This is a genomic window from Deinococcus deserti VCD115 (assembly GCF_000020685.1).
GTDB classification, from domain to species: Bacteria; Deinococcota; Deinococci; order Deinococcales; family Deinococcaceae; genus Deinococcus; species Deinococcus deserti.
The window spans coordinates 250,687-308,357 of record NC_012527.1; the positions used below are offsets into that span (position 1 = coordinate 250,687).

A 57,671-nucleotide genomic window follows, 5' to 3' on the forward strand; every position below is an offset into this window, starting at 1 on the left:
CCCTTCAATGGCTTCTGGGGCACCATGCCGCCTCAGAGGTATCCCCACTGACAATCATGGGTGGAGCGTTTCCAGGAAACCTCATTTTTCGCTTGACCACCAGTGCCGTGTACAGTGGCGGGACATGAGTTTCCCAGCCTTCGGTGCAATCCTGTTTGACCTCGACGGTGTTCTGGTCGACAGCGAAGTGCTTGCCAACCAGGTGTGGATTGCCGTTCTGGCGCAGCACAACCTGCACCTGAGCCCACACGCCTTCATGAAAGGCTCGATTGGCCAGACCCTGACTGGCGTCTTTGACTGGCTGCATGCGGAGCATGGCTGGGCCAAGCCCGACAGTTTCGAGTCCAGGCTGGATGAGCAGCTGCTCCAGGCGTTTGAAACGGTCCGTGCACTTGCAGGGGCCGAACATACCCTCCGGTCCCTGCAGGCAGCAGGCATGCCCACCGCCATTGTCAGCAACAGCCAACGCGACCGCCTTCACCTGAAGCTGCGCGCTGCTGGATTAAATGACCTGACGAACGGCCATGTCTATGATCCTGAGCATACGGAAGGCCGGGGAAAACCGTTCCCCGACCTGTACCTTCTGGCGGCACAGCAATTGGGAGTTCCGGCAACGCGGTGCCTGGTGGTTGAAGACAGCGTGCCTGGTGTCCAGGCGGGGCTGGCAGCAGGAGCCACCGTATGGGGGTTGTGTGCAGGTGAGCACATGCACGCTGGCAGCGCTTCAGAACTCTCGGACGCTGGAGCGGCCCGTCTGTTGCACAGCCACGGTGAACTGCAGCAGGCGCTGGCCGCTTTGGGAAACGGATCTGAGGAACAGCTGAAAATGCGTTGAAAGCACCGCGATGGAATGAACGCAACCCAGGTTCTGCGAGGCACGCCCGTGATCTGAACGGCGCTGTGTATTCGGTACAAAGTTGAACGATCCCTCGCATACCTCAGGGCTACGCAGCATTTGCGACCATTTTGATTTTTTGACAGGGCTAGACAAAGTGAAGTAGGAAGGACTCGTCCGGACTAAGGTGCAGCATCTCCACAGTTGGTCTGACCACTAGACCACAAGACCAAGCGCCCATCTTTCCAGACTGGAAGTGTCTCTTGACTATTAGCCCTGTCAAAAAACAGAAGCTGCCAGACAGTGTCGTAGACCGTCTGCTTGAGGTGGTGCGTAGCGGTCAGTTCAATACTGGAGATCGCCTGCCCTCTGAACGGGTTCTTGCTGTTCAGCTGGGTGTTTCTCGAGCCAGTCTGCGCGACGCGCTGACCCGGCTGGAGATGCTTGGCGTCCTTGAAGTCCGGCAGGGAGACGGCACCTTTGTCTGCTCCCCAGAAGGCAGGACGCTGTCACTGCCCTTCCAGGGCCTGCTGCGGAGTCTTCCTCAGACTGCTCAGGATCTTCTCGAGTTCAGGCGAATTCTGGAGCCCGAGGCGGCAGCGCTGGCGGCTGAGCGTGCGACGCCTGCACAGATCGCCAGCCTTCAAGCCTGCCTTCGTCAGCAGCACGTCACCGCAGCGCAGGGGCTCAGGCTCTCGCAAGACGACATTGCTTTCCACACCCTGATCGCCCAGATGGTTGGAAACACCGTCATTCTGCGCGTACTCGAAACCCTGCAACAGGTCATGCAGGACCTGCGGTCCCGGACCCTGCCTGGCCAGTACCCCGAGATCACGCTTCGCGAACACACCCGCATCCTGGCCGCCATTGGAAACCGCTCGCCCGTGGAAGCACGGCAGGCGATGGCGGACCACCTCGAAACCGTCGTCCGCACCGCCGTTGAAACCCCCTCGACTTCGTCAAAAGGAGCTTATGATGCTTAGACAGATTGCTGTGATGACCCTTGGCCTGCTGGGTACGGCCGCCGCCCAGACCGTGACCGTTGGCCTGGACGCCGACCCACCCCGCCTCGACCCGACCCTTTCGACGGCTTTTGTCGACCGTCAGGTCCTGAATCAGATCTTCGACAAGCTCGTAGATCTGGACCAGAACCTCAAGATCGTGCCGGCCCTGGCCAAGTCCTGGAAAATCACCAACGGTGGTCTCACCTACACCTTCACCCTGCGTGATGGCGTCAAGTTCCATGACGGAACGCCGCTGAATGCCGCTGCCGTGAAATACAGCCTGGAGCGCCACATGACGCTCGAAAACAGCGGACGCAAGAACGAGCTGAAGGCCGTCAAGGAAATCAAGGTCGTGAATCCGACCACCGTTCAGATCACGCTGAAGCAGCCGTTTGCACCGCTGCTCGGGGTGCTGAGTGACCGTGCCGGCATGATTGTCTCGCCCACCGCTGCTCAGAAAGCTGGTGAAAACTTCCAGAACGCACCCGTAGGGAGCGGCGCTTTCGAGTTCGCCAGCCGCAAACGCCAGGACAACATCACCCTCACGGCCAATGCCAGCTACTGGGACGGCAAGCCCAAGATCGACAAGCTGGTGTACCGCCCCTTCCCGGAAGGCGATGTCCGCCTTGCGAACCTGCTGTCCGGAGCCGTTCAGGTCATCACCCCGATCGATCCCAAAGACATCAGCAGGATGGACAAGAACGACAAGTTCAACGTCATGAACTACTCCGGCCTGAGTTACTACGGAATCTGGTTCAACGTGACCCGTGCGCCGTTCAACTCCAAGGCGGCCCGGCAGGCTGTGGCGGCCACGATTGACCGTGAGGCCGTGGCCAAAGTGGTGTTCCACAATACGGTCGAGCCCGCCAACGGTCCCTTCGCGCCCGGTACCCCGGCCGCAGCCAAGAACGCCCGTATCCCCAAGCCCAACCTTCCCCTTGCCAAGCAGAAGCTCGGCGGCAAACCACTGACCTTCACCCTGCTGACTGCTCCCGGTACGGTTCCGACGCAGCTTGCCCAGCTGTACCAGGCCATGTTCGCGCAGGCGGGTATCACCGCCAAGATCGAGCAGGTGGAATTCGGTACGCTGCTTGACCGTGCTGATAAGCGTGACTATGACGCCCTGGTCCTGGGCTGGAGCGGGCGTCCTGACCCGGACGGCAACATCTACGACTTCTTCACGACCGGCGCTCCCAACAACCAGGCGGGCTACAGCAACAAGACCGTAGATCAGCTGCTGAACAAAGCCCGGACGCAGACCAGCATGTCGTCCCGCGTGGCGACGTACAACGTTGCCCTGGGTAAAATCAACGAAGAAGTGCCCTACGTCTATGTGTACCACCAGAACAACGTCGTGGGTACCGCGAAAGGCCTCACCGGACTGAAGCCCATTCCCGACGGCATCCTTCGCTTCAAGGACGTCGACCTCAAATAACATTCGCGTACCTGCGATGAAGAGCGTCCTCCAGAGCGTCCAATACAGGCCGGAGGACGCTCTTCATCACCTTTTTCTTCACTGAGATGCCCTGCAACAAGGAGTGCCTGTGCTTGTTTTCGCTCTACGCCGCCTGCTCTCCACTCTTCCCACCCTGCTGATCGTGACCCTGGTGGTCTTTGCCATGGTGAACCTGCTGCCCGGCGACCCCGCGCGGCTGCTGCTGGGTGAGGAAGCCACTCCTGAAGCGCTTGCCGAGCTGCGCCGCTCGCTTGGACTGGACCGCCCCCTCCCCGAGCAGTACCTGCGCTGGCTGATGGACGTGATTCAGCTGGATTTCGGAACCAGCGTGAAAGACAACACCACTGTCACTTCCCTGGTCGCCGAAAAACTGCCCACGACCATGCAGCTGGCGGGCTTTTCGATGCTGATTGCCCTTGTCATTGCCATACCTGCCGGCATTCTGGGTGCGCTCCGCCGCGGAACGTGGGTGGACCAGGTCCTGACCCTGATGGCGCTGTCCGGCATCAGCCTGCCCAACTTCTTCCTGGGCATCCTGCTGATCTATGTTTTCAGTATTCGCCTGGCCTGGATTCCAGCCAGCGGCTACGTCAGCTTCTTTGAGGACCCAGGAAAAAACCTGCTGCTGCTGCTGCTGCCGGCCGTGACGCTCGGCGTGCACTCGGCTGCGGTTCTGGCACGGTACCTGCGCGGCAGTCTGATTGAGACCCTGTTTCAGGACTACGTGCGAACGGCGCACGCCAAAGGTGTCTCCGGACCACGCGTGACCTTCAAGCACGCCCTGCGCAACGCCCTGATTCCCGTGGTAACGGCATTCGGCCTGCAACTCGGCGGTCTGCTTGGCGGCGCCGTTATTACAGAGCAGATATTCAGCGTTCCGGGTTTCGGGCGCCTGCTGGTCGACGCGGTATTCACGCGTGACCTGCCAGTGATTCAGGGCGTAGTTCTGGTTTCCGCCATCGCAGTGTTCATCGTGAGTTTCCTGGTGGACATGATGTACGCCGCTCTCGACCCCAGGATCCGGTACCAGTAATGCAACAATCCACGTTATCCCGACCAGCTGCCCGGCCCAAATTGCGCCTGAGCAAACCTGTCCGCCGCTTTCTCAAGAATAAACTCGCCGTTGTGGGCGCGGTCATCCTGCTGATCTTCAGTGTGCTGGCGGTCTTTGCACCTGTTGTGGCCCCTGCCGACCCCAGTCAGATCTTCTTTTCCGACCTGCGTGCAGCCCCAGGCGGAATTCACCCGTTCGGGGCTGACGAGCTGGGCCGCGACATTTTTTCCCGGGTGGTGTACGGCGCGCGGGTCTCCCTGAGCGCCGGACTGGTCTCGGTGACGCTTGCGCTGGTTGCGGGCACCGCCCTGGGCATGCTTGCCGGTTACTTCAGGGGATGGGTTGACGAGGTCATCATGCGCCTGGTCGACGCCATGCTGGCGCTGCCTTTTCTGGTTCTGGCCATTGCGCTGGCGGCCATCCTCGGCCCGAGTCTGCAGAACACCATGATCGCCATTGCCATTGTCAGCGCACCGGCATTTGCCCGTATTACGCGCGGCGAGGTGCTGGCGCAACGCGAACGTGAATACGTGCAGGCCGCCCAGGCCCTGGGCGCCCGGGACAGCCGGCTGATCCTGCGGCATCTTCTGCCCAACATCAGCGGCGCGCTGATCGTGCAGACCTCACTGGCTATCGCCAGCGCCATTCTGGCGGAGTCGAGCCTGTCCTTTCTGGGCCTGGGGATCCAGCCGCCAGCACCAAGCTGGGGTTCAATGCTTAACGCTGCCCGCGGTTACCTGTCGGAAGCGCCCTGGATGGCGCTGTTCCCCGGCATGGCCATCTTCCTGACCGTGCTGGCCTTCAACCTGGTCGGCGACGGCCTCCGCGAAGCCATCGATCCTAGAACCCGCCACTGATTCTTCTGCGTACCAAAAAGGGCCTGTCATGCAACCTTATCCTTCTATACGTCAACCCGTCTACGCCCGCAACGGCATGGTCGCCACCAGTCAACCGCTCGCTGCGCAGGCGGGGCTGTTTATTCTCCGCGAGGGCGGCAATGCTGTGGACGCCGCGATCGCCACCGCCGCCGCCCTGACCGTGGTGGAACCCACCAGCAACGGCATCGGCGGTGACCTGTTTGCCCTGGTGTGGGACAGCGGCGAGGTACATGGTCTCAACGGCTCGGGCCGTTCCCCGGCGCTGCTGAACATGGACGCCCTGCCCGGCGGAGAAATGCCCACCCACGGCTGGCTCCCAGTGACTGTTCCGGGCGCTCCGCGCGCGTGGGCCGACCTGCATGCCCGCTTCGGCCGGCTGCCCTTCGAGCAGGTCCTGGCTCCGGCCATCGAATACGCCCGGCGTGGCTACGCCCTGTCTCCAGTGCTTGCCCACGGGTGGGCCCGGGGCATTCAGGCCCACCGGCAGCGCACTGGCGTGGTGTTTGAACCCTGGCTCGACACGTTTGCTCCATCCGGCTTCCAGCCCGCGCCCGGCGCGTTGTGGGCTTCCGAAGCCCACGCAACGACCCTGGAGCAGATCGCCCGGTCCGGAGCCGCAGACTTCTATGAAGGCAACCTTGCCCGTCGTATCGACACCTATGCTCAGGACACCGGCGGGCTGCTGCGCGCCGGGGACCTGGCCGCACACCAGAGCGAATGGGTCAAACCCATCAGCGTGCGCTACCAGGACCACGACGTCTGGGAAATTCCGCCAAACGGGCAGGGCATCGCCGCGCTGATCGCCCTGGGCATCCTCGACGGGATGGACCTGCCCCCCACCCGCGACGACGAGTACGGCCTTCACCTGCAGATCGAGGCGATGAAGCTCGGCTTTACCGACGCCCACCGCTATGTGGCCGATCCGGCCGTGTCCGACGTTCCGGTTCAGCAGCTCCTGGACCCTGCGTACCACGCGGCACGCCGCGCCCTGATCGGCGAGCAGGCGCTGAACCCGGAGCCCGGCGATCCTCAGTCACACGGCACGGTGTATCTGGCGACCGCTGACGGGGACGGGCAGATGGTCAGCCTGATCCAGAGCAACTACATGGGCTTCGGCAGCGGTGTGGTCGTGCCTGGCACCGGCATCGCGCTGCAGAACCGCGGGCACAACTTCAACCTTGACGCGTCTCACCCCAATGCCCTGGCGCCAGGCAAACGTCCGTACCACACCATCATCCCAGGCTTCCTGACACAGGGCCAGCACGCTGTCGGCCCCTTCGGCGTCATGGGCGGCTTCATGCAGCCCCAGGGCCACGTGCAGGTGATTCTCAATACCCTGCGCTACGGCATGAATCCGCAACAGGCGCTGGACGCCCCGCGCTGGCAGTGGACCAGCGGCAAGACGGTCGAGGTCGAGCACGGGCTCGGCGCTTCCCTGTCGCGCGCCCTGGCTGCGCGTGGTCATGACCTGAAGGTGCAGCTTGACCCGGGAGCCTTCGGTCGCGGCCAGATCATCTGGCGCGACGCCAAAACCGGTGTACTCAGCGGCGGCAGCGAGTCACGCGCCGACGGACAGGCCGCAGCGTTTTGATCCTGCTGTCCACCCTTCTGATTGGTCTGCTGGCCGGCGTACTGGGGGCCATTCTGGGGCTGGGCGGGGGCGTGGTGGTGGTTCCCGCCATGGAATTCCTTCTGCCGCGCCTGGGTCATCCTCTGACCATCGGACAAGCCGTCGCGATCAGCCAGTTCAGTGTGCTGGCCGTGGGGCTGGCGGGAGCAGCCTCCTACCTGCAGCAGGGCCTGGTCCGCGCCCGGACTGGGTATCTGCTCAGCCCTTACACCATCGTGGGCGGGGCGCTGGGCAGTTTTCTGGGTCTGGTTCTGCCAGCGCGGGCGGTCGCCACCGTGTTCGCGATGCTGCTGCTGTACTCGGCGTACACGCTTGTCCGTGGGCTCAAACGCGTGGAGGTCGAACGCGAACCCAGCCGTCTGGTGCCGCCCGCCATGACCTTTGCCGGTGTGATGAGCGGCCTGCTGGGCATCGGTGGCGGCACCGTGCAGGTGCCGGTCATGAACCTGCTGGGCGGCCTGCCGATCCGTCAGGCGATTGCCACCAGCACGTTCATCATGGGTCTGACCGCCGTGGGCAACGCGCTGATCTACCAGGCAGGAGGACTGCTGAATGCACAGCTCGCCTGCGCGATCGCGTTCGGAGTCCTGATCGGCGCCCGGGCCGGTGCAGGACTGCAGAAACGTATTCCAGACCGGGAACTGAAAATCTTCTTTGCTGGACTGGTGACGCTGACCGCCGTTCAGCTGCTCTACAAGTACTGGAGTTGACCATGAAGCTGCCTACAACAACCACCGAGGCAGGTGTGCTTTCTGGATGGGTATTTCCCTGGGGCTTCCGGCTGGCGCTGCCGGTGCTGCTGGCCAGCATGCTCTGGCCGCAAGCGGCGGACGCCGGCCTCTGGTTCATGATGGGCCTGCCTGCGTTTGCTGCCATGACCGTTGTGCACCGGAACTGGTCGACAGACCGCACTGTCAGTCTGGCTGCCCTGACCGCCCTGGGTGGCGTGCTTGCCGTCGTGGTCCTCAAGAGTCTGCTGCTGTAACCCAGAGCTCGCCCCGGAAATCATCCGGACATCAAAAAGGAGACATCATGACTATTATCCCGGTACCGGCCGAGAGGCTGATCTACGCGATGGACCGTTCAAACGCGCCGCTCGTGACCGTGCCTGACGGCAGCGTCCTGACCTTTGAGACCCGCGACTGCTTTGAAGACCAGATCCAGGATGCCGGAGCGGACTTTGTCACCCTCGACTGGACCCGGGTCAATCCCGCCACCGGACCGGTTTTTGTTGAGGGTGCCCAGCCCGGCGACGCTCTTGCCGTGGAGATCCAGCACATCGAAATCGGGTCACAGGCTGTCATGGTCACGGGTCCTGGACTTGGTGTGGAAGGCGACGTCCTGGAGCACCCCACGGTCCGGGTGTATCCCATCAACGATGGGCACATCACTATGGGCGCGGTGAAGATTCCTGTGCAGCCCATGATTGGCGTGATCGGGACAGCACCTGCAGGCGACCCTGTGCCCAACGGCACGCCCGGTCCCCATGGGGGGAACATGGACACCCGCCTGATTCAGGCTGGAACGACCCTGTTGCTGCCGGTCGAGGTGGAAGGCGGACTGCTCGCGATGGGAGACCTTCATGCCGCCATGGGGGACGGGGAAGTCAGCGTGTGCGGGCTGGAGGTCCCTGGCCGGGTCACCGTGCGCGTCAGGGTCGTGCCCCAGTGCCGCTGGCCTCTGCCGATGCTGCACACCGATACGCACGTGTACACCATTGCCAGCGCGGTGACGCTGGACGAGGCGGCCGTGATGGCGACCAAGCAGATGAGCGCGTTTGTTCAGGCTGGGACAGGCCTGTCCCCGGCAGACGCCATTGGACTTCTGAGCGCCGCTGGGAACCTTCAGATCAGTCAGGTGGTGGATCCGCTCAAAACCTGCCGGTTTGAACTGTCCCTGGATATCCTGAGCGCACTGGGATTCACCCCTGAGCGCGATATCCGTCTCGCAGCGACGGCTGGTCAGCCAGCTGCCGACTGACCCTGGACGAGCGCAACCTGGGAGGTCAGTCGCCGCAGCGCGAGTGCCTTTCTGACCTCAACGAGCGGTCAGCCTGAGAACCAGGGCCATCATCAGAATCAGGCCACCGAGGAACAGAATGAGCACTTTACTGGCGTGCGTTGCTTCGTAGCGCCGGCAGCGCGAAGCTGCTCCCCAGCAGTATCCCACTGACATCAAAACCGCTATCGACCTACGCTCAGATCAGTTAAGAGCGTTTTGAAAGGGTAGGGCTGTGAGCCATCACGCGGCGGCCAGCCGACGGACCATCAAGCTGGTCATGACTTCGTAGACGAGGTTTTTCGGATGTTTCCGGCAAGGCTTCGAAATCCTGACTCACCTGCCTTGGTGAGCCTGGACAGGCGACCTTGCGCTCCACGACCCAACGGCCCTTCAGCACCACGAATCCCGCCGGCACCTTCACTCCCCGTGGAGGTGCATCTCTTGGCGCCCAGGTGCCCTGCCAGCCTAATCACGGGCGTTTGACGATCTCCAAAGTTCAGCCCACGTGTGTCTTGATGTCCCCTATCATTTTGCCGCTGTACCCCGCGTCGGCCCATACGCGCTGCATGCGGGGAACACGTTCGGCAAGGTTCGCACAAGTACCGCGCCGCCTTTGGACGTCCCCTTCATGCACTTTGATGGCGATCACCAAATCCGTCGTATCTACGAGCAGATGACGCTTGCGGCCGCTCACCTTCTTTCCCCCGTCGTACCCTCGAGGACCGCCTGCGTCAGTGGTTGTGACCGATTCGCTGTCGATAACTCCCACGCTTGGTATGGTGTCCCTTCCCTCACGAATACGGCTCAGCTCACGCAACGTAGTGTGCACCCTCTCCCAGATCCCCTGGAGCCTCCTCAGCCGATGGTCGTGATAGACCGCCTGCCACGTGCCACGGTGGCAGGTCGTGCGGCATCAGCCGCCACGCGGTCCCACCACGCGGAACATAGAAAATCCGTTCAGGATTTCCCTCAGTGACCACTTGCGCGGACGACCAGGAGGCCGATCTGGAGGGAGAAATGGCGTAAAGACGTTCCATTCGGCATCTGTAAGGTCGTTCGAGTATGTGGATCGAGGCATGTCCACAGCACCTACGTCTTACCGTCACACGGTCACATAGGCTGACAGAACCTGCACCTAGACAGTTTTCAGACGCATTTTAGAACACAATGGCAACTGCCCAGCAGGTAACGGCCTGTCACGCTGAGCAGTGATGCTGGATGAAGGATCGGCCACCTGTTCAGACCCTGCTGGGCGCCGCGTTTCGTAAGCTAAGCTAGGAGGTCGCCTATGCTGATGAACCGCGCGCGTATCCTACTTCTCGTTTTTGGGGCCGTGGTCTTTCCGGTCGCTGTGACTTCATGCACATCGCCGGGAAACACCACCACGCAGGGAGAGAGCGAAGAATCAGGCGAGAACGAGAACGAAGAAGACGATTAAGTGCAAAAGGCGGCCTCTGCAAGTGGCCGCCTTCTGCATGGGCTGAATCTGACCTTGCGCGGCCAACTTCGAGATGCGCGCCCATCCGGTGGCAAAACATTCTGATTTGTGGACTGTGAAAAAGCGATCGCTTTCGCCGCCCTGAAGGAAATAAGGCTCAGGACACCAGCGCCGTCCTGCTGTTTGGGCCTGTTCTGAGTCCGGCCTCAGCGCGCAGAACACCGCGCCGTAGCAGGCCAACACGCCTGCACCGCGCACGGCCGCTCAGGTCCTCGCTTCGGCATGACTTCACGGTCACTGGCCAGCAACTGTTCCGAGCATCAAGGCCACATCCATCAGCCTGGCACCCCGAGCTACATCCTTCCGGTCGTGATCAGGACTTTTCGGGGGCTGACGACAGGCCACTTGCCCAGCCGATAAAATGCTTCAGGTCTGCCCCCTGTTGTTCCAGGCTGGGCAGCGCAACGTACATCATATGCCCGGCCTCATAGAAGGTCTCACGCAGGTTTCCCCGCAGGCTCGGATCGAGTTGCAGGTGGTCGAGCGTGTGCCGTGTCGCGTGATACGGCGTGGCGAAATCGAAGTAGCCCGAGGCCACCAGGACCTTCAGATGCGGATTCTGGTGCATGGCCTTGCGCAGCGTGTCTGAAACGCGCACATGCCGGTTTTCGAACTCCTTATAGCTCCAGGGCCGCACCCGGCCGGTCAGGATCTCATAGGGAAGATCAGACTCGAATCCAAGTTCTACTCGGACGTAATGGTTCATCGCGGCGGTATAGGGGCCCAGAATAGCGCTCATGCTGGGGTCGTACTCGCCGCTCTCACCACCCATATCCCGGTCGATGCCGGTAAAGCGGCTGTCCAGCCGGCCTACCGTGCGGCCCTCGTCCCGCAGCAGTTCCTTGCAGAACCGGGCAAGCGTGACACGCAGGTCGTTGCGGAGGACGAACTCAGGACTCAGGCCTGTCAGGTCGCTGTAGCGCTGCGCAACCTCCACCCGTTGTTCCTGGCTGAGGCGGGCCCCGGCATGCAGGGCGCGGGCGTAGTCGCCGTCCGCAAATGCTTCGGCCTCGCGCAGGACTTCGGGCAGGGTGCGTTCCCGGCCAAGTTTGCCGTGATACCAGGCAGTGGCTGCTGCGGTTGGCAGATGCACCAGGTACGGCAGGTCATGGCCTGGCGTGAAGTCCACGGTCGAGAAATCCAGGATGGAACTGATCAGCATGATGCCGTTCAGGAACATCCCGTGGCGCTCCTGCAGGTAACCGCTGAGCCCGGCAGCACGGGTCGTGCCATAGCTCTCGCCGATCAGGAACTTGGGGCTCAGCCAGCGTCCAGCCCGGCTTGTCCACAGCCGGATAAAGTCTCCTACAGATTCAATGTCTTTCTGAAAGCCATGAAAGTCTCCGGGCTTCTGTCCTTCGGTCACGCGCGAGTACCCGGTGCTGACCGGGTCGATAAACACCAGGTCTGAGTGGGTCAGGAGCGTGAACTCGTTGTCGGTCAGGTCGTAGGGCGGGCCCAGGAGAGCGCCGGCATCGCCCATAGCCACGCGGCGGGGTCCCAGCAGCCCCAGATGCAGCCAGACCGAACTGCTGCCTGGGCCACCGTTAAAGCTGAACGTCACTGGCCGCACACGCGGATCATGGTCACCGTCCAACGCGTAGGCCACAAAGAACACCTGGGCGCGAGGTTTGAAACCTTCTGATTCTCCCTCTTTGGAATGCTGCTCTTCGGCCAGCACCATGGTTCCGGTCGTGACGGTGTAAGCAATCTCCCGTTCACCCACAGTGATTCGGTGGTGGGTGACCCTGACTTCGTCCCGCGGCCTGCTGTCTTCTTTGGCTTCTGCATCCGGCACCCTGACCTTCACATCAATCTGGGTCTGATCGCGTGTCTCTTCCTGGTCTTTCCTCATACGTTGTCCCCCTTGTGCTGTTCTAGCGCGTGGGGAGCATGGCCCGCCAAGAAGGCGCATGGGTTCCGGAGGGTAGATGGTGAGGCACTTCCTCAGGAGAAAGCCCGTGGCGTGCCGACCAGCGGCACCTGACAGACCGGAAAGGTCCCTGGCAGATCACCTGCAGGCGATGACGGCGTAACTGCTCAGGTCAAGGTTCCTGGATCACTCCTTGCCCTCTGTCTGACCGGATTGAACGCTCCAGTATCCTGCTACCACTAGGCATGGGCCCCGCAGTCCCTTTGGAGCGGCCAGTAGAATGTGGAGCCTGACGAAGCTTTCCTGCTCCATGATGTGGTTCTGGCGGCATAGGTTCAGCCGCCAGCCAGCAACAGTCAGGTCAGCACTGGGCCAGGTGCTTCAACTGCTGCGGGCCACACAGATGTCCTCGACCGTTTCGCCCACCCGGATCTCCTGGAGCTCAGGCCTCCACCTGACCATCCAGGATCAGGGCGTTTTTCACGGCAAACACATAGTCATCTTCGGAAAGGTCATCCTTGCCACCAGCGTCGATCACCTGCTGCACCCGGGCCTTCCTGACTTCAAGGTCCTCGCTGGTTTGAGGTTCCGGCTGAGATTGGATGTTCATGTAGGCATTTCAACAGCAGGACGTGAGGTCTCGCCTGTCATCCTCCTAACAGTCCTTGAGCCAGTGATGTTGGTCTTTAGGAGGAATCCACGCGCCACAAGGCTTGGCCAGATCCACGGGCCTTCAGGACCTTTGACGGTTCGGCTCAATGATCTGCGCGGACCGTTGCCCCACATCGGAAGAGTGCTCTCGGTGAAGGAGCGTCACGCCCCCGCGAACTGTTGATCATCCTGCCACCCTGAGCGGCCTACGCTTCCAGACCGGCTGGTTGTGCCTTGAGCAGCGTACGTCCCGAGTTTTCGTCGATGGCAGCGCCAAAGGCAATGTGCAGCATGGCCGCGTGGGCGTCCCGGAAGGCCCGCTGCACTGTGCTGTCCGAGCGCAGCGCGCTGGTACCGCTGAGTTCGTAGAGGGTCTCGGTCACGTGTGCGGCGGTCAGGGTCGCGTGGCGGGACGCCAGTCCAGCTTCGGCCACCAGCTGCGGCGCGACGGACTGTCCCTGGACCGCGTGGTCCCACGCCTGGCTCGAGACGTGACGTACGTACGCCCGCGCCGCAGCAAACGAGGCGTAGGCCTGAGCAAATTTCGACTGGGTTCCGGGATGGTCGCTGAGCGTCTCCTTTGAGCCGAGCCGGGTGTGGCCCTGCGCAAAGGTGGTAAAAGCTTCCAGGGCTCCACGGGCAATGCCCAGGGGAACCGGCGCCATCCACAGCCACAGCAGCATCTGGAAGGGCAACCGGTACAGCGGACGGTCCAGCCGGGGAGGGTCAGAAAAGAGCCGCAAAGTGTGCTGCTCCGGCACAAAGACGTCTTCCACCTCAAAGTCATGACTGGCAGTGGCCTTGAGTCCCATCACGTCCCAACGCGGAATGATGGTCACACGGGCAGCGGGAAAGAAGGTCATGATCGTCTCAGGTGATCCGTTCTCCAGGACCTGCGGTTCACCTTCCTGCGTGACGACGCTGTTGCCGAGGATCACCTGACTCTGCAGGCAGCCACTGCCAAAGGCCCACCGGCCGCTGACCCGGTAGCCCCCCTCGACGCGTTCGGCCCTTCCGGTCGGAGAAAACATACTTGCGGACACCACATGTGTGTCCTGGCCAAACAGCTCCTGCGCTCCTGCCGGGTCCAGCCAGGCACTGAAGGCATTGGAACCCGCACCGATCATGGCGCACCATCCGGTCGCACCGTCCGCTGCGGCGAGTTCTTCCAGGACGTCCTGAACCTCAGCCAGAGACGCTTCAATGCCGCCGTAAGCCTGTGGCAGCAGCAGCCGGTAGATACCCGCCTGCTTCAGCGCCTCTACCACTTCCGGGTGAAGGCATCCGGTGCGCTCCCCTTCAGCTGCATGCTGGCGGACCAGGGCGGCGACCGCCTGGGCGCTTTCCAGAGGCGAATGCCGAGTCATAGTGGTCATGCCTAGACCTCCCGGATGTACTCAAGAACGGCAACAGAACGGAAGCGATCAGGGTGTGCCTTATCACTGTACTGCCGTTCGGGGTGCAGGAACACGGCAGGGCCCTGCATCCCAGGATGCCGGACATGGCCAGCGCGAGCAGACTAAAGACAGGTGCTGAAGTCAAGCCCCTGAACTGTGATACCTGTAAGTTCCCAGGGGTATCGTGCAGCTCTGATTCCGCCGTCAGAGCAGTCTGCCTGGTCCCTGCAGCAGGAGCGCACCAGAGCCCAGCTATAAAACAGGCAAGTCGCTCCTGGGACATCCGGTGTGACTTCCTTCTGCACACCCTCCTTCCCTAGTTCCAGAGCATGTCCGTTGCTCAGAAGGCACGAGGTCTACCCTCAAGGAGACTCTGGAACATCCGATGCCGGATGAGATGCCGAGTCAGCGTCTGCAGGGCGCGCCCGGCACCCGTGATGTTCTCTGGGAGGCTGAACACGATGCCCAAACGCAAGACCCAGAGGCGGGGTGCGTTCCCTGACACGATGAATACCGTCATTGACCTGACGCCAAAGCGTGAAACAGTTCTTGCTCAGAAAACCAGAGAGGTGGCCTCACGGCGACGTCTCCAACCTGCACACCCTGTCGCAACTCCCCCTGCCAGCAGTGGTCACCAAGCCTCCTTCGAGCAGACTCCCTGAGAGCAGCCGAAGACAGGCCACATCAGACGCATATCGTGCTCATCAGCGGCGCAGAAATCGGTGATTCGCCTTCTCATCTCGGACCATCCCGCGTGTCGTGAAAGAGCATTGTGACAGCGAATTCGTAAGCTGCTGGTATGCCAGGGCTTCTTCTCACACGCGTCATATCTACAGCTCAGACGCTGGCTCATGACCTGGGAGATCAGGCCCTGCTCGGACGCCTTGCTCAACTTCAACAACGGGCGCACCTGGAACGCACAGAAGATGTCCATCAGCTGCTGAGCGAGCTGCTCTCCATCAATGCGGCACTTGGGATCTCCGGCAATGAAGCTGTGGTCAAGAGTTACGGGTGGACATTGCCCTGATGATCGTCAGGGCAATGCCGGACCGCCCAGACCATGCAGTCACAGGCCACACCACATCAGCCCAGAGCATTCCAGCAAAAAACCGTCGTGGGGCCAGCGCAACTTGCAGCGCGTCGACCTGGGTACCGCACCGTGAAGGTGTTTGACCGCCAGCAGACCTGAAAGAGAGTCAGCTTAAGCAAGCGGGCGGGCACGCTCAGGTAGACCCGGCAGGCGCACTAAGGCTGTGCAGCCCCACGTACTGGCAGCCGCTTCAGCCATGAGCTTGACGCCGCTTTTTATTACCGGAACGCGGCGTTAAAGAAGCGCCACATGACAGCGCTGGCGTCGGGGCCGGTGGGATCGGTGTAACTGCCTTCGCGGCTTCCCCCACTCCAGGCATGGCTCATTCCCGCAATATTCCAGTGCTCAACCAAACCTTGCGCATACGTTTCTACTGTGTAGGACCGGCCTCCTGGTACCGACCCTGCACTCGTTACCTTCTGATCTTCGGACACGCTGTCGTTCTCTATACCGTCGTCTGCCAGATCATTGGTCTGCACCCACTGCGCCGCCACCTGGGTACCGTTCACTGGCGCCACCGTCAGGTCGTTCGAGCCGTGAAAAACGATGGCGGCCACACGCCGGCGGATCCCTTCTGAAGCGCTGTACGCCATCTTGCCCTGAGCATCTGGGTCAGGACCGCCCAGTCTCATGGCCGCCAGGGCCCCTGTCAGATCCGTCGCGGCCTGATACTCCAGTCCAGCGCTTACTCCGATAGCCGCAAAGACATCCGGATACGTTGCTCCCATGATGACGCTCATCGCTCCACCAGCCGAAAGACCTGCGACATACACCTGCTTGGAGTCGACCGCCACCTGCGACCTGACTTTGTCGACCATGGCCTTGATCACGGCAGGTTCCCCGGTGTTCCGGGCCTGGTGAGCAGGTTCGAACCAGTTCCAGCACCTGCTGGCATTGGCACTGGCAGACTGCTCTGGATATACCACCAGAAAGCCTTCCTGATCAGCCAGGGTATTCATCCGGGTTCCCGCAGCAAAGCTCTGAGGACTCTGGGTGCACCCATGCAGCATCACCACCAGCGGCCTGGGCCGGTTGTTGTTCGTGGCGGGCACGTACAACTGGTAATTTCGCGTCAGTCCTCCTGCTGTCGCAGCGCCGGACGAGACCCCCACCGGAACTTCAGACTGACTCTGCGCGCCCAGTGGAGAACTCAGCGTGTCCGCACAGCTCACCAGAGCCAGAGTAAGCAGGAATGGTGTCAGAACATCTTTCATAAGTGCCTCCCGCAGCCGTCGCGCGCTTTGTGACTCATCTGGCCAAACCCAACGTTGACTGATCAGAAGGTACCGGTAAGGTGTTCCGGCACCGTTACAGCCCTGTCATAGGAAAAAGCAAGTGCTGGTGCTGTCGGCTGAAGTGGCTGAGGCGTACGCTTACCATGCGAAATCGCGAGTTGCGTCTCTGTCAACGCCACTGCCATACGGTGTTCCACGTCAGGGCAACAGCGAGTGGCATGCGCCAGAATCGAGCTATGCCGCGCCTCACGCCCGATGAAACCACTGCTGTTCTGAAACGCCATCAGCAGATGCGCGGGGGCGTCCTGCGTCTAGCCCGCCTGCGGTACGAAACAGCTCTTCATCCCCCTACGCCAGACCTTGTGGTGCAACTCGATGCTCCAGACCTTGACAGTTCATCCGGTTGGTGCCGCATGAGCCTGACCCTCGAGGGGGTGGCTACGCTATGGCTGCGGGAAGACGAGGCCACGAACATGGTGCTGCTTGGGGGTCTGGCCATCGTATACGCCGGTGACCGGGTCTACGTCGATTTCAGTCCTCCTGCTGTGGACGGGTACGACCTGACGGATTTTTCCACATCAACTTTCAGTGTCAGCGCCAAAGCACTGTGGGTACAGGTCTCGCCATTGGACGCAGCAGTTCCAGACCCAGCCTGAGCCAACACGAAGCCTGTGGCTGAGACACCATCCAGAAAAAGGAGGCGTTTGTGACACTTGTCAGCTGTATGCACGTAGATTCTCGCGGCTTACGACCTCATGACCTCTGAGCACGCCGGAAGACTTTCGGAGACGTCGACAACCAGTCATTGAGCACATGTGAGGAAAGGACGCTGTTCACGGATAAGAGTGCAGATCGGTTGTTGCGATAGGCCGACTGTTTCCATGTGCGAGCTGCTTTTCTCCGTGACTTGGTTGCGTGAATGTATGTCAGTTAACCAGAAAGCCCTCTCGGGAAGAAAGAGAAACAATTATCCATGTCTTTTGCTCCCGCGCTCAGGGTATGAGGCAGGTTGCCGAATTCAGTAGATCCCTTACGGGTGAAATGGGAATTATTGATCCAGACTGCAACGCTGATACTGGTTCTCTCCATGTACTTTACTGTTAGCAAGATATGTAAAGCACTGCTGTGCTTTTAACCATTGGAACGTTTGCCTCCGCCATGACCTCAGATACTGCGGGACTATAGTTACCAATGCACTTTGAGCATCTGCTACTCATCAGGGTGTGGAATTGAGCGTACAGGGACGAGACCAGCGAATGGAGACGGCCCTTCGTGACGTGCAGGGCGCATAGCTCCTGGGTACATCTGGAGATCAAATGTCTGTACCAGCCACTAAAAAGGCCTCAAAAATATCCGAATGGGACATGGCATGAACCGTGAGCAAGTACCATGACTTAAATGTCACCCTGAGTACTGCTGACCATTTCCGGCAATGCCTGAATGCTCACCAACGTGCAGATACAAGGTACAGTTTGAGTGAAAAATCAAAGGACTCGACTGTTAAGGCAACGTCATCGTGGCGCCCCTGCCTCCCTGCCTGTGCAGTTGACCTCTGAGCACACGGAACAAAGGGGGACCTATGACGCGCATGAGCCGTTTGGTTGCCGAGTTTATCGGAACGTTCTGGCTGGTCTTCGGTGGAGCAGGCAGTGCCGTCTTTGCGGCCGCCTTTCCGGAGGTAGGCATCGGGTTATTGGGTGTGTCCCTGGCGTTCGGACTTGCCGTCATGACCATGGCCTACAGTGTTGGCCACATCTCTGGGAGCCACTTCAATCCAGCTGTTACCCTTGGCGTATGGGCAGGTGGGCGCTTTCCAGCCCGTGACGTGCTGCCATATATCCTGGCTCAGGTTGCTGGCGGTATTCTCGCAGCCCTTCTGCTGTATGGCATCGCCCGTGGCACTCCTTCTTTTGACCTGGCTACTGACGGGCTCGCAGCAAATGGATACGGCCAGCATTCCCCAGGACGTTATTCGCTGATGGCTGGGTTTGTGGTGGAACTGGTCCTGACATTCATGTTCCTGATCATCATCATGGGGGCAACACACCGCAAGGCGCCCGCAGGCTTCGCGCCAATTGCAATTGGCCTGGCGCTGACTTTGATTCATCTGATCAGCATTCCCATCACGAATACATCCGTAAATCCAGCCCGCAGCACAGGGCCTGCGCTGATCGTTGGTGGATGGGCAGTGCAGCAGCTTTGGATGTTCTGGCTTGCTCCATTGCTCGGGGGCCTCCTTGGAGGAATGGCTTACCGCTCCATGTTCAAGGACGACTCCGCACCGGATATCACAGGAGAAACCCAACCTGTGACCTGAACAGAAGAGCAGAAACTGGATGAGGCGTCACTGACGCAGCGGGATCTGCTTGAGCAGGAAGGCACACGTCCCTTCCTCTACACCAGGAAACACCCCAGACGCTGCCGGCGCATTGGGGTGTTTTGCATTGCCAGCCAGAACTGAAATACGCTGGATATCACCCCATATTTCGAAGCCTGGCCATGTGATGGTGAAGGGCAAACGAGGAACAATCTGAACGACAGTGTCAGCCCTCAGCAGCTACGCCCTGAACTTGCCTCCTCCGCTCAAAGCTGGGCTGAATTCTATGTACCGCCTTCCCGGTATTCCAGGCGATCCGCAGGGTGCTGCGCATCCCTGTCTTGCCTGAAGCAAAGTTTGATCACCTAACCGACGAATACAGAGTGCTAGGCTTGCGAGCCTGTGCCAAGACGAAGACGCCGAAAACAACCCCCTCGCTGGCCAGATGCAGAGGTAACACGGGCCACAAACATCCTGCTGGTCATCAATTTCATGCTGCTTCTTGCCGTTTTACAGGAAACCAGCAGATGATTTATCACACCACCCCACCGGTAAGTTCAGGATTCCCGGTGCACACGTCCAGGGTCTGGACAGCACGTCATGTCTCTCGCCCTTCAAAGAGTAAGACTTCCTACCGGACCGACAGCAGCTGACCGCCCGCGATTGACTGTCATTTCACGAGATCCTGACGCTCCAGTTCCTCCGCTTCTTAAGGGTTCCTGAAGGAGGCGCGCCACAAGCGGAAAAAGGTCCTGGCATGCTCGGCCATACTGTGCCGCGTGTCGTTTCCCCGTACCTTCCGCGCCCTGACTCTTGCCCTGCTGCTTGGCGCATCAGCGTCAGCGGCCAGCAGTCCAGACCTGCTGATCTCCCCTACCGGGGACGTCACGATTGCCGGTCGCAGCGTTCAATTACGTACTGCCCCGCAGTTTATTGAGGGTGCGCTGCTGGTGCCTCTGCGTGAAACTGCCGCCCTGCTGGGCCGAAACGTACAGGTCAGCGGAACCCTGATGCAGGTTGGACGACTGGTGGTCCAGACCAGCAACCGGACCATGACTATTGACGGTGTTCCCTATGCTGGCGCACTGGTCGTCACCCCGGGTGGAGACCCGCTCGTGGAGGCACGCCTGCTGGCATACGCCCTCGACGGGCAGCTGGTCACCCGGCCGGGGGGCGCTGTAGCCCTGACGGGCGTTCCAGCGCAAGGCACCCCAGCTGTCAGCACGCCGGCGCCAGTCAATCCACCCATTACTTCACCGGCGCCGCCGCCGTCCACTCCTGCGCCTCAGCCAGCAGGAGCCGGCCTCCCGGAAGCGCGTTTTGCAACCAATAAAACAGTCTACGCTCCCGGAGAACGGGTTGTTTACACCGATTTCTCCTTCGACCAGGACGGGCTGAATCTGGCGCGGCAATGGACCGGCGCGGAGGAAGTGTTCTTTACCCCCGGCGAGCACCGCATAACGCTGACGGTGACGAACAGTAAGGGCCGGGTCAGTGCGCCGTTCACCCGAATTGTTCAGGTGCAGGGCGCCCCGGTGAACACACCACTCTCGTATGCGCTGCGCCATACCCCCATTGGCTCGACCTTCAAAGACACCCTTAATCCTGCCTACCCCGCCGTGACGCCCGTAACCCAGGCAGGCGCTTCTTTCCCACTGCTGTTCAGCGACTCCCCGGAAACACCTACCCAAAGCGGCGTGCTGTACCAGGACCGGGCGTCCGGGCGGGTGCGCGTCGTGGCCTACCACATCAACCGGCTCCCCAGACCCGCACGCCTGTATGTCCTGGCGCGGCCCCGCAGCGCGGCAGCCGCCGTGCAGGTCCTTCGCGGAGGCAGCGCTGGAGGCACGCGCATAGAAAGCGTGCTTGGACAGGTGAGTGTGCTGGACTTTCTGACCGGTACCGGCTCTCCTCGTCAGCAGCTCAGCACTTCAGGCGTAACGGCGCTGTATACCAGCCCACTGCTGACGCCTGAACAGGGAGCCACAGCGCTGCTTGACCTGCACATTACCGGTGAGGCTGACCTCAGCGTGGTCATGCTTGAGGAGGGCAGGCCGCTGACCGACGAGACCCTCAGGGCCCTTCCAGTTCTGCCACCTGACGCTCAACATCAACGCGGCACATTCCCAGGGGCAGTACGCAGCCTCACTGTACGGGTAGGGTCCTCACCTGCACGCTTGACGCTGGGCGACAACCTGAGTGACCCGGCGCTCAGTGGTGTGGACGCAACCACCGGGGCGCCGCAGCGCCTGAGCGGCAATTACGGGGTTCAGTACGACATCACGGTCGAGAACTCCGTCCCCGGCAACAGCACCGTAGCCACGTTCGTGCCGCGTGGTGGCGCTTACCGCGGCGGCCTGACCGTAGAGGACGGACAGGACCGTCAGATCATCAGAATTCCCGGTTCAGGGGTCCTGACCAATGGTGACCACCCGATGATGTTGTGGAAGACGCGGTCGAGATCCTTCCGGCTTTCTTTTATTCCTACGGGAGGCTCATTCCTCCCGGTTTCCCTGGTGTTCTACCCGCACCAGGGTGAGCTCAGGCCCTGAGGAGAAGCAGAGGCCCGGCACGTATTCGTCCAGGGAGCAAACAGATCGCGGCTTGCCAGAGGAGGCGGTGTCGCCGCCCGCGACGTCGCGCCGCATTCTGTTGACCTGGTTGCAGGGGTCTGCATCACGGCAAGATCCCCTCACGGAGTGGCCCCGTGCAGCAGGGTCAGTCACGAGGGGTTCTGCTCCGGACCGGAGGGGCCCAGCAGGACCACGAACTCCTGGCGGCGCGAACGCCGCTTAGGGATTCCCGAACTTCCCGGTTAAGCAGCGGCAACATGGACCACGGCGCGTGAAATTCCAGGAACCGGTATGTGCCGCAGATTTCCTGGTTTACGAGGTATACCGCTCGACCGCAATCTCGAAGGCCTGTTCGTACTGCTCGGCATAAGCAGCCTCGGCCTGCCTGATGGCCTCGTCCCGCGCCGCTGCTGCCTCAGCACGGATTCTCTCGGCTGCTCCCTGCAGGGCAGACAAGGCCCGCTGGTAGCTCAGATCAACAGCTTCTTTCAGGGTGGACGGCACCACAAGCTCGACGACAAACACCCTGTTGCGGCTGAATGACCGTACATGTCCCTGCAACCCGACCTGTAACCTGGCGACCCTCAGGTACAGACGTGCTTCAGCCAGATGATGAAACTCCCTGAAAAAGACAACGGACTCCTGTGTCGTAGCTGACGGCCTGCGCGACTGATCAGCGGTGCCAAACGGTTCCTGGCTGGAGGTCCTGGTACCAGCGCTCTGCTGGCTGGCGCTCTCACCTCCACGTGCGTGCCGCGCTTCTTCTGCTTTCCGGCGCCTGGACTGAGCCCTGCGTTCCCGGTCACGGCGAGCTTCAGCCGCCTGACGCCTGGCCTCCCCGACGCGGCGCGCCTCCTCCTGCGACTGATCGCGTTGGGTGGCCTGCCGGTCCTCCCGGGTATACGTCACGTACTCCAACCGGCAGTACGACACCAGGTCATCGTAGATGGTCTGTGCCGCCGCCCTGCACTTCACGCGCGACCCCTGCCGGGACAAAATCCGGTCAAGCCACTGCATCAGTGTCTGATCACCAAGCCTGACGCCAATATTCGACACGTCCAGCGCATGTGCTTCCGCCAGCAGCCGTGAATAGGCGCTGGTGCCCCTGACAGCCTGGAACAGGCCCTGACTGAAGCGGGGACCATGCAGCAGCCTTCTGCGCTCTGCACCGCTGAGATGCTGAAACAGCAGCACTTCAAAGTCGACGGTTGACGCTGATGTCCCGTGCTTCTGGCCCCCGGCGGCCGGCTGGCCGCGCCCGGGTGACGCCTGTGCTCTGGAGGAGCCCGGTCGTGCAGAACGCTGCTCACTCCCATGTGAAGGGCCGGGCGCGTCTGCCAGCCCAAGCCTGATTTCCAGAAGTTCCATATCCCACCGCCGGGGCAGGGATGAATCCAGCTCGGACAGCATGACACCGTGTGGCTCGACAAGGCGGAGCAGGACCTGCAGGCATTTGCGCTTCTCGCCGGAATGCGGGGTAGAGACACCCTGCCTGTAAACCTTGACGGCCTTGTCGACCGCCCTCTGGCGATCTGTCCGGCTCCCCGAACTGCGATCCTCTGTCTTAGGTCCAGGCATTTCGTCTTCTGGGCGCCGACGCCACAGCCTGAGCAGCCTTCCCACAACAGAACCGTGCAGTGTGGCAGGCCAGGCCCAGCGCCTGAACTTTGCCGTTCGGCAGGACCCATGAGAGAGACAGCTGTTCCATCGGGAGATATTCTGCCGCACTGGAATGTGAGGCACCAGAGGAAGGAAGTGTGTTCGAGACGCCTTTTATGACTTTCGCCTGCGGAAACTGACTGCATCACGGTCCTTGAAGCTCCGTCAACGTAAGGCCGCTGAGCACATCGCAACCAGGGCAGTGGCTGCCCGTCATGAAATAGCGGACGAGATCACGGCTGCCGGACGAGCACAACGGGTCTACTGGAACTCTGCTTTTTCTTAGCGTGACGCCGCCCTATTCCTGGAGAAAGGCGTACGACGCTGCGGGGCCTTGTGATGCTGCGGTTTCTGGACACCTGCTACCAATCCAGGAAGTCACAGGTTCAGCGGAGAAGGTGACTTATTGTCGCAACCCAGAATCAGTGGTTCTGGCCTCCGGCCCCCGCATGAATTCCAGGGCCAGGGCAAAGGCCTGCCCCTCCTTCTTTCTGCCCACTACGAGATAGCCTCCCAGCAGGAACCTTACTCCACCTATGTAGCAATAAATACTGCAGTTTGTTTCATAGATATCACTCGGTTTATGGAGTATTCTACCATTCTTGACCCGAGAGCGCGATATGCCTTCTTCGGAACATCTTTTCCCACGCACCAGGACTCAAAGATAAAAAATGAAATTTTCCCCCAGTATGCGGAAAGTTTACACAGCAGGAAGAACGGTCGGCAGGCAGAGTCACTCAGCAACTTGGGAGGTCAGCCGGGAAAAGATCACAGGATTTCATAGATCGCCGTATGCGGAGTGGAGTCAATCTTCACTCTGCTCTTCCATTTCTGACATGCCGGAAGTACATTCGGAGTGTCGCTCATTCAACACATAACTCAGGCCCCATACCGTGGGATCACAAGGACATCAACTCTGTATGTACAGTGCCTCTTCCAATCTGCCGCCCATTCTGCGTCGCCTGCATCTGCAGCGCGGCGAGGCTGGGGCAGCAACTGGCCGGGTCATTGAGTGCATCCTCGACGATCCGGAAGCCTTTCTGGGGCTGACCATTGCAGAGTTGAGTGAGAGGACAAAAACCAGTGACGCCACAGTGGTCCGTCTGGTACAGAGTCTGGGATTCGGAGGATTCCAGGATTTCAAACTGCAGCTGTCCCGGTCTCTGGCTGTCACACGCCAGAGCAATCTTGCCGTCGATGCCGGCGACGCCGCCGTCACGATTGTGGGCAAGGTGTTCGACAATGCCGGCGTTGCCCTGCGGGACACGCTCGAACACCTGGACCTGGAAGCTTTCAGTGCCGCGGTGCATTCCGTTTCTCTCTCCCGGCACGTGGCTCTGATTGGACTCGGGTGGAGTGGCCTGGTGGCCCAGGATGGCGAACAGAGGGGCGCGCGCCTGGGAATCTCCTGTAAGGCCTATACCGATCCGAGCATGTTTTTACAGGCAAGTTCCCTTCTGGAACCTACCGATGTCCTGATCGCCGTGTCGTTCAGCGGCGCAAGCGCGGACATTGTCAGGGCTGCCCGTCTGGCCCGGCAGACAGGGGCCACAGTGGTGGCACTGACAGGACTGGGGCGCTCCGCACTGGCCCGCACCGCGCACCATACGTTGACCAGTTCTGCGCCAGGTGACATGTACCGGCCTGAAGTGCTGAATGTCCGGTTCGCTCAGCTCTGCCTGCTTGACGCCCTCTTTACCAGCTTCCACGTCTCCCAGGAACCGTACATGACCGAACGGCTCTCACGGGCGCAGGACGCCCGCCGCGCGCTGAACGCCGATTCCGCCTGAACCCTCTCTGATTAAAGGAGCTCCAATGCGTAAAGTCACCCTGTTTGCCCTGACTGCCATTCTGTCGATGAACGCCGCACAGGCCCAGAGCTTCAAATGGGATTCTGCCAAAGGCACCACCCTGCGGGTGCTGCTCAACCAGCACCCGTGGACCACGGCGATGCAGCCTTACTTTCCCGAATTTGAGAAGCTGACTGGTATTCGCCTGGTCACAGAAACCTACCCTGAAGCGCAGTTCCGGCAGAAGGTACTCGTGGAGCTCTCGACCGGAGGCCAGAACCTCGACGCGTTCATGATGTCACCCGGACAGGAAGGGCAGTTGTACGCCAGAAGCGGCTGGGTAGAGGATCTGGACAACTACGTGAAGAACAAGGCCATCACGGCCGGCAACTGGGGCTACAGCGACTTTTATCCGTCGGTCCTGAACTCCACCCGGTACGCCGGCGTGATGACAGGGGTGCCTATCCAGACCGAGACCACCATGCTGTTCTACCGCAAGGACCTGTTCCAGAAGCACGGTGTGGCTGTCCCGAAAACCCTCAAACAGCTGGAGGCAGCAGCCAAGGCCCTGAACGGCAAGGACGGCGTCGTGGGCATTGCCCTGCGGGGCAGGGGCTCGGCTGCAACCAGTCAGTTCGCCCCCTACATGTACGCTTACGGCAGCCAGTGGCTCAAAGACGGACAGGCCAATTTCACGGATCCGAAATTCGTGCAGGCCATGACCTACTACACCAACCTGCTACGGAACTACGGTCCGCAGGCTGCGGTCACCATGAGCTGGCCCGAAGTCACCAACCTGTTCTCTCAGGGCAAAGCCGCGATGTTTACCGACGCGAGCCTGTTCCGCTCCATCGTTGATGACCCCAAGAGCAGTTCCGTTGCCGGGAAGGTAGGCTTCGCGGCCATGCCGGGAAACAAACCCACGGTAACGACCTGGACGCTTGCGATCAGCAAGGGCAGCCGCAACAAGCAGGCGGCGTGGCTCTTCACGCAGTGGGCCACCAACCGTGAAAACCAGCTCCGCGTCCTGCTGAAGGATGTTCCGGCGGTCCGCCGCAGTGTCTGGAACGACCCAGCTTTCAAGCGGCAGGACAGCAGCCCCGAATGGACCCAGGCACACCTGGGCCAGCTGAACCGCGCCACGCCGTTGTGGAACCCTCCCGTCAGTCAGGTGGGCGAAGTGCGCGACGCCCTCGGGCAGGCCATCGTCGGCATTCTGCAGGGGGGCAACGCCACCGATCTGCTGAAACGCGCCGAGCAGGCCACCAACAACATCATCAGCAAAGAAAAGTAACCGTCAGCGCGTCTTGACCTGGACCGGCCCCGCCACCAGCGGGGCCGGGGTCCCTATGCCCATTTTTCAGAGGTGCTTATGAGTGTCGCCCCTATCCCTACCCCAACGCGTCGGCGCCCCCCGAACAGAAGTTTTTCCAGCTGGCTGGACCGCAATATCCGCTGGGTCTTCCCGATGCCGGCCCTGCTGGCACTCTTCGCCCTGACGATACTGCCGCTGATTTTCAACCTGGTGCTGAGCACCCAGGAGCGGTCCGTCAGTGACGCGCTGCCCAGCAGCTTTGTAGGCCTGGGCAACTATCTGGGCGCGCTGAAGGATCCGCGCTTCTGGAACTCGGTCAAGCTGATGTTTCAGTTCACGCTGATCGCGGTGCCGGTCCAGATGCTGCTTGGCCTGGGGCTCGCGCTGCTCCTGAACCGCACCATGCGCGCCTCCGGACTGATCCGGGCGGTGGTCCTGCTGCCCATGATCAGCACCCCGGTCGCGGTCGCGCTGATCTGGGCGCTGATGATGGACCCCAATCTGGGTGTCCTGAATTACTTCCTGCAGACCCTGGGGCTGGAACGGAGCTTATGGCTGGCCGACGTCCGGCTGGTCATTCCGGCACTGGCCATGGTGGACATCTGGCAATGGACGCCGCTGGTATCCCTCATTCTGCTGGCTGGTCTGCAGACCATGCCTGATGAACCGTTTGAGGCTGCGCGCATCGACGGCGCGTCACCCTGGCAGGTCTTCCGCTTTATCACCTGGCCGATGCTGCAGGCTTCAATCTTCGCAGCCCTGACGTTGAGACTGATCGACGCTCTGAAAACCTTTGACATCATTGAAGTGATGACGCAGGGCGGGCCTGGCAGCGCCAGCGAAACGCTCAACGTCTACGCCTATCACACCGGATTCGAATTCCTGAGGGTGGGGTACACCGCCGCACTTCTCTCGCTGCTGCTGGTGATTGTCGCCGTGGTCGCCGTGGGTGTCAACCTGCTGAGGAGGCGCGTGTGAGCAGCAGAGAGTCTCCACTCAAGCAACTGGTGCTGAACCTGCTTCTGGGTCTGGCGATCCTGGTGATGCTCTTCCCCTTCGTGTGGATGATCATGATGAGCCTCAAAACCCAGGTGCAGAACACGGCGGCCACCCCGGTATGGTTTTTCACCCCCGTGCTGGACAACTACATCAACGTCATTGAGCGCAACAACTTTCTGGTCTTTACCAAAAACAGCCTGATCGTCGCGCTGGCCGCGACAGTCATCGGAATGGTGCTGGGACTTCCCGCCGCCTACTCGATCGCCCGGTTCAAGCAGCGCGGACTGAGCCTGTGGATTCTGGTGAGCCGCATCATTCCGTACATCACCTTCCTGCTGCCTCTGTTCCTGGTGTTCACGAAGCTGAACCTGATCGGTTCGTTCACTGCCCTGATTGCCAGCCACCTGATCATCACCCTGCCTCTGATCGTGTGGATCACCATCGCCTTTTTCGAGGACATTCCCACCGATCTTGAAGAAGCAGCACTTGTCGACGGCTCCAGCCGCGCAGGAGCGTTTGTACGGATTATCCTTCCGCTGGTGGCTCCAGGCGTGATCACGGCGGGAATTCTGGCCATGATCTTTTCCTGGAATCAGTTCCTGTTCAGCCTGATCCTGGGCGGTCCGAACACCAAGACCGTTCCGGTCGCCGTATTCAACTTCCTGAGCTACGGAAGCCAGGATTACGGCGCGATTGCCGCCGCCGCCGTGCTGATCACCCTTCCAATTATCCTGCTGTCCCTGACCGTCCAGCGCTATATCGTCAAAGGCCTGACCGCTGGAGGCGTCAAAGGATGAGGGCCGTGCACGCCCCGCCTCCGGTCGTGCTGGCCCTGGATCTGGGCAGCAGCAGCGTCAAGGGCGCCGCGTTCGACATCCACGGCCGCGTCCTGGCTGGTCTGGAAGCCCACGAGAACGTCTCATTGCACTACGCCGCTGGTGGCGCTGCTGAGGTGCCGCTCGCGGACTTGGTGGCCGCTGCGGAGGCGGTGCTTGACCGGCTTCATGGACGGCTGGGCAGCCGGTCCGTCCTGGCTGTGGCCATGACCTCCATCGCGAGCAGCCTTGTGGCGCTCGACGCGCGGGGCGAACCGGTGGGTCCGGTCCTGTCCTACGCTGACACCCGCTCTGCTGGTGAGGTGAGGGCCGTTGAGACCCTGACCTCCCGGGAAGAGACCGGCTGTCCGGCCTTCAGTGCTTACTGGCCCGCACAGGTGCGCTGGTGGCAAGGAGCCCACCCGGAATTGCCCGCCGAGCACTTCTGCTCGGTGCCGGATTTCCTGCTGATGCGCTGGACGGGAGAGCTCGTGACGAGCTACTCGCTCGCGTCCTGGACTGGCCTGCTGGACCGGGAAACCCTCGACTGGAACATGCGGGCGCTGAGCACGGCGGGCTTGAGCGCGGCTCAACTGCCCCGGCTCGGTGACCATGACACCCGGCTTACCCTGCAGTCCCGCTGGACGGACCGCTGGCCCAAACTCGCGGGCGTGCCCTTTCATCCAGGCGTGGCCGACGGCGCCACCGCCAATGTTGGGAGCGGCGCACTCACCCCGGGGCGCCCTGCCATCACGATTGGCAGCACCAGTGCCGTCCGCCTCGCTGTGCAGGGCGCGCCACCCCCGATCCCGTCGGGGCTGTGGTCCTACCGCATTGACCGGAACACCCACCTCCTGGGCGGAGCACTGACAGAGGGTGGCAACCTCTACTCGTGGCTACAGTCGACGCTTCGCCTGGACCGGCGGCTGGATGAAGAGCTGCTCGGCATGGCCCCGGGCGCTCACGGCCTGACCTTTGTGCCTTCGCTGGGCGGCACCCGCAGCCCCGATTACGATCCACACGCCCGCGGAACGCTTCACGGTCTGAGTTATGCCACCACACCTGCACAGATCACGCGGGCTGCTATGGAAGGAGTGGCCTGCCGCCTTGCGAACGTGGCGTGGCGCCTGCCGGTCAGTGATGACGCCCTGTTTGTCGCCAGTGGCCGGGCCCTGCTTGCTTCGCGGGCGTGGCCGCAGATGCTTGCCGACGCCCTGGGCCGGCCGCTCCTGCTCGAAGACATCCGCGCCGGAGCCAGCGCCCGGGGCGCGGCCCTGCTGGCCTTACGGGCCCAGGGGGTAGAAATTTCCACCGACCCTGTCGCGCAGCGCGTGGTCGAGCCGGTGCCTGCACATCACGAGGTCTACCGCACAATGTGCGCCCGAATGGACCGGCTGACCCGGCTGATGCGCGAGGATGAGGAGCTGGTCTCGTGAGCCGCCTGCTCACCGCCCTGACCCGGGACCATGTTCTTCCCCTCTTTACTCCGGATGACTTGCCAGTAGCCCGCCAACGCCTGAACGTGCTCCAGGCTGCTGGCCTGGAAGCGGTCGAGCTTACCGCCCGTAATCCAGCCGCCCAGACACATTTCACCAGCCTGAAAGGCGAGTTCCCGGAGCTGATGCTGGGTGCGGGCACCATTCTGGATGCCGGGACGGCGCGGGCGTTCATCGCGCAGGGAGCCACGTTTATCGTGGGCCCCTGCCTGGTGCCGGAGGTCGCTGCCGTGTGCCGTGACGCGGATATTCCCTACCTGCCGGGAGCAGGAACGGTGCGTGAAGTGGTGGAGGCCCAGACTGCCGGGGCAAGTGTCGTGAAGCTGTTTCCAGGCGAGGTGCTGGGCCCGGCCTTCGTCCGGGCGTTGCGTGGCCCGCTGCCTGGCGCCAGGGTGCTTGTGACAGGAGGCGTGGCCCCGACGGTGGAGGGTGTCAGGGAATGGCTGAATGCCGGCGCGCTTGCCGTCGGGCTCGGGAGTGCACTGTTCCGTCTTCCCGACGACGAGTGGCCACTGCGCCTGAAGACGCTGCTTGCCTTTACCCGGGAGGTTTCCACATGAGCGAAGGCGGAGTCCTGACTTTTGGCGAGGCGCTGCTGAAACTTGCCCTGCCCCAGGCACACCGGATTGAAGACATGAGGGCCATTCGGGCCGAGTGCGGAGGTTCAGAACTGAACGTCGCGGCGGCCTTGCGCGCCCTGGGCCGTCCAGCAGCGTGGATCAGCGCGTTGCCGGACGGCCCGCTGGGTGACTGGGCACGCGCGCAGGTCCGCATGCTGGGCGTTCAGGATTTCAGTGTCGAACGTTCCGGACGCTTGGGGTCATTCTATCTGGAGGACCATCACCCGCCCCGTCCCAGCCGCGTCATCTATGACCGGCAGGGCACCGCGTTTCAGGCCCTGACTGCCGCTGACCTGAGCCCATCCTGGCTGACTGGCCAGGTGGCCTTTCACGTCAGCGGCATCAGTCTTGCGCTGGGACCGGGCCCACAGGAGCTCGCGCTGGCGCTGGTCACAGCCGCCCGCGAACGTAAAGTCCTGGTGTCCTTTGACGTGAACCACCGGCGCAAGCTGCTGCCTGACGCGGCGGCTGTGCAGACGTACGGTCCCGCCGCGCGGCATGCCGACGTGATTTTCGTCGCGCAGCGAGACGCGGGTCTGCTGGGTGGGGTGTCCGACCTGCGGGCCCTCAACCCACGTGCCCTGCTCGTGGTCACCTGCGGTGCCCAGGGCAGCCAGGCCCACCTGCCGGGCGGCGAAATTGTTCATCAGCCCGCCTTCGCGGCCGCCGGTCCTGGCCGGGTAGGACGGGGAGACGCCTTTGCCGGCGGCTTCCTGCATGCCTGGCTGGGACAAGCCACACCTGCTCAAGCGCTGCAGTTCGCCTCGGCGTGTGCGGCGCTGAAAACCACGCTTCCGGGTGATCAGCTGCACGTCAGTGACGGTGACCTGAAGGCGGTCCTGGCTGGCAGTGAAAGCGGCGAGCCGCTCCGATGACGCCTTACGACCTCAAGGAAGGACAGATCCCATGCAGATGACCATGCGCTGGTTCGGCCCGGCTGACCCGGTCCCCCTTTGGAAACTCCGGCAGGTCCCCAACCTGACCGGTATCGTGAGTGCCTTGCATGACGTGCCTCCCGGGGTGCCCTGGACGCGTCCGGACGTTGCCGCCCTGCGTGCGCAGGTGGAATCCGCTGGACTGCAGCTGAGTGTCATCGAGAGCATTCCTGTCCACGAGGACATCAAACTCGGCAATGCGCACCGCGACGGACGTATCCAGGCGTTTATCTCATGTCTGGAAGCGGTCGCCGCCGAGGGCATCCGGGTGGTCTGCTACAACTTCATGCCGGTGTTCGACTGGACCCGCACAGATCTCGCCATGCGGCTGCCGGACGGCAGCACCACCCTCACGTTCCGCCAGGCGGACGTCGACGCCACACCAGGGGATGAGCCTCCTGCACTTCCAGGTTGGGCAGAAGCTTACACGGTGCAGGAACTTCAGGCGCTGCGTGCGGCGTACACGGACATCGATGCCGCGAAGCTCAGGGCCAACCTGGCTTACTTCCTGCAGGCCGTGGTCCCGGAAGCGGCGCGGCTGAACGTCAAACTTGCGATTCACCCGGATGACCCGCCCTGGCCAGTGCTGGGCCTGCCACGTGTGGTAAGCACGGCGGACGATCTGGAGTTCCTGCTGAACGCTGCGCCGGACGAGCACAACGGCCTGACGTTCTGTACCGGCTCGCTCGGCGCGTGGTCAGGCCATGATCTTCCTGCCATGGTGGACCGCTTCGCAAACCGCATTCATTTTGTGCACGCGCGTAATGTGCGCCGGATCGCAGAGCGGGATTTTGACGAGGTGGCCCACATCAGCGCTCATGGAAACGTGCAGCTGGCCAAGACAGTGATGAAGCTCGCGCGCCTGCGCCCCGGAGTCCCGATTCGCCCGGACCATGGCCGGATGATCTGGGGCGAAACCGGGCGGCCCGGCTACGGTCTGTACGACCGGGCACTGGGTGCAACGTACCTGCAGGGCCTGATTGACGCCGTGGAAGAAAGCGCGCATGCCTGAGCTGTCCGAACTGCTTGGCCAGCACCGGTTGCTGGCCATCCTGCGCGGGGTGCCTGCTACGCACGCACCGCGTCTGGTGGAGACGTTGCACGAGGAAGGGATCAGGCTGTTCGAGGTGGCGCTCAGTGACGCGCATGGACTCGAAGCCCTCCGTGCTGTCCGGGCGGCTCTCGGACTGGAGCTGCCGTTGGGCGCCGGTACGGTGGTCACCTCTGAACTGGCTGCTCACGCTCAGGACGCGGGCGCAGATTTTCTGGTTACGCCGCATGTCGTGCCGGAGGTTGCGGCAGCGGCCCACGAGCGTGGGCTGGGATTGCTGATGGGCGCCCTGACGCCCACCGAAATCGCCCAGGCGCTTGCGCTTGGCAGCGCTGCCGTGAAGGTATTTCCCGCCGGCATCCTCGGTCCGGAGTACCTGCGGCAGCTGCGCGGCCCCTACCCGCAAGCTCCCCTGATCGCTGTGGGAGGCATACACGCGGGGAACGTCTCTTCCTACTTCGCCGCCGGAGCGAATGGAGCGGGTGTGGGCGGCGCCCTGACCCGAACAGACTGGACTGCACCGGACTGGGATGCGGTAAGACAGCAGGCACAGCATCTGGTGGCTGCCGGGAGGACCCTATGAAAATCACCCGTCTCGAGTCGTTTCTCGTACCGCCCCGGTGGCTGTTTCTCAAGATCGAAACGGATGAAGGCGTCAGCGGATGGGGCGAGCCGGTGGTGGAGGGGCGTGCGCACACCGTGCAGGCTGCCGTGAACGAGCTGGCCGATCTGATTGTCGGGCGGGATCCAGGACGCATCGAGGACCTCTGGCAACTGATGCACCGGGGCGGCTTCTACCGCGGTGGGGCCGTGTTCATGAGCGCCATTGCCGGGATCGATCAGGCACTGTGGGACATCAAGGGCAAGGTCTTTGGCGCGCCCGTACACAGCCTGTTGGGTGGACAGTGCCGTGACCGGATGCGGGTGTACTCCTGGATCGGAGGCGACCGGCCTTCCGATGTGGCTGCGGCAGCCCACGCCGCGATGAGCGCAGGGTTTACGGCGATCAAAATGAATGCCACCGAGGAAATGACGTACCTGGACGTCCATTCCAAGATCGACAGCGTGCTGAACCGGGTGCAGGCTGTACGCGACGCGACCACGCCGGACTTTGGCATCGCTGTGGACTTCCACGGTCGCCTTCACCTGCCGATGGCGCGGGTGCTGGCCCGGGAACTTGACCCTATGCGCCTGATGTTTATCGAAGAGCCGGTGCTGAGTGAAAACATTGAAGCTCTGCGGGAGATCCGGCGTGTCACCACTACGCCTCTGGCGCTCGGCGAACGGCTGTACTCCCGGTGGGAATTCAAGGCAATGCTGCACGAGGGCCTGGTGGACGTGATTCAACCGGACCTGTCGCACGCAGGAGGCATCACGGAGTGCCGCAAGATCGCGTCGATGGCCGAAGCCTATGACGTCGCTCTCGCCCCGCACTGCCCCCTGGGCCCGATTGCGCTGGCCGCCTGCCTTCAGGTGGACGCTGTGGCACACAATGCTGCGATTCAGGAGCAGAGCCTCGGGATTCATTACAACCAGGGCAGTGACCTGCTCGATTACGTGAAAGACAAGAGCGTCTTCCAGTACGCGGACGGATACGTGGGTCTTCCCCAGGGTCCGGGGCTGGGGATAGAGGTGGATGAGGATTTCGTGCGCGCTCAGGCTGCCACGGAGCATCGCTGGCGCAATCCACTGTGGCGGCACGCGGACGGCAGTGTTGCAGAGTGGTAAGTCAGCCTCTTTTCTCGTGCTGAGCGTGCCGGCAACGCTTTGCCGAGACATGGCCCGGTCGCTGGGTTCCAGGACCTTCCATGTCGCCTGTACGCGTAGGGAGATCCCATATACGACCAGCGGTTGAGGCCAGCGGCATCCTTCAAGGCACTGCCACCTCAAGACAAGGGGAATAAAAGGGTCAGGCAGACCGCCCTGCGATCTGCCTGGTCTCGCGCGACGATCAGCTCCGGTTCATCATCGTTTGCTGGAGCCGGCCAACCGGCTGAACAACCCTCCTGGAGGCTTCACTTCGGGTTAGTGGTCATTTCCTGCGGCCGGAGTGTTTCAGCGAGGTCCACAAGAAGTTCCTGGGCACGCTCATAACCGGGCCTGAGGTAGACCATGGCAAAGGTCGTCCAGTCCTGCACCGCCCCAACTTCCTGATCGTTCTCCCGAAGTTTCAGGTGCGGATACACGCCGTACTCGACGTAGCAGTCGTATCTGTCGGCGACCTCTTCCAGGCGCCTGGTGTTCTCGTCGGTCCAGCTCAGAACGTACGGCAGGGCAAAGCACGGCTTTCCGCAGCTGCCCCCCAGGCCGACGAGCGGGAAGCCCGCCACACTAGGGGTCTCGTCGCGGGTCCGGACACGTTCGAGAAACGCCTGACGGTCACGCGCGACATCACGGTTGGGCAGCTTCTGAGCAGCGATCCAGGGGCCTACAGTCAGTTTGGTCATCAGATGTCCTTTCAGGAGAGGGGGCGTGCCCCGGCAGAGCCATTATTCAGGCGTGGAGAGGAGAAGACGCAGGCGTGTGTGCGGGCACGTGGTCTGGCCGGACCGGCGGGCGGAAGCCGCGCAGGCGAAGCGCATTGGTCAGCACAAAGACACTGGAAAATCCCATTGCTGCGGCGGCCAGGACCGGACTGAGCAGCCAGCCGAACGTAGGGTAGAGCACACCCGCCGCCACTGGTATCAGGATGACGTTGTACGCGAAGGCCCAGAACAGGTTCAGGCGGATATTGCGCAGGGTCGCCCGTGAAAGCGCGTAGGCGTTCGGTACACCACGCAGGTCGCCGCTCATGAGGATCACGTCGGCGGTCTCCACGGCTACGTCAGTACCGGTGCCGATTGCCAGACCAACATCGGCCTGGGCCAGGGCGGGCGCGTCGTTGATGCCGTCACCTACGAAGGCCACCTTGTGCCCCTGGGCCTGAAGGGCTTTCACCGCGTCGCTCTTGCCGCTGGGCAGCACTTCTGCAAGGACCTCGTCGATGCCCAGTTGCCGCGCGATGGCGTGGGCGGTGCGCCCGTTGTCGCCGGTGATCATCGCGACCTTCAGACCCTGGCGGTGCAGTGCACGGACCGCTTCGAAGCTGCCTTCCTTGATCGGGTCTGCCACCGCAATGATGGCTGCAAGCTGCCCGTCGATGGCGGCGTACATTGGGGACTTGCCTTCGTCACCCAGCTGATGAGCCTGCGCGGTAAAAGCTCCAGTGTCGAGGCCAAGCCGGGTCATGTACCGGTCGGCGCCGATCTGCACCAGGTGTCCTGCCACACGCGCTTCCAGACCAAATCCCGGTACGGCTTCAAAGTGGTCCGTTGTCAGAGGGGTAATTCCTTCACGCCTGGCCGCCTCGACAATCGCCTGGGCGATGGGATGCTCACTTTGCGCCTCGGCGGCCGCGACAAGACCAAGGACCTGCTGGCGGTCAAATGCTGGGGTGGTCACCAGATCAGTGAGTTCAGGCCTGCCCCTGGTCAGCGTGCCTGTTTTATCGACGGCCACCACCTGAACACCCTGAAGACCTTCAAGCGCCGATCCGTTGCGGAACAGCACGCCCAGCTCCGCAGCCTTGCCGGTGCCGACCATGATGCTGGTGGGTGTTGCAAGGCCCATGGCGCAGGGACAGGCAATGATCAGTACCGCGACCGTGTTGACCAGCGCGAAGCTCAGGGCGGTCTGCCCACCAAAAATCATCCACAGCACGAAGGTCAGGGCTGCGATCCCCAGCACGACAGGTACGAAGACACTGACCACCTTATCGGCCAGCCCCTGAATCGGAGGCTTGCTGCCCTGGGCCGTTTCGACCAGCTTGATGATCTGGGCCAGCGCGGTATCAGCACCGACCCTGGTGGCTTTGAACGTAAGGGCCCCATTCTGGTTGATGGTGCCGCCTACGACGCTTGAGCCAGCCTGTTTGTTCACAGGGACGGGCTCGCCGGTGATCATGCTCTCGTCGACAAAGCTGTTGCCGCCCGTAACTTCACCGTCCACCGGGATTTTCTCGCCGGGGCGCACCGCCAGCAGATCGCCTATCAGGACTTCATCGGTGGGAACTTCGTGTTCCTGCCCCTGCCGGACAACACGGGCGGTTTTGGGCTGCAGGGAGAGCAGCTTCTTCATGGCTTCGCTGCTGCGTCCCTTGGCGATGGCCTCGAAGTATTTGCCCAGCAGAATCAGGGTGATGACAACAGCGCTGGCCTCGTAATACACGTGCGCGGTGCCTTCAGGGAAAATCTGAGGTGCGACGGTCACCAGCAGGCTGTAAAAGAACGCGGCGGAAGTACCGATCATGACCAGGCTGTTCATGTCAGGTGAACGGTGCGTCAGGCTTTTCCAGCCGAGACGGTAAAAGCGCAGACCGGGACCGAACTGGACGGGAGCGGCGAGCGCCAGCATGATCCAGTTCAGCGTGCCCATGTCCACGTAACCCGTCAGCCACATATGAAAGGGCATATACAGCATCGGCACCATAGCCAGCAGCAACAGCGGAACAGCGAAAACGGCGCTGAAGATGACGGCGCGGCGCAGTCCCTGAACTTCCCGTTCCCGGACTTCGCGTTCCTGGTCTGTGCGGTCTTTCCCAGCCTCGTTTTCGAGGATCTCGTAGCCGGACGCTCGCACGGCGGCCTTGAGCTGCCCGGGGCTGACGCTGGCCGGCAGGTACCGGATACTCGCCCGCTCGGTAGCAAGGTTGACGTTGGCTTCCAGCACTCCATCGACCTTTTTCAGAGTACGTTCGACGCGGCCGACACAGTTGGCGCAGGTCATGCCCTGCACGCCGAGTTCAAGCGTCCCCACCACAGGCTCGTAACCAATCGCCCTGACCTTGTCCATCAGCGCCTGGGGACTGGTTTTCTCGGGGTCATACGAGACGGTGGCGCGTTCGGTGGCCAGGTTGACGGTTGCCTGGTCGACACCCTCAACCTTGCTTAGTCCACGTTCGACGCGGCCGACACAACTGGCGCAGGTCATGCCCTGCACGCCGAGTTCCACTGTTTTGGTCATGGTCTCTCCTATCCCCCTCCGGGGGGTACGGATCAAGCATACGCTGGATTCGGAGTATGAACAAGGTTCTGTGACGACGCAGGGCTTCAAGCATGCGATCCTTCATCTTGACATCCCCCCCGCCTGGGTCTACCCTGTTGACATGACAACTGAACTGATTGTGAGTGGGATGACCTGCGGACACTGCGAAACGGCCGTGAAAAATGCGCTCAAAGACGTTCCCGGCGTTCAGGACGTCCGCGTTGACCTGAAAGGTGGCACGGCTGCTGTAGAGGGCGACGTGGACGCCCAGGCCCTGATCGCGGCCGTCACTGAGGAAGGATACGGCGCGCAGGTCTGTCAGTAACGTGACGGCCGCGAAGGACAAAACCGCAGCGTGCCACACGCCGGCTGCAGGGCATCTGTGCATGCCCGAAGATTCCCGTAAGCGTGCAGCGCGGCGGCTGAAAATCGCCCGCGGCCACCTCGACAGCATTGTAACCATGCTGGAAAAGGATGACGCCTACTGCGTGGACGTGCTGCGGCAGCTCAAGGCAGTGCAAGGCGCCCTGAGCGGAGCGGGCGAGGTTGTTCTTCGCGGCCACCTTGAGGCCCATGTTGCCACTGCCTCGACCCGGGGCGACAGTGTCGAAATAGTCGAAGAGCTGATGGAAGCGCTCAAGTACACCTGAGCGCTTCAGGAACTACCGTGCAGGGACATGTCTTCGGAGGTGTCCCTGCCGCATTTCTCTCAGCTTGACGCGGTTACACCCACTGGCCCGAGGAGCCAGAGGCTGACCTACTCACTATCCAGATGTAGCTCAATGCCGTGCCGAACCTCAGGCTTTGACACAGCGTTAGCCCTGGCGGCGAGTGCAGCTCTGGGTATCGTGATGACTGCCCTGGCCACCATCTTTGCTCTGGTTCCTCTTGCCCTGGGGCTCTCCGAGAGCGCGGGCATTGTAGGACAGCCGCTGGCGATTACCGTTATTGGTGGGCTGACATCTTCCACCGTACTGACCCTGGCGGTCGTTCCAGCCCTCTATCTGGTGCTGCAGGGCAGACGGCAGGAACGAATTCGCGAGCGCCGCACGAATCCTGCGTCCTGAGCCATAACCATAGTCAGACACGAAGTGGCCTCCCTCGGAGGCCACCTCGTGTTTTATCCCACTGCTTCCCTGCATCTGAAAGCGTGCGGAAAGGCTGCAATTGTGACGGTCCAGTCGCGACTATTCGTGGGGTGAATCCCTGAACTTCCAAGCAGAAAGCCTGCAGCAAAGACCCATACAAACCGTATCCGGATCAGCTGCCCTCCAGGGCCGGGCGAAGGATGCACCGGAAATCGTTGACATTGGTTCCTGTCGGTCCAGTCTGAACCAAATCGCCGAGGGCCTCAAAAAACGAGTGTGCATCACTGCCTTCCAAGGCGGCGCGCGGGTCGAGTCCAAGTGCTGCGGCTCGCTCGAGTGTATCCGGGGTCACCACAGCGCCGGCTGCTGAGCTGCTGCCATCAATGCCGTCAGTGTCGGCAGCCAGAGCGTACACATCAGGGTCTTCGAGGGCAAGTGCCAACAGGAATTCCAGGTTCCGTCCACCACGCCCGGCCCCGGCACGCACGACTGTCGTGGTCTCTCCACCACTCAGTATCGCAGCGCCGGGCTTGAGAAGCCGGGCTTCACGGGCATGTTCGGCCGCAGCCTGGCGTGCGTCGCCGGTGACATCATCGCGCCAGATGCGCGCTTCCCAGCCGGAAAGGTGCAATGCAGCAGCGCCAGCGCCCAAGGCCACCGGTCCACTGGCAATCACTCGGTTTTCCACGCGTGCAAACGCCGGGTCGCCATATGTGGGCGTTTCCGGCCAGTCGCCCCGGCGGCCTTGTGAAAGGTGCTCGCGGGCTTCGGGAGCCTGAAGCCCGTAGCGGTCCAGGACAGCCAGGGCATCGGCGTAGGTGCTTGGGTCCGGCGCGGTTGGACCGCTGGCGATCACGGACAGGTCATCGCCCACCACGTCGGACACGATCAGGGACACCACCCGGGCGGGAAAGGCAGCGGCGGCAAGCTGGCCCCCCTTGATGCGCGAAAGGTGCTTGCGAACCGCGTTGATCTCATGAATGCTGGCGCCGCAGTGCAGCAGGGCGCGGGTGAGCTGCGCCTTCTGCTGCAGCGTGACGCCCTGAGGGGCACACATCAGCGAGGACGCTCCTCCGGAGATCAAGCACAGCAGCAGGTCCTCAGGGCGCAGGTTCTGCACTGCCTGAAATGCGGCTTTGCCAGCACGTACGCTGGCCTCGCCCGGCTCAGGGTGGGTGCCGGCCATGACCCTCAGGTCCTGCACCGTGGCCGGAAGTTCCTCCTGCCGGGCGATCACCACGCCACTGACCGGTCCACCTAAGCGGTTGCGGACTTCCTGCGCCATGCTGATTGCTGCTTTTCCGGTGCTCAGGATGACCGTGCGCCCGGAGCACTCTGGCAGCGCCACATCCCGGATGGCCTGTGACGGATGTGCAGCCTGCACCGCCGCCTGAAAGGCAGCGAACAGGGCGGCCCGGAAACGGTCGGAGGCAGCACGCCTCATACAGACAACCTGACTGATAGACCGTGATCGGCCTGAACCCCAGATCTGTGGGTGGCACCTTCTGCCGCTCTCAGGTTCTGGGGCATCACGCGTTCAAGAAGAGAAAGAAAGGTGTGTAGCAACGCTCCCCCTGACCTGTCGGCCGCCAGTTCGTGGGCGGCTCGCGCAGCGTATTCACGTTCAAGTGGGGAGCTGACATCAGGACAGTCCTCCTGGCCAAAGTCTTTGTACTCTCAGCATAACCCTCGGTACCCGGATGGCCGGGCTGCTGCACTTGGCTGAATGGACCAGTTGGAGTGTGCCAGCCCCCTTTCAGCGGACCTGTGTCTGTTATGGCAGAAGCCGGTTGACAGGGTGCGAATGGGTCCCTTCACATGAAGCGGAGTTGAGCGCCGGACAAGAGGAAAGTCATACGGGCAGAGCCTTAGACGGTTGAGCCGCGATGCCAGTCGTCACCCCCCACTCCGGGTCAGGAGGACAAAAGCCGCACCAAGAACCGTGGTCAGGGCCAGCGTGGGGATTGCGCCCAGCTTGAAGCGGAAGAGGGCGATCCCCGCGATGACGGCCAGTACCAGCGAAGGGATATTCAGGGTGCTCCAGTCCGGTGTGTACAGGCGCAGGGGTCCCAGGTGCGTCTCCCCCACCCTGGAGAACAGGGTATTGAGAGCAAACCACACACTGAGATTGAGGATGACGCCCACTACCGCCGCTGTAATAGCGGTTAAGGCGCCAGACAGGGCCTTGTTGCCACGCAACTGCTCGATATACGGAGCTCCCAGGAAAATCCACAGGAAACAAGGAGCGTAGGTTGCCCAGGTAACAACCACCGATGCCAGGATGCCTGCAGCCAGTGGAGTCAGGCCCTCAGGATCCCGGAAGGCGCCCATGAAACCCACGTACTGCACCACCTGGATCAACGGACCAGGAGTCGTTTCTGCCATGCCCAGACCGTTGAGCATTTCGCCCGGCTTGAGCCACCCGAAGACCTGCACAGCCTCCTGAGCCACGTAAGCCAGTACGGCGTAGGCACCGCCGAAAGTCACCACTGCCATCTGGCTGAAGAACTTGGCCATCAGCCAGAAGACGCTGCTAAAGCCGAACAGTGCTCCGACAAGCAGCAGAGGACCAAACCATGTGGCCAGTCCGATCGCAGTGATCCGAAAAAACCTGTTCCAGCTTGGAGTTACGCGGGTGGCGGTTTCTGCAGTGATGACGGCGTCCCTGACCTCCTCTCCGTGTGCACTGCTGCCGTGCCCGCCGTTTCCCTGAAACACCTCTGGACGCACCCGGCTGCCGAAATACCCGATCAGGCCTGCTCCAAGAACCACGAGAGGAAACGGCACGTTGAAGAAGAAGATGGAAACGAACGCCACTCCTGCGAGCACAACAAGAAGAGGGTGCTTCAGGGCCCGCTTTCCTATCCGGAGAACAGCGTCAAGGACGATGACCAGGACAGCGGCCTTGAGCCCGAAAAACACAGCCTGCACCAGTGTTGTTTCCTGGTAGAGCGCATAGATGATGCTAAGGATCAGGATGGAAATAAAGCCCGGCAGGACGAAAAGGCATCCTGCGACGATGCCTCCTTTCGTGCCGTTCAGCAGCCAGCCGATGTAGATGGCCAACTGCTGCGCTTCCGGGCCTGGCAGCAGCATGCAGTAGTTCAGTGCATGCAGAAAGCGTTCCTCACTGATCCAGCGTTTTTCTTCGACCAGAATGCGGTGCATCACCGCGATCTGCCCAGCAGGGCCCCCAAAGCTCTGAGCGGCAATGCGGGCCCAGGCGGCAGTCGCCTCCTGAAAGCTCACCTCGCGCGGATGAAGAACTGGCCTGTCAGGCAATTGGGTCACGGTCAACCTCTATCAGGGTGCACCATGTGCTGTCAAACACGGCTTTACCGTGTCCTGCGGGAAATTCGCCTGTCGACAGAGCCTGCTTCAGGGCGCCTGGCACAGTAGTGATACTGGGAACGCGCCCCACCCGTAGTCACGAGCCAACGTATTCCGCCGGGAGATTTTGTGGGCAGGCTCAGTCCAGACGCCGGAGGTTGGCCACTCCACCCCCGACTTCCTCAGGGATATCCCTTCACCCGGAAATGTCGAAGTGTCGGGAGGGCCTTGTTGGGTTAGCTCTGGACAGCTGATCACAGAAAGGAGCTGCGCAGGGATGACACATACTACCGACGCAGCCAGTCGAACAGCCAACGTGGCCCCAGACCAGTCCCAACCCAGGAACATGGCGCTGGCGTACCTCCAGAACCCCTTCACCACATCTCCGAGGTACATATCATCCATCAGTCCAGAACAAGCATGAAGATCTCGCGTGATCAGTGCTTTCCCCAGCTTCAGATCAACGCGGCAGATAAACTTCTGTCCGAGGTACGTAAGCAGCCCATGCAAACCAGAAATGATTCCCATGGGCAAAAGGCTTCAGGGCGGTGCCTCTCAGCGGCCCGTCGGTGGCACGTCCCGTCAGGGACCACGTGCTGCCTGTCTCCCGGTCACGGAAAGTGCCGTTTCTACTCTCGAACGTCAGATCACGTCCTCCGACTCGACGACTGAAGACGACCCCTGAGCCGACGTCACGGCCTTCGTTCACGCTTGTCGTATTCATAGCGCTTCGGGTTCCAGGAGCCCAGAACACGACAATGGCTATGGTGGCGATGTGGTCATTCACCACGCGCTGCTGTGCCAGGGTCCGAAAAGGATAGGCAGTATGCGCTTCACCTGCACTGACGGTCACGACCCGCTCCTTGGGCGCCAGACGACGGTCCAGCGGCCCCGAGTACAGAAACGGAGGCTCATCCACGTCGTCGTAGCCGACATAGGGGTTGCGGCCGTAGTCGCGGGTATACCCGGTTCGCCTGGAGAGCACCCGTGCCTGCGGCGCATCGCGGGCGGCCTCCGCAAATGACACGATCAGGCTTGGGTAGACCCGCAATTGCGTACCGGTGAGGGGGCCGACAATGCCACGACCCATCGCCTGATACCACAGCGAATGGGTAGCAGAGTCGAACATTACAAGATCACTTTTGTACAGCAGACCAGACACACCAAAAGTCACCAGCACGCGGCCATCTTTGACCTGGGGGTTTCCTTTCAGGCGGCGCAGCTGCTCCTGCCCTACCGGAATTCTGCGGTCGGCAACCAATGCCGTGTTGCACAGCGGACAGAAGGTCACAGCGACAGGAACCCTGCCCAGAGTCACGTTCGCAATCTCGTGCCATAACAGGACCTGTAGCGGAAAAATGCCTGTTTCGCCAGCAACCGTTACAAGAATTACGGGTTCACGTGGCTCCAGCCAGCTGCCGGCCGCCTTCACTGGTTCGAACTGTGCCGCCTTGGTATCGGGAAAGCCTTGCGAGTCTCCCTGAAATCCCAGCGGCGGAATGCCATTTGGAGGCGGGCCCCCAGAACGCAATTCCGTCAGGGGAACAGACGCAAATTGTGTCTGGACGCGAAGAGTATCTACCTGTTCAGGTTGTGCACTTGCCCCACTGAACGAAAGGGCAGCAATGGCAAGCAGTATTCTGAGCACGGTACCTCCTCGGACGGTGATGTCTGCCTGAGGCCGCAGCAGTTAGGCGCCAGGTACATCATCTCTTGTCATGACAATGACCCCGTGGCCTTGATAGATGTGTTGTCGCCGCAACATGGGCATCTTGGGAGATTCGCTTCGCAGTGTCCAGGCAACAGAATCTGGCCGTACATCTCAGATGCTCTGCGGCAGGACCAGCAGACGACTCTGGAGCCAGGTCTGTATAAAGCCTATGCTGGCTCACGGCAGCTGACAGTCATTAGGCGTATCAAGGCTCAGTCATTATTTCAGGGCTCATCACTTCATAGGAACTCATTCTCTATGCCCCTATCGAAGTAAAAGTGACAATCCTGTTGTGAGGTAGGTCAACTTTAGGTAGACGGATAGCGAACATATACTTAATTTTCAGGTTACAAATGATTCTCACTTCGAGAACGAACAGAGGTGTATATTTTTCACAACGAACCACGAAAAGTCTATGTAGATAGAAGTATTGATATCGCGAGCGTCCCGTAACCTACCCTGAATATCAATGCATCATCAAAAAATTCGAGCTTGTGGCAGAAGTCCTATAGATACGTTGGCGGGCGGCTTGTCTTTATCCCTGAAAGCTTAAGGCAGATCTTCTCAGTAAATGAGGTTCAGAAGTTTACTTCAGGATGCGCTGGGATATTCCTGCCCGATGGAATACCAGGATGCCTAGGCTCAGAGATTACCTCATGCACAGAGGTCACGATCTTTCTTTCCCAGGCAGAAGCTGGAACAGACTTTCTTGGAGGATGTTTCAGCGTCAGCTGACAAGTCGGTGGTGGAACGCGGCGGGGAATGAACAGGTACAGCAGCAGATCAAGCAGGCCGATGCCTACCACGACTGCCGTAAACAACATTTCCACTAGTGGAGTCTATGGCCGCCAGATGTGAGCAGAGATCTGACTTACAGATGCCCACCGGCTGTTCATGTTCCGTGCAAGCAATGCCTTGAAGACGCACCGTTTACTTTTTCCTGCGTGCTCGGAATAGACACAACGTTGTCTGTCAACCTGTTGGCGGGATCTGAGATTCCAGCCTCAGAATGTCCTGGCTACGTTGCTGATCTCGGTAACACTCAGAAATAAAGCAACGCATCCATTGACAACGGTATACGCGGGAATCCGTGAACCCGTGCGGTGGTTCGCCAGAGTGTTCAGGCGTCCGTATTCCCAGCGTAATACGGAGAAATAAGCGAGGACTACGGTCACTACGCTATAGCCTTTCAACACGGAAAACTAACTACGGGGCTTGCCCCTCTTCCTCCCGGCGCAGAGATGCCGAGTGCCTGGCCAATCTGCTGTGCCGGTGGCCACATCGCTGCGGATGCAGAGCACACGCTTAGGTGACCAGGTCATCTTGGGGCCGATCCAGTCAGGCGCCCAAGGCCATATAGGAATACTCAGGCAGTGCGAGTGACGCAGCAACAGGGTGGCAAAGTGCTGGTCGCGCCGTTCAATATGTCCGACGGTTGCATAGCAGTACTGGCTGATCCTACTTGCGCGACGTTCAGCATCATGGACCCTGCATCAATCTGATGCTGATGTCACGAGTCTGTTCTAGCGGATCGAACCTCTCAAGAAATTTCCTCAGGCTGCGCCCAAACCTTACCTGAAGTGCAATCAACATCTTCGTACGAAAACAGACAAAATGTAAATCGCAAACTTCGGCGGCATTCCAAAATAGATGTAGAGCCGATCCGGAAATTCAGTGACAGTGTGCCGCCCCAAGGGGCGGCACACTTCAATGATGCGGCTGACTGATCAGCAATGGACCGTTCTGGCGCCACTTCTTCCAAGGCCCGTCAAGCGCACCAGGCGAGGTCGTACTCGTCAACCTGACCGTGAGGTTCTGGAGGGGATTCTCTGGATCCTTCGTACGGGAGCGCAGTGGGACGCACTTCCCAAGGGCGAGTATCCGTCCAAAACCACCTGCCATGATCGTTTCCAGGAGTGGAACGAGCAGAACGTCTTCCCGACCGTCCTGTCCGCGTTGTACGAGTTAGGCGAGGAGGAGCACCTCCTGGACCTCCGGGAAGCCTTCATCGATGGGACCTTTAGCCCTGCCAAAAAAGGGGCGCGGACGTCGGGCCAACAAAAAAGGGCAAAGGCACCAAGGTGATGATCATGGTGGATGCGAGCGGCGTGCCGCTCGCCGTTCACACCAGCAGCGCCAGTCCAGCTGAGGTGACGCTCGTCCACGACACCCTGGAGGCTTCGTTCGGGATGGACTTTCCGAAGCGATTGATTGGGGATAAGGCGTACGACAGTGATGGCCTCGACGTAGAACTGGAGACACTTGGCATAGAGATGATCGCGCCCAATCGCAGGAATCGAAAGAAGACTCAGGATGGACGTCCTCTGCGCCGCTACCGACGACGGTGGAAGGTGGAGCGGACGATTGCGTGGTTACAGAGCTTTCGTCGGGTGCGGACGCGGGATGAGGTCAAGGCGCAGAACTTCCTTGGGATGGTTCAGCTGGCCTGCATCGTCATTCTGCTCCGCCTGGTCACAAGTCCACCTGTACCCTGAGATCTATGGAGTCCGTGGCTATTGGCTTGATTCTGCTCACCCTCCCCCCGCTGCTCTACATCGTCAGTCAGAAGACCGGAGTGAGGTACACCTGGACGCCGGATGCCCTCCAGGTGGATACCGGCTTGCGAAGATACATCTTTCCATATGCGACGACGACGGCCCGTCTCACCACGCAACCCCTGGGCTCCCGGATCTGGGGCACAGCAGTATCCGGGAGTGTGACGGGCCGTTATACCCTGGACAGCAGCACTGTTCAGGCCTTAGCTACGACCGCTCGCCCAGCACAGGCCCTGCTTCTAGAGGCTGGTCAGCAAACGTTCTATGTCACGCCAGAGAGGGCTGAGGAGTTCGCGGCGCGATTTTTAGCGAAATGAGCTACCGGGTGTGAACCTTGAATATCCGGATGGACTCTAGATGACACCCTATTCGTAAATCGGGTCCGTAATAAACTTCTGAGCCATGGGGAACCGTGTGACGCGTCTGACTCCCTGCAGCTGGGTTGCACTGAGCAACAGCGATTCCGTACGCAGCAATATTCAGGTCAGTGTTAGATAATGCAGGTGCGGCTGCGGATCCTCTTCCTGGCCGGTATACGCATTATGACCCAGAACCTAACAAAACCAGCCCTGCCCAAAGTTACCCTTGACCTCGAAGACCAGCTTTGCTTCGATCTGTATGCCGCAGCGCGTCTGATCACCAGTGCTCACCGGCCATTTCTGCTTCCACTGAACCTCACATATCCGCAGTACGTGGTGATGCTTACGCTGTGGCAACACGGCCCGCAAACCGTCACCGAGCTTGGTGAGTATCTTCACCTGGACTCCGGCACTTTGTCTCCTCTGCTTAAACGACTCGAAACCACAGGGTACGTCACGCGTTCGAAAAGCGCTCTGGACGAACGTGCGACCATTATTGAGCTTACGCCAGCAGGAGCAGCACTAAAGGAGCGGGTGACTGATGTACCTTCAGCCGTTGCGTGCCAGGTGGGACTTAAACCGGAGGAGAAGCAGAAGATGCAAGAGCAACTGCGGGCGATGATTGCCCGGCTGAGTGGCGATCGCTGACAGGTCAAGCGCAGCAGCGGCTCCTCGCTGGGCCTCTTTCCACCCCGCCTGATTCCTGACGTATGGGAATGCATGTAGAGATGATGCGAGACTCAGTGGAGTGATACGACCATTCTTTGGGCCTGGAAGACCGTGATTGATGGCTCTTGATAGTCCCGGACGCATTCAATGCACTTCCGGCCAAGGAAATGGAACTCCGTTTCGGGAAATAGGCAACGCCTTGCTGCACGGATCGCTGCCCACTCCGTTGACCCACATCCACTTTTCCCACTGGGTTTAGTCACAGGCTCCTGCCACAGGATTTTCATGCACAACCCTGATGCGTCAGTCGCCGGGCTTGGTTCAAGCCTGGAACATGTAGGTTGATGCCATGCGCCAGCAGGATTCCAGGACAGACGATCACCAGACTCAATTCGCCAATGCGTTGAAACAGCTTATGGTGGCGCATGGCCTCGGTTCAGTACGGGCAAGAGGAGACTCTGGTTTCCTGGGCCTGACTCCAGCGGGAAAATTCGAAACGACCGACCTGGCTTTCAAGTTTATGGCACCAGACGAACATCTGGCGGCAGCTCAGGCGCTGGGATTGCCAGCGCCGCAAATCGGGCCCAGCGGGAGATCAGCAAGACCTCAAGACATGGAGCGTTTCGTCCGAGCTACCGGCCAGCTCTTTGACGAATACGGCGTGATGAATCTGGAGTTCACCCGAGAAGCACTTCTGGGATTCAGAAAGACTGGCCATACGGTTGATTTTGTAGTGGAAGGCATCACGCTGACCCTCCGGTAGACCCCGGCCATTTCCAGCATCTATGAATCTTTTCTTTCATTCCGCTCTCTTGGCTCCCCGAGAAGATCCATGCCATCCCAAAGCCTCTTTTCCGCAAACGCGATCTGGATTTCTTGTACTTTTAGCTGTAGAACTGGTCCAGCGCGAAAAAACTTCGAAGGAAATTCGGTATCGATGAAGTCGTAGATACTCGATCTTTCAAAGCGAACGGCAGGGCTCGCAGGTCTTATGAATCGGAGGCGTCCGATTAGGGTAGCTCACACTATCGATACAGCGCAGCGCCAGCAGTAAATGCATCCTGAGCAAAGGTCTGGAGCGTTTCCAGGATAGGCCTACAGTTGCTGGCGCTTTCTCATGTCTCATGCTGGCGCCCAGATATACGAGGTGGCTTCCCTGTTAAGTCCGACGAGTGAATGAAACTATGAGATCTTGATAGGAGCTTATACGCGAAGCTGCAAGAGACCTGAAAGAGCATACCTACTAGATTCGTCGTATGCCGAGCGCGCCTCTACCAGAACAGGAATATGCACGTCTCCTGGAACTCGCTCGATACAACATTCTCGACACTGCACCTGAAGAGAGCTTTGATCGTCTGACCCGGCTCGCGGCCCGTACTTTGCGTGTGCCTGGAGTCATCCTGAACTTTGTGGATCAGGGACGGCAGTGGAGGAAATCCTGGTTTGGAGACGGGGAGACCAACTGCTCGCGGGAAGACTCGTTCTGCGCCTGGACCATCCTGTCTGACGACGTGCTGGCCGTGTCAGACGCCAGGGAAGACCCCCGGTTTCACGATTATAAGCTGGTGGTCGGAGATCCGAACATACGTATGTACGCTGGAGCGCCATTGGTTACGCCATCGGGGCACCGCATTGGTTCACTGTGTGTCTTCAGCGCGGAGGCACGAGAACTTGACCTGGATGATCAGGCAACGCTGCGTGATCTGGCTGCACTTGTGATGGATGAACTGGAACTCCGGCTGCATAATCATGTCCTTCAGTCGCAGATTAACCAGCAGGATCAGCAGCTTTGGGAATTGCGGCAAACGGTCGCCCACGCTCAGGTGCTGGAAGATATTAATGGCCTGACCGAGACTGCGACGACCCCTGAGGAAGTGACTCTGGCGGTGGCTGCCAAGATCGGCGAAGCAATCCATGCGGACTGGACTGGATTGATCGCCTTCTCTGGCAACGACGCGACCATACAGGTCGCCCACCATCAGCCTGATCTCAGTCCGGCTCTGCTGGCCTTTGCCTCTCGTTTACCGCAACTTCCGTGTGGTGTCACCCGGGGCATGCGTGGTGTAACGCATACAGCGTACATAGAGGATTACCGGCAGCATCCAGACGCTCTGCAAGAAGGTGTAGACGCTGGCTTTAAATCAGCTGCCCTGGTCCCCCTGGGTCAATATGGCGAGATTGAGTTTCTGCTGATTGCAGCCCGCGCCGAGCGAGGGAGTCGTGCTGCGTGGCGTAGCAGTGACCGGGCCTTGCTGGATGCTGCCGGCAGGACCGTACGAGCTGCCCTGGTACGCCGGGCAGCCCTGGAAGCCAGTCTGCTGGCTGCCCGACAGGACCGTCTGACGGGAATTGCCAACCGCCGGGCTTTCGATCACGATCTTGAGCTGCGGATGCAGGCAGGACAGCCTTTTACGTTCGCCTTGATGGATCTTGACGGGTTCAAGCAGGTGAACGACGTTGAGGGGCACGCACAGGGCGACCGCGTTCTCCAGGTGTTTGCCTTGGCTCTCCGTGACACGGTCAGCAGTTATGGGCAAGTCTACCGCTATGGTGGTGACGAGTTCGCCCTGCTTCTGGATCCTCTCACCGACGAGAGGGCACTGGAACATGTAGACAGCGCAGTACTTGCGGCGCGGCAGGTGACCACCCGGTTTGTGGGGGCCAGCGTCGGTATTGTGCAGATGGGAAACGAGGACAACCCGTACTGTCCGTCTGAGCTGCAACAGCGCGCTGATACCCGGATGTATGAAGTGAAAAGGCGCCGACAGGCTGCCCTGAACTGACCCACCGGCACTTGACTCGTCACGTCTTTTGTGAGCTTACGAAAACTTTTTCAACCAGCCAGGCAAAGCTTGGAAACATACCTCTGGCACCCCTACCGGGTGGCGTCAGGCTTTTCGGGAATTCCTGAACTCATGGGAACAAGGCTGGAGTGAATTTCACTGCTTCTACCTGTTCCGTCCGTAACTGGACGAGACAGTGATGATCATTGCTTTGGCATTCCGGGACGGACCTGATCAGAAAGACACGTGTCCTTATAGCCCTGGTGTCAGGAATCGTTTGAGTAGGGAGAGACAGAGCCATCGGTCCAGCCTCGTGAATCCAGCATACCCAGTTGAACAGGCGCTCCTGTCAACAGGGGGAGGTCTTTGTCGTAGATTGCCCTGCGCAGGCGTTCGATGGCAGCGTTGATGGCTTTGTGGCCATGGTCTTCTAACGCCTCTTTTGTGATAACAACCACTCCAGCACGTCGGCCGCTGATCGCAATGATATTCAGACGGTCTGGATTGGCATCCACGTCAACCCCCAGACGAGTGCCGTCTGGAAGAGACAGATCGTTGATTATTTGTTGCACCACCTGTTTTGCTGCCGGAAGATCCATAAGGCATTGTGGCAGGGTCATTCCACGCCGGAAAGCACTCCAGGCTTGTGACGCGCTTCAGTGTGGCCAGATGAAAGCTCTGAATACCGAGCCGCACGGTTTCATAGCCAGGCCTACATTCTGGACACGCCCTTTGCCCATGACCCGGGAGGTCATATGAATTCAGCTGCCATCCAGTTACGGTCTGACGTACCGGATGGCTCTGAACACTTTTGATCGCCAGGCGACGGCAGTCAAAAGCACCACTCCGGCACTCGATCGGCTGGCTTCGTGATCATGAACACCACCTTGATTCCCCGGAAGAAAAGGAATGATGACTCAGAGCTGTCCTCCCCTACCCGTGCAATTGCACTCACCAGAATGTCGATGGTGGTGGTGGCCTGATCTTCAATAGACGCTGAGGCAGGCTTTGAAGAAGGTGCCGATCATGCCCTTTCCTTCGTACAGGAGATATTTCGTCAGGCCGTCATAACTGCCCAGTACTCCAAAGCAGGTACTACTCCAGACGCTGACAGGTGGCTTTACGCGACAGGAATCCGCTCATTTTCCCGTGGCGTCAGACCCTGCGTGTCTTGTCAGGAGAACCCGCTACATTCATATGTAGTTTCGTCTCAAGGGACAACTTCAGGATCATGGAGGAGAGAGCCTGCCTTCGTTCTGCCACGCACCGGGGAAACCGGTACAGTTCACGGTGTGACGTCACCTGGTTTCTCACCGCTGACCTATCTCGTTCCTCTGGACGGACGCGTGGGTCCCACCTGGGTCACCGAACAGGCCATTGAGTTGGCCAGTGCCCATGGAGGAACGGTGCTGGGTCTGTCGACGCTGAAAGGACCAGAGGCCCAGAACGACTTACATTCGTTTCAGGAGCGCTGCAGAGTCACTGGGATAGCTGCCAGAAGCCTTCATCTCCCTGGCCCGCGATTCCAGGGAATCATGGAGGCGAGCAAGCGAGCTGACCTTGTTATGGTCGCCTGGACTGCAGAAAGTGCCCGCGTCCTCGACTTCTCCACCTTTGGCGCACTTGTCCGGCACGCGACATGTCCAGTCTGGATTGCGCCGCCCTCAGGCCGGGTTCCCGCTGAATTGACCGTCGCCTTTCATGGTCAACGCAAAGCATTTCACGCCATCGCGCAGGCCGCCAAGCTGGCACAGACCTGGCAGCTTCCGGTCGACACGCTGGTGGTCGCTGAGGGACCCGACATCAATGACCATGACACGCTGATTGCCCGGCAGGAATTGCGCGCGAGGAACGTGATTGAGCGGCACAGCCGTTATGAGCGGGGCGTCACCGGCGAAATTCTGGCCGCAGCGACCTCGCCGGACCAACTGCTGATTATGGGTGGCGCCGGAGACGGCCCATTTTTTGGTCTGACGCTCAGCCGGATTGTCCGACAAGTGCTGCGGTTGCCTCGCGGCCCGGTCCTCATCTGCCCATAAGGTCAGAGTTAAGGTCCCTGACAGACCGCCCAGCTTGTATTCAGAAAGGGCTTGAGCAAACAATCGCCAGAAAGACTAACGGGCTGTGACAATACTGCAGCCAAAGGGCCTGAGGCTCTCCGGTAAGCAAGCGTGTTGATAGTTCAAGAACTCCTTCCTTTGGAACCAGCTCGACACGTTTCCCGCAGGGTGATCCACGAAACCCGGTTCGAGGCTTGAGGCAAGCAACTGCGTGCCGCCAGATCAAGCAACGGAAACTTTGGCAGCAAGTATGGTTTGACAATGAATACCTCAAATAATCCTCGGAGGGTCATTCTTGGAGCAGGTGAGCAGGCGTGGGAAGTATGGATTCCCACCCAGCAGGAACAGCTTGACCTGCTTAACAGACAGAGCTTTGAAGCGTACTTCGGTGCACAGAAAGCAGATTTTGTTTCTCTGCGAACATGTGTGGGAACATCTGACGGAAGCTCAAGGGCGCGAGGCGGCCAGGCTCTGCTTTGACTTCTTACGTCCGGGTGGTCTTTTGCGTTGTGCTGTACCTGATCGTAATTTTCCTGATAGCGAATACCAGAACATCGTGAAAGTAGGCGGCCCAGGTCCCGCTGATCATCCTGCCTCCGATCACAAGATGGTCTATTATGCCGAGCTGTTCACATCCGTTTTCGAAGACGCCGGTTTCGACGTCGATTTACTGGAATATTGCGATAGAGAAGGACGTTTTCACTATCATCAATGGGATTTATCCACAGGACTGGTGTACCGCTCGCTGCTCAGTGACCACCGCAACACTGGGGGTCAGATCGGCTTTGTCTCCATTATTCTGGACGCCCGTAAGCCCTCCTGATGCTCGGTCCTGAGCTGCGGTTGTGGGCAATCACTGCGGAGGGCTGACATCAGGCGCTCGAAGAAGTCAATAGTCTGAAGTGAGTCATCCTGACCATGCCGGTGGTTCCGGGAAACGTGCTACTCCCTAATCAGTGACAGGTTCCCTGGCCCGCAGACGTCCGAGGCGTGGCTCCGGGTGGTATGAATAGTTTTACTGATGACTCAATCCCTGCAGGACCTTTTGGCCGCCCTGGTGCGGATCAACTCTATCAATCCGTCGCTGGTGCCTGGAGCGGCAGGAGAAGCCGAACTGGCGACCTTTGTCGCAGGCTGGCTCCAGGATCACGGTATCGAAGCGGTGATTGACGAGGCTGCTCCCGGGCGGCTCAGTGTGATCGGCACGGTGCGGGGCACGGGGGGCGGCCGTTCACTGCTGCTGAATGCCCATCTCGACACAGTGGGCACAGACCATATGCCAGAAGCTTTCAATCCGGTGGTTCGCGATGGCCGCATGTATGGCCGCGGCACGTACGACATGAAAGGCGGGCTGGCCGCCTGTCTGTTCGCTCTTCTTGATGCCAGAGAAGCTGGCCTGCGTGGAGACGTCATTCTGGCAGCAGTTGCCGATGAGGAACATGCCAGCCTCGGCATGCAGTCCGTGCTGAAGACCGTGAGGGCCGACGCGGCCATCGTCACCGAACCGACCAGTCTGCAGCTGTGCGTGGCCCATAAAGGATTCACGTGGCATGAGATCACCACTCATGGGCGCGCGGCGCACGGGTCCCGTCCGGACCTCGGAACAGACGCCATCGCGCATATGGGCCGCGTGCTCGTTCGCCTTGAAGCTCTTCAGCGCGAACTTGAGGAGCGTCCGCCTCACCCCCTGCTGGGCCACGCTTCTGTACATGCCTCGCTGATCACCGGAGGTCAGGAACTCTCCAGTTATCCGGAACGCTGCACCCTCCAGATCGAACGCCGGACCCTCCCTGGGGAGACGCGGGACGAGGTTGAACAAGAATGGACCGCGCTCCTGGGCGAGTTGGCTCAGGACCCGCAGTTTCATGCCGAGCACCGCATCACCCTGCTGAGGGAACCTTTCGGGGTCTCAGAGGAAGCGCCCATCGTTCAGGTGCTTCACGCCCAGGCTGCACAGGTACTTGGAGAGGCTCCGCAGCACATCGGACAGACGTTCTGGATGGACGCGGCCTTTCTCGCCGGCGCCGGCATTCCCACAGTGGTATTTGGTCCTCATGGCACCGGCGCACATGCCACCGAGGAATGGGTTGATCTGGCCTCCGTAGAGCAGTGCCGGGCCGTCCTGAGCGCCACCGTACGCGCTTTCTGTGCGTAATTGCGCCTATCTGGAGACTGCATGACCACACAGACTGATCAACCGCGTTTCTATTTCAACCCGGCTGTCCAGACCTTCGCTGCTGCTGTAGAGCCGGAAGTGCTGGAGTTTCACCGCAAACTTCCCGGCTACCTGCCGACTCCCCTGGTTCGCGCGCCTCGTCTGGCCGAGGCGCTGAACGTGGCCGAGGCCTGGGTCAAAGATGAAGCCAGCCGCCTCGGCCTGCCTGCCTACAAGATCCTCGGGGCTTCCTGGGCGACCTACCGGGAACTCGACACCCGGTTCGGCCCGTTCCGTCCATGGCAGTCCCTTGCAGAACTGGCCGCGCAACTTTCACCCCACAGGCCCCTGACCCTGGTGGCGGCCACGGACGGTAACCACGGACGCGCCGTGGCCCGCACCGCCCGGTGGCTGGGCCTGGCTGCACACATTCTGGTGCCGGAAGATATGGTCCGGGCCCGCATACAGGCGATTGAAGAGGAAGGCGCACAGGTACAGATCGTCCGCGGCTCCTACGACGACGCGGTGGAAGCCTCAGCACGTCTTGCAGACGCTGCCCATCTGGTCATCAGTGATACGGCATGGGATGGGTACACCCGTGTGCCAGGCTGGGTGATCGCCGGATACAGCACCATTTTTCAGGAGATAGACGCGCAGCTCGCACAACAGGGCGCGCGGCCACCACACCTGGTGGCCGCGCAGATGGGCGTCGGATCACTTGCCGCCGCGGTGGTTGGCCATTACCGCACTCCGGCTCGTCAGACGCAGGTGGCAGGTGTCGAGCCGACCCGCGCCGACTGCGTTCTGCGTTCCCTGGAAGCCGGGCGACCCACAGAGGTTCCCGGACCGCACACCTCGATGATGGCTGGGCTCAACTGCGGCAACACGTCTCCCCTGGCCTGGCCGCTGTTGCAGGGCGGCCTGAGTGCGTCCATGGCAATTCCGGATGAGCGGGCCGAGCAGGCCATGCGTCTGCTGGCTCAGGACGGCGTGACCTCAGGAGAAAGCGGGGCGGCCGGGGCGGGAGGACTGCTTGAACTCCTGGCCGGGTCCCAGGCTCAGGCGTCCCGGCGCACACTGGGCATAACGCCGCAAAGCACCGTTCTGGTGATCTCCACGGAGGGAGCAACGGACCCGGCCGCCTACGCCCGCATCGTTCCCACCTCATGAAAACGCCTGTGGAGGCGTGAAGCCCACGTACATTCCGGGAGTGAGCCGAGATTCAAAAGTCAGGGTTTGGCCTTGCAACGGTCACAAGAAACATCCGGCAGTCGATTTGACCTGCTGGCGACAAAAGTCTGCATGTTGTCCGGCTGACCGCCGGGCCTGTGGCCACAAGGCAATACGACGAGCCAGCCTCGCCGCATTTTCAGAGCCCCTGGCCCTGATCGGTTCACAACCAGGAAGAGGCCAGGTCAGAGAAAGGGTGACCGTCACGCTGTCGGTCCGGCGATTCAGGTTGACGTCGTCCGGTTCGACCCAGGCAGCGAGAGAGAACAGATCCAAGGCCAAGGATGACTTTGGTTCCCAGGGTGTGGGCGTCATTGATGGGCCAGCCCACATTGACCCAGGCACCGTGGGTGAAGTCCAGGTGAGTAGAGCGCAGCACCATTCCCGACTCGAAGGGAGGGCCCGAATGTCTGAGCGTAATTGTCATAACTCAACGGCCTCTGTGCAGGCGGCGGGGTCTGCACGGTGCAACAAACTGTGAAGGTCTTCTCTCTCCTCCATGGGGGAGTGTCCTGCCCATCGGCCACCAGGTAACCGGGCTGAGACTTTTCCATTTCAGCCGATCTACAGCATTCAGAGCTGCCACCAAAGAGTCGAACACTCCTGACCTGGACGGAGGGTTCCAGGCGTGAGTACGGGCGTCTCGATCCATAACAATCAGGCCCGCAGTCTGGAACAGGCCGGCTGCCCAGAGCAGAAGGTTTAGAAAACAGCCTCTGCTCAAGCTTGAGCCTTACCGGACATCCTGCTGCCGGGTGTTGCCCGACGACACACCTGAGCGATTTCTTCTCATAGGTCGCTGTGAATCCTTCCCAACATGACTCAGCAACGACATACCTGAGCGATTCAGTGTAAAGACACCCTCCTGATGAGGTGAGTTCTCGGCTTTGATCAGCGACACACCTGAGTGATTTGTACGAAACGGTTCTGTTGGACGGATACAAACCACACGGGCATACCGACGACACACCTGAGCGATGAGGGCGCCGCATCTGGTCGTTGTGATTCCAGCACGGGTAGCACAACCTTGATGGAACCGGGCTTGAAACTGCGTTCTAAATGGACACTCACCCCGACGACATACCTGAGCGATCCACGAGCCAATGGCATGACTGAAGCCGGTGGAAAGTTCAAACCTCTGAAGAAACTGGTCATCCGCTCCACGACACACCTGAGCGATTACCATTCCAGACGACGACATACCTGAGCGATTCTCCACGACACACCTGAGCGAATGCCCTGGCTGCGTCGGCGACACACTTGAGTAATGTTGGAAAGCAGCAACGACATACCTGAGCGATCAATGGCGACATACCTGAGCGGTTCTATACGACACACCTGAGCGGTTCGCCAGCGGTCCTGCGACACACCTGAGCGATTTGTGCGTCAAGACGACGACATACTTGAGCGATTCTCCACGACACACCTGAGCGATATGTCGAAAAGTGGCTCTCTGGCACGGTGTTTCCTGCTCGTATCTTGATGATGATCATCATTCTTTTAATTCAAATATTTTCTTCAAAAGGAACGTAGAATTCATCAATCAAGGAGACCGTGTGACGTCGCCCCCATCCCGCTTCGACGAACTCAATCTGTCACGTCTGAACCTTATTTCCGCCGTGGACCAGGCTGAAGTCAGTGAATGGGATGTCACCTTCGAGGCACATGGCCGGATCGTCCACGTGCGCTGCGAAGCTCTGCCGAAATACGCGGTTCCGCACGGGCTCGACAGCGACGTCACGGCGGCACTGATCAACCTGTATATCGAACTCGGCGAACCAGAAGACGGCCGTTTCTCGGTCAGTGCCACAACGCTACTGAAATTATGCGGCTGGCACAATACGGGCAAGTACCACGGCATTCTCAGGGTCTGCCTCGAGCGTCTGCACACGTCCTCGTATAGCGTTTCGGGCGGCTGGCGGGACCATCCCAAGGGACGCTGGACCCACGCGAAATTCCATTTTATCGAGTCGCTGGACTTCAGCAGCTCAGATGGTGCCGGCGCCTTCGACGACCGGACTATCATTGCTGGTCGGCTTGCGGACGTCATCGTGGCCAGCATCCGCTCGGGTTACGTCAAACCACTGGACACCGAGTTCATGCTTTCCCTGTCGCGTCCGCGAACCCGGGCCCTGTACCGGATTCTCGACGGCGCGCGCTACGACCCGGATCATCCAGACGTGCGCCTGGATACCCTGGAGTTCAATCTCATCCAGTGGGCCGATCAGTGCAAGATTCCCAGCACCATACCCGGCAACATCCGGCGCGCCCTCGCCTCGCCGCATGAGGAGTTGATCAAACGCGGGTACCTGCGAGCCGCCACCCTCTCCGGCCGTGGCAAGGACCAGCGTGTTCGTTACGAGTTCGTCCGGGAGTTCGTAGCGATGGACGCGGTGCTTGCTCGGCGGTTCCGCTCCTACGGGGTCGCGGACGGCGTCGCCCGCAAACTGCTGGTGGAACACGGCCGGGACGCGCTGATCGCGTCAATGGACCGCTTCGACGGATTGGTTCGTCAGGGTGTCCTGGTCGTAAAGAAG

49 protein-coding genes (1 of these 49 running past the window's edge) are annotated in these 57,671 nt (G+C 60.6%); 36 read left to right on the forward strand and 13 right to left on the reverse strand.

Annotated elements, in window-relative coordinates; all coding sequences use genetic code 11:
• Positions 1 to 124 precede the first annotated feature (124 nt).
• The 9 genes from DEIDE_RS14425 to DEIDE_RS14465 all read left to right on the forward strand — a co-directional run bounded on the left by DEIDE_RS14425 (position 125) and on the right by DEIDE_RS14465 (position 8,837).
• Positions 125 to 835 carry an HAD family hydrolase gene (locus DEIDE_RS14425; RefSeq protein ID WP_012694712.1) on the forward strand — a complete coding sequence of 237 codons (711 nt, stop codon included), beginning with the start codon at positions 125 to 127 and terminating at the stop codon, positions 833 to 835.
• A 263-nt stretch (positions 836 to 1,098) separates the two neighbouring features.
• Positions 1,099 to 1,818 (forward strand): FadR/GntR family transcriptional regulator, encoded by a 720-nt coding sequence (locus tag DEIDE_RS14430; protein ID WP_012694713.1) that lies wholly within the window; start codon positions 1,099 to 1,101, stop codon positions 1,816 to 1,818.
• Positions 1,808 to 3,274 (forward strand): ABC transporter substrate-binding protein, encoded by a 1,467-nt coding sequence (locus tag DEIDE_RS14435; protein WP_012694714.1) that lies wholly within the window; start codon positions 1,808 to 1,810, stop codon positions 3,272 to 3,274. The genes DEIDE_RS14430 and DEIDE_RS14435 overlap by 11 nt, the downstream gene beginning before the upstream one ends.
• Before the next feature lie 109 nt (positions 3,275 to 3,383).
• Positions 3,384 to 4,328 (forward strand): ABC transporter permease, encoded by a 945-nt coding sequence (locus tag DEIDE_RS14440; protein WP_012694715.1) that lies wholly within the window; start codon positions 3,384 to 3,386, stop codon positions 4,326 to 4,328.
• Entirely contained in the window at positions 4,328 to 5,206 is an 879-nt protein-coding gene (locus DEIDE_RS14445; RefSeq protein ID WP_012694716.1) for an ABC transporter permease, read from the forward strand. The genes DEIDE_RS14440 and DEIDE_RS14445 overlap by 1 nt, the downstream gene beginning before the upstream one ends.
• Positions 5,207 to 5,234: 28 nt before the next feature.
• Positions 5,235 to 6,818 (forward strand): gamma-glutamyltransferase family protein, encoded by a 1,584-nt coding sequence (locus DEIDE_RS14450; RefSeq protein ID WP_012694717.1) that lies wholly within the window; start codon positions 5,235 to 5,237, stop codon positions 6,816 to 6,818.
• Positions 6,815 to 7,567 carry a sulfite exporter TauE/SafE family protein gene (locus DEIDE_RS14455; protein WP_012694718.1) on the forward strand — a complete coding sequence of 251 codons (753 nt, stop codon included), beginning with the start codon at positions 6,815 to 6,817 and terminating at the stop codon, positions 7,565 to 7,567. The genes DEIDE_RS14450 and DEIDE_RS14455 overlap by 4 nt, the downstream gene beginning before the upstream one ends.
• Before the next feature lie 2 nt (positions 7,568 to 7,569).
• The gene (locus tag DEIDE_RS14460; protein WP_012694719.1) at positions 7,570 to 7,842 is read left to right on the forward strand and encodes a hypothetical protein; all 273 of its coding nucleotides are present in this window, start codon (positions 7,570 to 7,572) and stop codon (positions 7,840 to 7,842) included.
• A gap of 47 nt (positions 7,843 to 7,889) precedes the next feature.
• Entirely contained in the window at positions 7,890 to 8,837 is a 948-nt protein-coding gene (locus DEIDE_RS14465; protein WP_012694720.1) for an acetamidase/formamidase family protein, read from the forward strand.
• A 517-nt stretch (positions 8,838 to 9,354) separates the two neighbouring features.
• Here the strand turns inward: DEIDE_RS14465 and DEIDE_RS19650 are convergent.
• The 4 genes from DEIDE_RS19650 to DEIDE_RS14485 form a co-directional block, all read right to left on the reverse strand.
• Entirely contained in the window at positions 9,355 to 9,687 is a 333-nt protein-coding gene (locus DEIDE_RS19650) for a transposase (RefSeq protein ID WP_338032138.1), read from the reverse strand.
• Between the two features lie 982 nt (positions 9,688 to 10,669).
• On the reverse strand, positions 10,670 to 12,211 hold the full coding sequence (locus DEIDE_RS14480) for a S10 family peptidase (protein ID WP_012694722.1): 1,542 nt from the start codon (positions 12,209 to 12,211) through the stop codon (positions 10,670 to 10,672).
• Between the two features lie 460 nt (positions 12,212 to 12,671).
• Positions 12,672 to 12,839 (reverse strand): hypothetical protein, encoded by a 168-nt coding sequence (locus DEIDE_RS19235; RefSeq protein ID WP_162485666.1) that lies wholly within the window; start codon positions 12,837 to 12,839, stop codon positions 12,672 to 12,674.
• 247 nt (positions 12,840 to 13,086) lie between these two features.
• A complete protein-coding gene (locus DEIDE_RS14485; protein ID WP_041227750.1) occupies positions 13,087 to 14,256 on the reverse strand; it encodes an acyl-CoA dehydrogenase family protein in 1,170 nt (389 codons plus the stop codon).
• Positions 14,257 to 15,076: 820 nt separating this feature from the next.
• Between DEIDE_RS14485 and DEIDE_RS19240 the strand changes: the two genes are divergently transcribed.
• Positions 15,077 to 15,304: a hypothetical protein gene (locus DEIDE_RS19240; RefSeq protein ID WP_162485667.1), complete on the forward strand. Its 228-nt coding sequence runs from the start codon at positions 15,077 to 15,079 to the stop codon at positions 15,302 to 15,304.
• Between the two features lie 281 nt (positions 15,305 to 15,585).
• On the opposite strand, the gene DEIDE_RS14500 is transcribed toward DEIDE_RS19240, so the two are convergent.
• Positions 15,586 to 16,581 (reverse strand): extracellular catalytic domain type 1 short-chain-length polyhydroxyalkanoate depolymerase, encoded by a 996-nt coding sequence (locus DEIDE_RS14500; RefSeq protein ID WP_162485668.1) that lies wholly within the window; start codon positions 16,579 to 16,581, stop codon positions 15,586 to 15,588.
• 257 nt (positions 16,582 to 16,838) lie between these two features.
• Between DEIDE_RS14500 and DEIDE_RS14505 the strand changes: the two genes are divergently transcribed.
• The 3 genes from DEIDE_RS14505 (at position 16,839) to DEIDE_RS14515 (ending at position 21,471) form a co-directional block, all read left to right on the forward strand.
• A complete protein-coding gene (locus DEIDE_RS14505; RefSeq protein ID WP_041227753.1) occupies positions 16,839 to 17,258 on the forward strand; it encodes a hypothetical protein in 420 nt (139 codons plus the stop codon).
• Between the two features lie 923 nt (positions 17,259 to 18,181).
• Entirely contained in the window at positions 18,182 to 18,919 is a 738-nt protein-coding gene (gene aqpZ, locus DEIDE_RS14510) for an aquaporin Z (RefSeq protein ID WP_012694727.1), read from the forward strand.
• A 779-nt stretch (positions 18,920 to 19,698) separates the two neighbouring features.
• Entirely contained in the window at positions 19,699 to 21,471 is a 1,773-nt protein-coding gene (locus tag DEIDE_RS14515) for a PKD domain-containing protein (protein WP_012694729.1), read from the forward strand.
• A gap of 333 nt (positions 21,472 to 21,804) precedes the next feature.
• Here the strand turns inward: DEIDE_RS14515 and DEIDE_RS14520 are convergent, their stop codons facing one another.
• The gene (locus DEIDE_RS14520; RefSeq protein ID WP_041227754.1) at positions 21,805 to 22,686 is read right to left on the reverse strand and encodes a hypothetical protein; all 882 of its coding nucleotides are present in this window, start codon (positions 22,684 to 22,686) and stop codon (positions 21,805 to 21,807) included.
• Positions 22,687 to 24,071: 1,385 nt separating this feature from the next.
• On the opposite strand from DEIDE_RS14520, the gene DEIDE_RS14525 reads away from it, so the two are divergent.
• From DEIDE_RS14525 to dgoD, 10 genes are all read left to right on the forward strand, one after another.
• The gene (locus DEIDE_RS14525) at positions 24,072 to 24,941 is read left to right on the forward strand and encodes a MurR/RpiR family transcriptional regulator (RefSeq protein ID WP_012694732.1); all 870 of its coding nucleotides are present in this window, start codon (positions 24,072 to 24,074) and stop codon (positions 24,939 to 24,941) included.
• A 25-nt stretch (positions 24,942 to 24,966) separates the two neighbouring features.
• Positions 24,967 to 26,235, forward strand: a complete 1,269-nt coding sequence (locus tag DEIDE_RS14530; RefSeq protein ID WP_012694733.1) for an ABC transporter substrate-binding protein — start codon at positions 24,967 to 24,969, stop codon at positions 26,233 to 26,235.
• Positions 26,236 to 26,313: 78 nt separating this feature from the next.
• On the forward strand, positions 26,314 to 27,234 hold the full coding sequence (locus DEIDE_RS14535; RefSeq protein WP_162485669.1) for a carbohydrate ABC transporter permease: 921 nt from the start codon (positions 26,314 to 26,316) through the stop codon (positions 27,232 to 27,234).
• On the forward strand, positions 27,231 to 28,052 hold the full coding sequence (locus DEIDE_RS14540; protein ID WP_012694735.1) for a carbohydrate ABC transporter permease: 822 nt from the start codon (positions 27,231 to 27,233) through the stop codon (positions 28,050 to 28,052). Before DEIDE_RS14535 ends, DEIDE_RS14540 begins: the two co-directional genes overlap by 4 nt.
• Positions 28,049 to 29,506 (forward strand): gluconokinase, encoded by a 1,458-nt coding sequence (locus DEIDE_RS14545; RefSeq protein WP_012694736.1) that lies wholly within the window; start codon positions 28,049 to 28,051, stop codon positions 29,504 to 29,506. The genes DEIDE_RS14540 and DEIDE_RS14545 overlap by 4 nt, the downstream gene beginning before the upstream one ends.
• Positions 29,503 to 30,126 carry a beta/alpha barrel domain-containing protein gene (locus DEIDE_RS14550; RefSeq protein WP_012694737.1) on the forward strand — a complete coding sequence of 208 codons (624 nt, stop codon included), beginning with the start codon at positions 29,503 to 29,505 and terminating at the stop codon, positions 30,124 to 30,126. Before DEIDE_RS14545 ends, DEIDE_RS14550 begins: the two co-directional genes overlap by 4 nt.
• Positions 30,123 to 31,061, forward strand: coding sequence for a sugar kinase (locus tag DEIDE_RS14555; RefSeq protein WP_012694738.1), 939 nt, complete (start codon positions 30,123 to 30,125; stop codon positions 31,059 to 31,061). Before DEIDE_RS14550 ends, DEIDE_RS14555 begins: the two co-directional genes overlap by 4 nt.
• 31 nt (positions 31,062 to 31,092) lie before the next feature.
• Complete coding sequence (uxuA, locus tag DEIDE_RS14560) at positions 31,093 to 32,133, forward strand: mannonate dehydratase (RefSeq protein WP_012694739.1); 1,041 nt, start codon at positions 31,093 to 31,095, stop codon at positions 32,131 to 32,133.
• The gene (locus tag DEIDE_RS14565) at positions 32,126 to 32,755 is read left to right on the forward strand and encodes a bifunctional 4-hydroxy-2-oxoglutarate aldolase/2-dehydro-3-deoxy-phosphogluconate aldolase (RefSeq protein WP_012694740.1); all 630 of its coding nucleotides are present in this window, start codon (positions 32,126 to 32,128) and stop codon (positions 32,753 to 32,755) included. Before uxuA ends, DEIDE_RS14565 begins: the two co-directional genes overlap by 8 nt.
• Positions 32,752 to 33,900, forward strand: coding sequence for a galactonate dehydratase (dgoD, locus tag DEIDE_RS14570; protein WP_012694741.1), 1,149 nt, complete (start codon positions 32,752 to 32,754; stop codon positions 33,898 to 33,900). The genes DEIDE_RS14565 and dgoD overlap by 4 nt, the downstream gene beginning before the upstream one ends.
• 287 nt (positions 33,901 to 34,187) lie before the next feature.
• Here dgoD and DEIDE_RS14575 read toward each other — a convergent pair whose 3' ends face one another.
• Together DEIDE_RS14575 and DEIDE_RS14580 are read right to left on the reverse strand one after the other, a co-directional pair.
• Entirely contained in the window at positions 34,188 to 34,619 is a 432-nt protein-coding gene (locus DEIDE_RS14575) for a hypothetical protein (RefSeq protein ID WP_012694742.1), read from the reverse strand.
• A gap of 46 nt (positions 34,620 to 34,665) precedes the next feature.
• A complete protein-coding gene (locus DEIDE_RS14580) occupies positions 34,666 to 37,173 on the reverse strand; it encodes a heavy metal translocating P-type ATPase (RefSeq protein WP_012694743.1) in 2,508 nt (835 codons plus the stop codon).
• 142 nt (positions 37,174 to 37,315) lie between these two features.
• On the opposite strand from DEIDE_RS14580, the gene DEIDE_RS14585 reads away from it, so the two are divergent.
• The 3 genes from DEIDE_RS14585 to DEIDE_RS19655 all read left to right on the forward strand — a co-directional run bounded on the left by DEIDE_RS14585 (position 37,316) and on the right by DEIDE_RS19655 (position 38,261).
• On the forward strand, positions 37,316 to 37,519 hold the full coding sequence (locus DEIDE_RS14585) for a CopZ family metallochaperone (RefSeq protein ID WP_012694744.1): 204 nt from the start codon (positions 37,316 to 37,318) through the stop codon (positions 37,517 to 37,519).
• Between the two features lie 61 nt (positions 37,520 to 37,580).
• Complete coding sequence (locus DEIDE_RS14590; RefSeq protein WP_041227827.1) at positions 37,581 to 37,844, forward strand: metal-sensitive transcriptional regulator; 264 nt, start codon at positions 37,581 to 37,583, stop codon at positions 37,842 to 37,844.
• Between the two features lie 201 nt (positions 37,845 to 38,045).
• Positions 38,046 to 38,261, forward strand: a complete 216-nt coding sequence (locus DEIDE_RS19655) for an efflux RND transporter permease subunit (RefSeq protein WP_041227756.1) — start codon at positions 38,046 to 38,048, stop codon at positions 38,259 to 38,261.
• 193 nt (positions 38,262 to 38,454) lie between these two features.
• Here the strand turns inward: DEIDE_RS19655 and DEIDE_RS14600 are convergent, their stop codons facing one another.
• The 4 genes from DEIDE_RS14600 to DEIDE_RS19245 form a co-directional block, all read right to left on the reverse strand.
• Positions 38,455 to 39,726, reverse strand: a complete 1,272-nt coding sequence (locus DEIDE_RS14600; protein WP_012694747.1) for a glycerate kinase type-2 family protein — start codon at positions 39,724 to 39,726, stop codon at positions 38,455 to 38,457.
• Positions 39,727 to 40,178: 452 nt separating this feature from the next.
• Entirely contained in the window at positions 40,179 to 41,573 is a 1,395-nt protein-coding gene (chrA, locus tag DEIDE_RS14605; protein WP_012694748.1) for a chromate efflux transporter, read from the reverse strand.
• A 499-nt stretch (positions 41,574 to 42,072) separates the two neighbouring features.
• Entirely contained in the window at positions 42,073 to 43,260 is a 1,188-nt protein-coding gene (locus DEIDE_RS14615) for a DUF3179 domain-containing protein (protein WP_012694750.1), read from the reverse strand.
• Between the two features lie 641 nt (positions 43,261 to 43,901).
• Positions 43,902 to 44,153: a hypothetical protein gene (locus DEIDE_RS19245; RefSeq protein ID WP_162485671.1), complete on the reverse strand. Its 252-nt coding sequence runs from the start codon at positions 44,151 to 44,153 to the stop codon at positions 43,902 to 43,904.
• Between the two features lie 880 nt (positions 44,154 to 45,033).
• Between DEIDE_RS19245 and DEIDE_RS18725 the strand changes: the two genes are divergently transcribed.
• The 5 genes from DEIDE_RS18725 to DEIDE_RS14645 all read left to right on the forward strand — a co-directional run bounded on the left by DEIDE_RS18725 (position 45,034) and on the right by DEIDE_RS14645 (position 49,689).
• Positions 45,034 to 45,818, forward strand: a protein-coding gene (locus DEIDE_RS18725) for an IS5-like element ISDds9 family transposase (protein WP_162485672.1) whose coding sequence is annotated in 2 segments (ribosomal slippage) — positions 45,034 to 45,382 and positions 45,382 to 45,818 — 786 coding nt in all. Because the reading frame shifts where the segments join, the coding sequence is not laid out codon by codon here.
• A gap of 5 nt (positions 45,819 to 45,823) precedes the next feature.
• A complete protein-coding gene (locus DEIDE_RS14630; protein ID WP_012694753.1) occupies positions 45,824 to 46,195 on the forward strand; it encodes a PH domain-containing protein in 372 nt (123 codons plus the stop codon).
• 225 nt (positions 46,196 to 46,420) lie between these two features.
• Complete coding sequence (locus DEIDE_RS14635) at positions 46,421 to 46,885, forward strand: MarR family winged helix-turn-helix transcriptional regulator (protein WP_012694754.1); 465 nt, start codon at positions 46,421 to 46,423, stop codon at positions 46,883 to 46,885.
• A gap of 370 nt (positions 46,886 to 47,255) precedes the next feature.
• Positions 47,256 to 47,669 (forward strand): hypothetical protein, encoded by a 414-nt coding sequence (locus tag DEIDE_RS14640; RefSeq protein WP_012694755.1) that lies wholly within the window; start codon positions 47,256 to 47,258, stop codon positions 47,667 to 47,669.
• 493 nt (positions 47,670 to 48,162) lie between these two features.
• A complete protein-coding gene (locus DEIDE_RS14645; protein ID WP_012694756.1) occupies positions 48,163 to 49,689 on the forward strand; it encodes a sensor domain-containing diguanylate cyclase in 1,527 nt (508 codons plus the stop codon).
• A gap of 266 nt (positions 49,690 to 49,955) precedes the next feature.
• On the opposite strand, the gene DEIDE_RS14650 is transcribed toward DEIDE_RS14645, so the two are convergent.
• The gene (locus DEIDE_RS14650) at positions 49,956 to 50,288 is read right to left on the reverse strand and encodes a hypothetical protein (RefSeq protein ID WP_012694757.1); all 333 of its coding nucleotides are present in this window, start codon (positions 50,286 to 50,288) and stop codon (positions 49,956 to 49,958) included.
• A gap of 693 nt (positions 50,289 to 50,981) precedes the next feature.
• Here DEIDE_RS14650 and DEIDE_RS14655 point away from each other — a divergent pair.
• The 5 genes from DEIDE_RS14655 to DEIDE_RS14675 all read left to right on the forward strand — a co-directional run.
• Complete coding sequence (locus tag DEIDE_RS14655; protein WP_162485673.1) at positions 50,982 to 51,728, forward strand: universal stress protein; 747 nt, start codon at positions 50,982 to 50,984, stop codon at positions 51,726 to 51,728.
• A 370-nt stretch (positions 51,729 to 52,098) separates the two neighbouring features.
• Positions 52,099 to 52,572, forward strand: a complete 474-nt coding sequence (locus tag DEIDE_RS14660) for a class I SAM-dependent methyltransferase (protein WP_338032139.1) — start codon at positions 52,099 to 52,101, stop codon at positions 52,570 to 52,572.
• Positions 52,573 to 52,770: 198 nt separating this feature from the next.
• A complete protein-coding gene (locus tag DEIDE_RS14665; RefSeq protein WP_012694760.1) occupies positions 52,771 to 53,904 on the forward strand; it encodes an ArgE/DapE family deacylase in 1,134 nt (377 codons plus the stop codon).
• A gap of 21 nt (positions 53,905 to 53,925) precedes the next feature.
• Entirely contained in the window at positions 53,926 to 55,074 is a 1,149-nt protein-coding gene (locus DEIDE_RS14670; protein ID WP_012694761.1) for a diaminopropionate ammonia-lyase, read from the forward strand.
• A 1,616-nt stretch (positions 55,075 to 56,690) separates the two neighbouring features.
• Positions 56,691 to 57,671, forward strand: partial view of a replication initiator protein A gene (locus tag DEIDE_RS14675; protein ID WP_012694762.1) — the 5' portion only. 381 nt of this gene lie beyond the right edge of the window; only the first 981 of its 1,362 coding nucleotides appear in the window; its start codon is at positions 56,691 to 56,693; its stop codon lies off the right edge, out of view.

Excerpts from the sequence above, each read along its gene's own strand:
- DEIDE_RS14645 (WP_012694756.1), top strand. The coding sequence starts at position 48,163 with ATGCCGAGCGCGCCTCTACCAGAACAGGAATATGCACGTCTCCTGGAA.
- DEIDE_RS14485 (WP_041227750.1), bottom strand. The coding sequence starts at position 14,256 with ATGACCACTATGACTCGGCATTCGCCTCTGGAAAGCGCCCAGGCGGTC.
- DEIDE_RS19240 (WP_162485667.1), top strand. The coding sequence starts at position 15,077 with ATGCCAGGGCTTCTTCTCACACGCGTCATATCTACAGCTCAGACGCTG.
- DEIDE_RS14465 (WP_012694720.1), top strand. The coding sequence starts at position 7,890 with ATGACTATTATCCCGGTACCGGCCGAGAGGCTGATCTACGCGATGGAC.
- dgoD (WP_012694741.1), top strand. The coding sequence starts at position 32,752 with ATGAAAATCACCCGTCTCGAGTCGTTTCTCGTACCGCCCCGGTGGCTG.
- DEIDE_RS19235 (WP_162485666.1), bottom strand. The coding sequence starts at position 12,839 with ATGAACATCCAATCTCAGCCGGAACCTCAAACCAGCGAGGACCTTGAA.
- DEIDE_RS14555 (WP_012694738.1), top strand. The coding sequence starts at position 30,123 with ATGAGCGAAGGCGGAGTCCTGACTTTTGGCGAGGCGCTGCTGAAACTT.
- DEIDE_RS14505 (WP_041227753.1), top strand. The coding sequence starts at position 16,839 with ATGCCGCGCCTCACGCCCGATGAAACCACTGCTGTTCTGAAACGCCAT.
- DEIDE_RS14450 (WP_012694717.1), top strand. The coding sequence starts at position 5,235 with ATGCAACCTTATCCTTCTATACGTCAACCCGTCTACGCCCGCAACGGC.
- DEIDE_RS14670 (WP_012694761.1), top strand. The coding sequence starts at position 53,926 with ATGACCACACAGACTGATCAACCGCGTTTCTATTTCAACCCGGCTGTC.
- DEIDE_RS14460 (WP_012694719.1), top strand. The coding sequence starts at position 7,570 with ATGAAGCTGCCTACAACAACCACCGAGGCAGGTGTGCTTTCTGGATGG.
- uxuA (WP_012694739.1), top strand. The coding sequence starts at position 31,093 with ATGCAGATGACCATGCGCTGGTTCGGCCCGGCTGACCCGGTCCCCCTT.
- DEIDE_RS14565 (WP_012694740.1), top strand. The coding sequence starts at position 32,126 with ATGCCTGAGCTGTCCGAACTGCTTGGCCAGCACCGGTTGCTGGCCATC.
- DEIDE_RS14600 (WP_012694747.1), bottom strand. The coding sequence starts at position 39,726 with ATGAGGCGTGCTGCCTCCGACCGTTTCCGGGCCGCCCTGTTCGCTGCC.
- DEIDE_RS14525 (WP_012694732.1), top strand. The coding sequence starts at position 24,072 with ATGTACAGTGCCTCTTCCAATCTGCCGCCCATTCTGCGTCGCCTGCAT.
- DEIDE_RS14580 (WP_012694743.1), bottom strand. The coding sequence starts at position 37,173 with ATGACCAAAACAGTGGAACTCGGCGTGCAGGGCATGACCTGCGCCAGT.
- aqpZ (WP_012694727.1), top strand. The coding sequence starts at position 18,182 with ATGACGCGCATGAGCCGTTTGGTTGCCGAGTTTATCGGAACGTTCTGG.
- DEIDE_RS14545 (WP_012694736.1), top strand. The coding sequence starts at position 28,049 with ATGAGGGCCGTGCACGCCCCGCCTCCGGTCGTGCTGGCCCTGGATCTG.
- DEIDE_RS14445 (WP_012694716.1), top strand. The coding sequence starts at position 4,328 with ATGCAACAATCCACGTTATCCCGACCAGCTGCCCGGCCCAAATTGCGC.
- DEIDE_RS14425 (WP_012694712.1), top strand. The coding sequence starts at position 125 with ATGAGTTTCCCAGCCTTCGGTGCAATCCTGTTTGACCTCGACGGTGTT.
- DEIDE_RS14435 (WP_012694714.1), top strand. The coding sequence starts at position 1,808 with ATGATGCTTAGACAGATTGCTGTGATGACCCTTGGCCTGCTGGGTACG.
- DEIDE_RS14530 (WP_012694733.1), top strand. The coding sequence starts at position 24,967 with ATGCGTAAAGTCACCCTGTTTGCCCTGACTGCCATTCTGTCGATGAAC.
- DEIDE_RS14590 (WP_041227827.1), top strand. The coding sequence starts at position 37,581 with ATGCCCGAAGATTCCCGTAAGCGTGCAGCGCGGCGGCTGAAAATCGCC.
- DEIDE_RS14585 (WP_012694744.1), top strand. The coding sequence starts at position 37,316 with ATGACAACTGAACTGATTGTGAGTGGGATGACCTGCGGACACTGCGAA.
- DEIDE_RS14480 (WP_012694722.1), bottom strand. The coding sequence starts at position 12,211 with ATGAGGAAAGACCAGGAAGAGACACGCGATCAGACCCAGATTGATGTG.
- DEIDE_RS14630 (WP_012694753.1), top strand. The coding sequence starts at position 45,824 with ATGGAGTCCGTGGCTATTGGCTTGATTCTGCTCACCCTCCCCCCGCTG.
- DEIDE_RS14650 (WP_012694757.1), bottom strand. The coding sequence starts at position 50,288 with ATGGATCTTCCGGCAGCAAAACAGGTGGTGCAACAAATAATCAACGAT.
- DEIDE_RS14635 (WP_012694754.1), top strand. The coding sequence starts at position 46,421 with ATGACCCAGAACCTAACAAAACCAGCCCTGCCCAAAGTTACCCTTGAC.
- DEIDE_RS14500 (WP_162485668.1), bottom strand. The coding sequence starts at position 16,581 with ATGAAAGATGTTCTGACACCATTCCTGCTTACTCTGGCTCTGGTGAGC.
- DEIDE_RS14640 (WP_012694755.1), top strand. The coding sequence starts at position 47,256 with ATGCGCCAGCAGGATTCCAGGACAGACGATCACCAGACTCAATTCGCC.
- DEIDE_RS14665 (WP_012694760.1), top strand. The coding sequence starts at position 52,771 with ATGACTCAATCCCTGCAGGACCTTTTGGCCGCCCTGGTGCGGATCAAC.
- DEIDE_RS14535 (WP_162485669.1), top strand. The coding sequence starts at position 26,314 with ATGAGTGTCGCCCCTATCCCTACCCCAACGCGTCGGCGCCCCCCGAAC.
- DEIDE_RS14575 (WP_012694742.1), bottom strand. The coding sequence starts at position 34,619 with ATGACCAAACTGACTGTAGGCCCCTGGATCGCTGCTCAGAAGCTGCCC.
- DEIDE_RS19655 (WP_041227756.1), top strand. The coding sequence starts at position 38,046 with ATGACTGCCCTGGCCACCATCTTTGCTCTGGTTCCTCTTGCCCTGGGG.